Origin of the sequence: Pseudorhodobacter turbinis, assembly GCF_005234135.1 — a bacterium.
Taxonomy (GTDB): domain Bacteria; phylum Pseudomonadota; class Alphaproteobacteria; order Rhodobacterales; family Rhodobacteraceae; genus Pseudorhodobacter; species Pseudorhodobacter turbinis.
In genome coordinates this window covers 1897707-1952560 of the sequence record NZ_CP039964.1, presented here as the reverse complement: position 1 = coordinate 1952560, position 54854 = coordinate 1897707, and the positions used below count along the sequence as shown (strand labels likewise).

At 57.9% G+C, this 54854-nt stretch carries 60 protein-coding genes, 2 tRNA genes and 6 pseudogenes (2 of these 68 cut by a window edge); 32 read left to right on the top strand and 36 right to left on the bottom strand.

Going from position 1 to position 54854, the window contains the following annotated elements:
* The 10 genes from EOK75_RS09385 to EOK75_RS09345 form a co-directional block, all read left to right on the top strand.
* Positions 1-873, top strand: the 3' portion of a protein-coding gene (locus EOK75_RS09385) for a MaoC family dehydratase (RefSeq protein ID WP_137193719.1). It extends 156 nt beyond the left edge of the window; 873 of the gene's 1029 nt are visible here — the last part of the coding sequence; its start codon lies off the left edge, out of view; its stop codon occupies positions 871-873.
* Between the two features lie 350 nt (positions 874-1223).
* Positions 1224-1610 (top strand): succinate dehydrogenase, cytochrome b556 subunit, encoded by a 387-nt coding sequence (gene sdhC, locus EOK75_RS09380; protein WP_137193718.1) that lies wholly within the window; start codon positions 1224-1226, stop codon positions 1608-1610.
* An 11-nt stretch (positions 1611-1621) separates the two neighbouring features.
* On the top strand, positions 1622-1993 hold the full coding sequence (sdhD, locus tag EOK75_RS09375; RefSeq protein WP_137193717.1) for a succinate dehydrogenase, hydrophobic membrane anchor protein: 372 nt from the start codon (positions 1622-1624) through the stop codon (positions 1991-1993).
* A gap of 10 nt (positions 1994-2003) precedes the next feature.
* Entirely contained in the window at positions 2004-3806 is a 1803-nt protein-coding gene (sdhA, locus tag EOK75_RS09370; RefSeq protein ID WP_137193716.1) for a succinate dehydrogenase flavoprotein subunit, read from the top strand.
* Complete coding sequence (locus tag EOK75_RS09365; RefSeq protein WP_137193715.1) at positions 3806-4126, top strand: hypothetical protein; 321 nt, start codon at positions 3806-3808, stop codon at positions 4124-4126. The genes sdhA and EOK75_RS09365 overlap by 1 nt, the downstream gene beginning before the upstream one ends.
* Positions 4123-4422, top strand: a complete 300-nt coding sequence (locus EOK75_RS09360) for a hypothetical protein (RefSeq protein ID WP_137193714.1) — start codon at positions 4123-4125, stop codon at positions 4420-4422. Before EOK75_RS09365 ends, EOK75_RS09360 begins: the two co-directional genes overlap by 4 nt.
* Positions 4423-4425: 3 nt before the next feature.
* On the top strand, positions 4426-5169 hold the full coding sequence (locus tag EOK75_RS09355; RefSeq protein WP_137193713.1) for an FkbM family methyltransferase: 744 nt from the start codon (positions 4426-4428) through the stop codon (positions 5167-5169).
* A 12-nt stretch (positions 5170-5181) separates the two neighbouring features.
* Positions 5182-5958 (top strand): succinate dehydrogenase iron-sulfur subunit, encoded by a 777-nt coding sequence (locus tag EOK75_RS09350; protein WP_137193712.1) that lies wholly within the window; start codon positions 5182-5184, stop codon positions 5956-5958.
* Between the two features lie 150 nt (positions 5959-6108).
* The gene (locus EOK75_RS20820; RefSeq protein WP_168199202.1) at positions 6109-6249 is read left to right on the top strand and encodes a hypothetical protein; all 141 of its coding nucleotides are present in this window, start codon (positions 6109-6111) and stop codon (positions 6247-6249) included.
* 148 nt (positions 6250-6397) lie between these two features.
* Positions 6398-6604 carry a hypothetical protein gene (locus EOK75_RS09345; protein WP_137193711.1) on the top strand — a complete coding sequence of 69 codons (207 nt, stop codon included), beginning with the start codon at positions 6398-6400 and terminating at the stop codon, positions 6602-6604.
* A 10-nt stretch (positions 6605-6614) separates the two neighbouring features.
* On the opposite strand, the gene deoD is transcribed toward EOK75_RS09345, so the two are convergent.
* The 3 genes from deoD to EOK75_RS09330 form a co-directional block, all read right to left on the bottom strand.
* Entirely contained in the window at positions 6615-7319 is a 705-nt protein-coding gene (gene deoD / locus EOK75_RS09340) for a purine-nucleoside phosphorylase (RefSeq protein ID WP_137193710.1), read from the bottom strand.
* Between the two features lie 63 nt (positions 7320-7382).
* Positions 7383-8024, bottom strand: coding sequence for a GntR family transcriptional regulator (locus tag EOK75_RS09335; protein ID WP_137194355.1), 642 nt, complete (start codon positions 8022-8024; stop codon positions 7383-7385).
* Between the two features lie 37 nt (positions 8025-8061).
* Entirely contained in the window at positions 8062-8748 is a 687-nt protein-coding gene (locus EOK75_RS09330; RefSeq protein ID WP_137194354.1) for a M48 family metallopeptidase, read from the bottom strand.
* A gap of 204 nt (positions 8749-8952) precedes the next feature.
* On the opposite strand from EOK75_RS09330, the gene EOK75_RS09325 reads away from it, so the two are divergent.
* The 4 genes and pseudogenes from EOK75_RS09325 to EOK75_RS09315 all read left to right on the top strand — a co-directional run.
* Entirely contained in the window at positions 8953-9294 is a 342-nt protein-coding gene (locus tag EOK75_RS09325; RefSeq protein WP_137193709.1) for a TIGR02300 family protein, read from the top strand.
* Positions 9295-9440: 146 nt separating this feature from the next.
* Positions 9441-9516 (top strand) — tRNA-Ala (locus EOK75_RS09320).
* Between the two features lie 231 nt (positions 9517-9747).
* Positions 9748-9876: a hypothetical protein gene (locus EOK75_RS21570; protein ID WP_276612511.1), complete on the top strand. Its 129-nt coding sequence runs from the start codon at positions 9748-9750 to the stop codon at positions 9874-9876.
* A gap of 45 nt (positions 9877-9921) precedes the next feature.
* Positions 9922-10116 (top strand): annotated as a pseudogene (locus tag EOK75_RS09315) (IS3 family transposase); the annotation flags it as partial.
* Here EOK75_RS09315 and EOK75_RS09310 read toward each other — a convergent pair.
* From EOK75_RS09310 to EOK75_RS09290, 6 genes and pseudogenes are all read right to left on the bottom strand, one after another.
* Positions 10091-10548: pseudogene (locus EOK75_RS09310) on the bottom strand (transposase family protein); the annotation flags it as partial. The pseudogenes EOK75_RS09315 and EOK75_RS09310 overlap by 26 nt on opposite strands.
* Positions 10549-10867: 319 nt before the next feature.
* Complete coding sequence (locus EOK75_RS21675; RefSeq protein WP_338053330.1) at positions 10868-11110, bottom strand: baeRF12 domain-containing protein; 243 nt, start codon at positions 11108-11110, stop codon at positions 10868-10870.
* Positions 11079-11327, bottom strand: coding sequence for a baeRF12 domain-containing protein (locus tag EOK75_RS21670; RefSeq protein WP_338053329.1), 249 nt, complete (start codon positions 11325-11327; stop codon positions 11079-11081). The genes EOK75_RS21675 and EOK75_RS21670 overlap by 32 nt, the downstream gene beginning before the upstream one ends.
* A gap of 294 nt (positions 11328-11621) precedes the next feature.
* Complete coding sequence (locus EOK75_RS20815; protein WP_168199201.1) at positions 11622-11798, bottom strand: hypothetical protein; 177 nt, start codon at positions 11796-11798, stop codon at positions 11622-11624.
* Between the two features lie 42 nt (positions 11799-11840).
* Positions 11841-12944, bottom strand: a complete 1104-nt coding sequence (locus EOK75_RS09295) for an alkene reductase (protein ID WP_137193708.1) — start codon at positions 12942-12944, stop codon at positions 11841-11843.
* A gap of 225 nt (positions 12945-13169) precedes the next feature.
* Entirely contained in the window at positions 13170-14564 is a 1395-nt protein-coding gene (locus tag EOK75_RS09290; RefSeq protein ID WP_168199200.1) for a PAS domain S-box protein, read from the bottom strand.
* 588 nt (positions 14565-15152) lie between these two features.
* Here EOK75_RS09290 and EOK75_RS09285 point away from each other — a divergent pair.
* Positions 15153-15419: a PhzF family phenazine biosynthesis isomerase gene (locus tag EOK75_RS09285; RefSeq protein ID WP_205965447.1), complete on the top strand. Its 267-nt coding sequence runs from the start codon at positions 15153-15155 to the stop codon at positions 15417-15419.
* Between the two features lie 39 nt (positions 15420-15458).
* On the opposite strand, the pseudogene EOK75_RS21390 reads toward EOK75_RS09285, so the two are convergent.
* Positions 15459-15777 (bottom strand): annotated as a pseudogene (locus EOK75_RS21390) (transposase); the annotation flags it as partial.
* A 414-nt stretch (positions 15778-16191) separates the two neighbouring features.
* Between EOK75_RS21390 and EOK75_RS09280 the strand changes: the two are divergent.
* From EOK75_RS09280 to EOK75_RS09260, 5 genes are all read left to right on the top strand, one after another.
* Positions 16192-17010: a flagellar motor protein MotB gene (locus EOK75_RS09280; protein WP_137193706.1), complete on the top strand. Its 819-nt coding sequence runs from the start codon at positions 16192-16194 to the stop codon at positions 17008-17010.
* Positions 17011-17126: 116 nt separating this feature from the next.
* Positions 17127-18437, top strand: a complete 1311-nt coding sequence (locus EOK75_RS09275) for a flagellar hook protein FlgE (RefSeq protein WP_137193705.1) — start codon at positions 17127-17129, stop codon at positions 18435-18437.
* A 12-nt stretch (positions 18438-18449) separates the two neighbouring features.
* Positions 18450-19907: a flagellar hook-associated protein FlgK gene (gene flgK, locus EOK75_RS09270; protein WP_137193704.1), complete on the top strand. Its 1458-nt coding sequence runs from the start codon at positions 18450-18452 to the stop codon at positions 19905-19907.
* A 1-nt stretch (position 19908) separates the two neighbouring features.
* Positions 19909-20916, top strand: a complete 1008-nt coding sequence (locus tag EOK75_RS09265; RefSeq protein WP_137193703.1) for a flagellin — start codon at positions 19909-19911, stop codon at positions 20914-20916.
* Positions 20913-22010, top strand: a complete 1098-nt coding sequence (locus EOK75_RS09260; RefSeq protein WP_137193702.1) for a flagellar basal body P-ring protein FlgI — start codon at positions 20913-20915, stop codon at positions 22008-22010. Before EOK75_RS09265 ends, EOK75_RS09260 begins: the two co-directional genes overlap by 4 nt.
* 245 nt (positions 22011-22255) lie before the next feature.
* On the opposite strand, the gene EOK75_RS09255 is transcribed toward EOK75_RS09260, so the two are convergent.
* From EOK75_RS09255 to EOK75_RS09235, 5 genes are all read right to left on the bottom strand, one after another.
* A complete protein-coding gene (locus EOK75_RS09255) occupies positions 22256-23485 on the bottom strand; it encodes a lytic murein transglycosylase (RefSeq protein ID WP_137193700.1) in 1230 nt (409 codons plus the stop codon).
* Between the two features lie 72 nt (positions 23486-23557).
* On the bottom strand, positions 23558-25813 hold the full coding sequence (gene rnr / locus EOK75_RS09250; RefSeq protein ID WP_137193698.1) for a ribonuclease R: 2256 nt from the start codon (positions 25811-25813) through the stop codon (positions 23558-23560).
* Positions 25814-25856: 43 nt separating this feature from the next.
* Positions 25857-26279, bottom strand: a complete 423-nt coding sequence (locus EOK75_RS09245) for a GNAT family N-acetyltransferase (RefSeq protein ID WP_137193697.1) — start codon at positions 26277-26279, stop codon at positions 25857-25859.
* A complete protein-coding gene (gene dapE, locus EOK75_RS09240; RefSeq protein ID WP_137193696.1) occupies positions 26276-27433 on the bottom strand; it encodes a succinyl-diaminopimelate desuccinylase in 1158 nt (385 codons plus the stop codon). The genes EOK75_RS09245 and dapE overlap by 4 nt, the downstream gene beginning before the upstream one ends.
* Positions 27434-27532: 99 nt before the next feature.
* Positions 27533-27883 carry a hypothetical protein gene (locus EOK75_RS09235; protein WP_137194353.1) on the bottom strand — a complete coding sequence of 117 codons (351 nt, stop codon included), beginning with the start codon at positions 27881-27883 and terminating at the stop codon, positions 27533-27535.
* Positions 27884-27997: 114 nt separating this feature from the next.
* Between EOK75_RS09235 and EOK75_RS09230 the strand changes: the two genes are divergently transcribed.
* The 4 genes from EOK75_RS09230 to arsH are packed head-to-tail and all read left to right on the top strand — an operon-like array spanning position 27998 to position 30543.
* Positions 27998-28357 carry an ArsR/SmtB family transcription factor gene (locus EOK75_RS09230; RefSeq protein WP_137193695.1) on the top strand — a complete coding sequence of 120 codons (360 nt, stop codon included), beginning with the start codon at positions 27998-28000 and terminating at the stop codon, positions 28355-28357.
* Positions 28354-29421, top strand: a complete 1068-nt coding sequence (arsB, locus tag EOK75_RS09225; protein ID WP_137193693.1) for an ACR3 family arsenite efflux transporter — start codon at positions 28354-28356, stop codon at positions 29419-29421. Before EOK75_RS09230 ends, arsB begins: the two co-directional genes overlap by 4 nt.
* The gene (arsC, locus tag EOK75_RS09220) at positions 29418-29840 is read left to right on the top strand and encodes an arsenate reductase (glutaredoxin) (protein WP_137193691.1); all 423 of its coding nucleotides are present in this window, start codon (positions 29418-29420) and stop codon (positions 29838-29840) included. The genes arsB and arsC overlap by 4 nt, the downstream gene beginning before the upstream one ends.
* Positions 29833-30543 carry an arsenical resistance protein ArsH gene (arsH, locus tag EOK75_RS09215; RefSeq protein WP_137193689.1) on the top strand — a complete coding sequence of 237 codons (711 nt, stop codon included), beginning with the start codon at positions 29833-29835 and terminating at the stop codon, positions 30541-30543. The genes arsC and arsH overlap by 8 nt, the downstream gene beginning before the upstream one ends.
* 33 nt (positions 30544-30576) lie before the next feature.
* Here the strand turns inward: arsH and rfbD are convergent, their stop codons facing one another.
* The 4 genes from rfbD to efp all read right to left on the bottom strand — a co-directional run bounded on the left by rfbD (position 30577) and on the right by efp (position 33845).
* Complete coding sequence (rfbD, locus tag EOK75_RS09210) at positions 30577-31428, bottom strand: dTDP-4-dehydrorhamnose reductase (protein WP_137193688.1); 852 nt, start codon at positions 31426-31428, stop codon at positions 30577-30579.
* The gene (gene rfbB, locus EOK75_RS09205) at positions 31425-32477 is read right to left on the bottom strand and encodes a dTDP-glucose 4,6-dehydratase (RefSeq protein WP_137193686.1); all 1053 of its coding nucleotides are present in this window, start codon (positions 32475-32477) and stop codon (positions 31425-31427) included. The genes rfbD and rfbB overlap by 4 nt, the downstream gene beginning before the upstream one ends.
* A 2-nt stretch (positions 32478-32479) precedes the next feature.
* Positions 32480-33046: a dTDP-4-dehydrorhamnose 3,5-epimerase gene (gene rfbC, locus EOK75_RS09200; RefSeq protein ID WP_137193685.1), complete on the bottom strand. Its 567-nt coding sequence runs from the start codon at positions 33044-33046 to the stop codon at positions 32480-32482.
* A gap of 232 nt (positions 33047-33278) precedes the next feature.
* Positions 33279-33845, bottom strand: coding sequence for an elongation factor P (efp, locus tag EOK75_RS09195; RefSeq protein ID WP_137194352.1), 567 nt, complete (start codon positions 33843-33845; stop codon positions 33279-33281).
* 103 nt (positions 33846-33948) lie between these two features.
* Here efp and epmA point away from each other — a divergent pair, with 103 nt between their 5' ends.
* Positions 33949-34989: an EF-P lysine aminoacylase EpmA gene (gene epmA / locus EOK75_RS09190; protein ID WP_137193683.1), complete on the top strand. Its 1041-nt coding sequence runs from the start codon at positions 33949-33951 to the stop codon at positions 34987-34989.
* Between the two features lie 24 nt (positions 34990-35013).
* On the opposite strand, the gene EOK75_RS09185 is transcribed toward epmA, so the two are convergent.
* A complete protein-coding gene (locus tag EOK75_RS09185) occupies positions 35014-35472 on the bottom strand; it encodes a transposase (RefSeq protein WP_137193681.1) in 459 nt (152 codons plus the stop codon).
* A gap of 614 nt (positions 35473-36086) precedes the next feature.
* Between EOK75_RS09185 and pgsA the strand changes: the two genes are divergently transcribed.
* The 3 genes from pgsA to EOK75_RS09170 are packed head-to-tail and all read left to right on the top strand — an operon-like array spanning position 36087 to position 37403.
* Positions 36087-36710: a CDP-diacylglycerol--glycerol-3-phosphate 3-phosphatidyltransferase gene (gene pgsA, locus EOK75_RS09180; RefSeq protein WP_137193679.1), complete on the top strand. Its 624-nt coding sequence runs from the start codon at positions 36087-36089 to the stop codon at positions 36708-36710.
* The gene (gene moaD / locus EOK75_RS09175; protein WP_137193678.1) at positions 36707-36955 is read left to right on the top strand and encodes a molybdopterin converting factor subunit 1; all 249 of its coding nucleotides are present in this window, start codon (positions 36707-36709) and stop codon (positions 36953-36955) included. The genes pgsA and moaD overlap by 4 nt, the downstream gene beginning before the upstream one ends.
* Before the next feature lie 4 nt (positions 36956-36959).
* On the top strand, positions 36960-37403 hold the full coding sequence (locus EOK75_RS09170; RefSeq protein ID WP_137193676.1) for a molybdenum cofactor biosynthesis protein MoaE: 444 nt from the start codon (positions 36960-36962) through the stop codon (positions 37401-37403).
* Here EOK75_RS09170 and EOK75_RS09165 read toward each other — a convergent pair whose 3' ends face one another.
* Genes EOK75_RS09165 through EOK75_RS09140 form a run of 6 tightly spaced genes read right to left on the bottom strand, consistent with a single transcriptional unit; the run spans position 37404 to position 42988 of the window.
* Positions 37404-38393: a P1 family peptidase gene (locus EOK75_RS09165; protein WP_137193675.1), complete on the bottom strand. Its 990-nt coding sequence runs from the start codon at positions 38391-38393 to the stop codon at positions 37404-37406.
* Between the two features lie 45 nt (positions 38394-38438).
* A complete protein-coding gene (locus EOK75_RS09160; RefSeq protein ID WP_137193673.1) occupies positions 38439-38780 on the bottom strand; it encodes a DUF2794 domain-containing protein in 342 nt (113 codons plus the stop codon).
* Between the two features lie 36 nt (positions 38781-38816).
* Positions 38817-39446 (bottom strand): ATP-binding cassette domain-containing protein, encoded by a 630-nt coding sequence (locus EOK75_RS09155; protein ID WP_137193671.1) that lies wholly within the window; start codon positions 39444-39446, stop codon positions 38817-38819.
* On the bottom strand, positions 39443-41149 hold the full coding sequence (locus EOK75_RS09150) for an ABC transporter permease (RefSeq protein WP_137193669.1): 1707 nt from the start codon (positions 41147-41149) through the stop codon (positions 39443-39445). The genes EOK75_RS09155 and EOK75_RS09150 overlap by 4 nt, the downstream gene beginning before the upstream one ends.
* Complete coding sequence (locus tag EOK75_RS09145) at positions 41146-42330, bottom strand: ABC transporter substrate-binding protein (RefSeq protein WP_137193668.1); 1185 nt, start codon at positions 42328-42330, stop codon at positions 41146-41148. The genes EOK75_RS09150 and EOK75_RS09145 overlap by 4 nt, the downstream gene beginning before the upstream one ends.
* 49 nt (positions 42331-42379) lie before the next feature.
* Positions 42380-42988, bottom strand: a complete 609-nt coding sequence (locus EOK75_RS09140; RefSeq protein WP_137193667.1) for a CDP-alcohol phosphatidyltransferase family protein — start codon at positions 42986-42988, stop codon at positions 42380-42382.
* A gap of 247 nt (positions 42989-43235) precedes the next feature.
* Here EOK75_RS09140 and EOK75_RS09135 point away from each other — a divergent pair, with 247 nt between their 5' ends.
* Entirely contained in the window at positions 43236-44267 is a 1032-nt protein-coding gene (locus EOK75_RS09135) for a LacI family DNA-binding transcriptional regulator (RefSeq protein ID WP_137193666.1), read from the top strand.
* A 6-nt stretch (positions 44268-44273) separates the two neighbouring features.
* On the opposite strand, the gene mtaB is transcribed toward EOK75_RS09135, so the two are convergent.
* Positions 44274-45527 (bottom strand): tRNA (N(6)-L-threonylcarbamoyladenosine(37)-C(2))-methylthiotransferase MtaB, encoded by a 1254-nt coding sequence (gene mtaB / locus EOK75_RS09130; RefSeq protein WP_137193665.1) that lies wholly within the window; start codon positions 45525-45527, stop codon positions 44274-44276.
* Positions 45524-46363 (bottom strand): diaminopimelate epimerase, encoded by an 840-nt coding sequence (gene dapF / locus EOK75_RS09125; RefSeq protein ID WP_137193663.1) that lies wholly within the window; start codon positions 46361-46363, stop codon positions 45524-45526. Before dapF ends, mtaB begins: the two co-directional genes overlap by 4 nt.
* Positions 46364-46466: 103 nt before the next feature.
* Here dapF and EOK75_RS09120 point away from each other — a divergent pair.
* Positions 46467-46542, top strand: a tRNA-Lys gene (locus EOK75_RS09120).
* 244 nt (positions 46543-46786) lie between these two features.
* Here the strand turns inward: EOK75_RS09120 and EOK75_RS09115 are convergent.
* The 3 genes and pseudogenes from EOK75_RS09115 to EOK75_RS09105 form a co-directional block, all read right to left on the bottom strand.
* Positions 46787-47569, bottom strand: coding sequence for an HNH endonuclease (locus tag EOK75_RS09115; RefSeq protein ID WP_137193661.1), 783 nt, complete (start codon positions 47567-47569; stop codon positions 46787-46789).
* A complete protein-coding gene (locus EOK75_RS09110; RefSeq protein ID WP_137193660.1) occupies positions 47566-48252 on the bottom strand; it encodes an ImmA/IrrE family metallo-endopeptidase in 687 nt (228 codons plus the stop codon). Before EOK75_RS09110 ends, EOK75_RS09115 begins: the two co-directional genes overlap by 4 nt.
* Before the next feature lie 279 nt (positions 48253-48531).
* Positions 48532-49218 (bottom strand): annotated as a pseudogene (locus tag EOK75_RS09105) (IS6 family transposase).
* Between the two features lie 96 nt (positions 49219-49314).
* Here EOK75_RS09105 and EOK75_RS09100 point away from each other — a divergent pair.
* Positions 49315-49729 (top strand): annotated as a pseudogene (locus tag EOK75_RS09100) (transposase); the annotation flags it as partial.
* A gap of 102 nt (positions 49730-49831) precedes the next feature.
* Positions 49832-50104 (top strand): annotated as a pseudogene (locus EOK75_RS09095) (IS110 family transposase); the annotation flags it as partial.
* Between the two features lie 14 nt (positions 50105-50118).
* On the opposite strand, the gene EOK75_RS09090 reads toward EOK75_RS09095, so the two are convergent.
* From EOK75_RS09090 to EOK75_RS09070, 5 genes are all read right to left on the bottom strand, one after another.
* Positions 50119-51126: an Ldh family oxidoreductase gene (locus EOK75_RS09090; RefSeq protein WP_137193658.1), complete on the bottom strand. Its 1008-nt coding sequence runs from the start codon at positions 51124-51126 to the stop codon at positions 50119-50121.
* 93 nt (positions 51127-51219) lie between these two features.
* The gene (locus tag EOK75_RS09085) at positions 51220-52530 is read right to left on the bottom strand and encodes a TRAP transporter large permease (RefSeq protein ID WP_137193657.1); all 1311 of its coding nucleotides are present in this window, start codon (positions 52528-52530) and stop codon (positions 51220-51222) included.
* Positions 52527-53021: a TRAP transporter small permease gene (locus tag EOK75_RS09080; protein ID WP_137193656.1), complete on the bottom strand. Its 495-nt coding sequence runs from the start codon at positions 53019-53021 to the stop codon at positions 52527-52529. The genes EOK75_RS09085 and EOK75_RS09080 overlap by 4 nt, the downstream gene beginning before the upstream one ends.
* 94 nt (positions 53022-53115) lie before the next feature.
* Positions 53116-54114: a TRAP transporter substrate-binding protein gene (locus tag EOK75_RS09075; RefSeq protein ID WP_137193655.1), complete on the bottom strand. Its 999-nt coding sequence runs from the start codon at positions 54112-54114 to the stop codon at positions 53116-53118.
* A gap of 318 nt (positions 54115-54432) precedes the next feature.
* Positions 54433-54854 carry the 3' portion of an SDR family NAD(P)-dependent oxidoreductase gene (locus EOK75_RS09070; RefSeq protein ID WP_137193654.1) on the bottom strand. 322 nt of this gene lie beyond the right edge of the window, so only the last 422 of its 744 coding nucleotides appear in the window; its start codon lies off the right edge, out of view; the stop codon is at positions 54433-54435.

Sequence of the window (54854 nt, the reverse complement as noted above, 5' to 3'; positions counted from 1 at the left end):
GCTTGCGGGCTGGAAGGGTCACCACTGGATGATCTGATCGCCTTCCACACCGTTTTTGGCAAAACCGTTCCCGATATTTCGCTGAATGCCGTGGCTAACCTTGGCTATGGCGACGGGCGCTGGCTGGCGCCGGTCTATCCGGGGGATACGTTGCGGTCGGAATCGCAGGTCATCGGGTTGAAACAAAACTCCAACGGGAAATCCGGTGTTGTTTATGTGCGCACACGCGGGATCAACCAACGCGGCGAGGCGGTTCTGGAATATGTCCGCTGGGTGATGGTGCGCAAGAACCGCGACACAGCCGCCCCCGAAACCGTGATCCCCGACCTGCCCAAGATCGTCACCCCTGACCGTTTGGTGGTCCCCGAGGGGCTGGATTTCAGCGATTATGATTTCACCTTGGCCGGAGAGCCGCATCGCTGGGGCGACTATGCCATTGGCGAACAGATCGATCATATCGACGGCGTCACGGTGGAAGAAGCCGAGCATATGCTGGCCACCCGCCTGTGGCAGAACACCGCCAAGGTCCATTTCGACGCCACCAACCGCGAGGATGGCCGTCGCCTGATTTATGGCGGTCATGTGATCTCGCTGGCGCGGGCGCTTTCGTTCAACGGTTTGGCCAATGCGCAGATGATCGTGGCGCTGAATGCGGGTGCCCATGCCAACCCCTGCTTTGCAGGCGATACGGTGCGGGCGTGGTCAGAGGTGCTCGACAAGGCCGAGACCTCTGCCCCCGGTGTCGGTGCCATCCGCCTGCGCCTTGTCGCGGTCAAACATGGTGCCGCCCCCTTTGCCCTGCGCGGTGAGGACGGGAAATACGATCCGTCCGTCCTGCTGGATCTTGACTACTGGGCACTGATCCCGACCTGATCGCTGTCACAGTCAAAGGCCTCAAGCTAGCGCAGGTTTGTGATCACAAACCCGCGCTAGCTTCCTTCAAGCCGCTGAGGCGACCGGAAACTTTGCGCCCCTCAAGGCGCTCACATTTTCCCAAAGGTACAAAATGGGGCCGTATCGCCAAAAAGAGCTGCCATCTATGTGATCACAAAATGCTGTATAGTGATCACATAGATCACTTTTCTGCCCCAACATCCGCGAAAACCCAAGATTTTTAGACTCTCCTCTCGTGACTCGGGCGGAAAATAGGCTATGCATACACCAAAGCAGCAAGCCTAAAGCGCGGGCCTCCCCCGCCGGGCGCAGCCACGAGGGATGAAACAATGGCAAACGCAAAGCGGGTTGAACGGCCCCTTTCCCCACACTTGCAGATTTACCGCCCGCAGTTGACGTCGATGACGTCGATTTTGACGCGGATCACCGGCAACGGGCTGATCGTCGGCACCATGCTGGCGGTCTGGTGGCTTTTGGCCGCCGCGACTTCGCCCGAGGCCTTCGCCACCGCCAATGCGGTCGCGACATCGTGGTTCGGGGATCTGGTGTTCACTGCCTCGCTTTGGGCTATCTGGTATCACTACCTTGCAGGGCTACGGCATCTGTATTGGGATTCCGGCAAGGGTTTCGACATTCCCACCGCTGAAAAGCTGGGCTGGGCCTGCATCATCGGATCGGTCGTTCTGACCATCATCACAATCATTCTTGTGCAATAAAGGGGGCGACCATGCGTTATCTAACCGACCGCAAGCGCGCTATGGGCAAGGGCTCTGCCCATTCCGGCACCGAACACCATTGGTATATGACCGTCTCGGCCGTCGGGCTGGCGTTCATGGTGCCTGCATGGCTCTATATCTTCGGCTCTGCCCTTGGTGGCACCCAAGAAGAGGTCGTCGCCACCTTTGCGCGGCCCTTCCCCGCCATCCTGACCGCGCTGGTGATTTTCGTCGGCATGCGCCATTTCGCCAAAGGTGCGACCATGATGATTGAGGATTACACACAGGGTTCCGCCCGTCGTGTGCTTGTCATCATTGCAATTTCACTTTCCTACGCGATCACCGCAACCGGGCTTTTCGCCCTTGCGCGCATCGCGCTTTGAAGGACAGACCATGACCGCTTATGAATACGAGACACATGAATACGATGTAGTTGTTGTGGGGGCTGGTGGTGCCGGCCTGCGCGCAACGCTTGGCATGGCCGAACAGGGCCTGCGCACGGCCTGCGTCACCAAAGTTTTCCCGACCCGCTCGCATACAGTTGCCGCACAAGGTGGCATCGCCGCCTCCCTTTCGAATATGGGGCCGGACAACTGGCAGTGGCACATGTATGACACCGTAAAAGGGTCTGACTGGCTGGGCGATACCGACGCGATGGAATACCTCGCACGCGAGGCCCCTAAGGCGGTCTATGAGCTGGAGCATTACGGCGTGCCTTTCTCGCGCACCGAAGAGGGCAAGATCTACCAGCGTCCCTTTGGCGGCCACACCACCGAATTCGGCGAAGGCCCCCCTGTGCAGCGCACCTGCGCCGCAGCGGACCGGACCGGCCACGCGATCTTGCACACGCTTTATGGTCAGTCGCTGAAGCACAACGCTGAATTCTTTATTGAATATTTCGCACTGGATCTGATCATCACAGACGGGCGTTGCACCGGCATCGTCGCATGGAAACTTGATGACGGCACTATTCATGTGTTCAACGCCAAGATGGTTGTGCTTGCCACAGGCGGCTATGGCCGTGCGTTCTTCTCGGCCACCTCGGCGCATACTTGCACCGGCGACGGCAACGGCATGGTTGCCCGCGCAGGTCTGGCGCTTCAGGATATGGAATTCGTGCAGTTCCACCCCACCGGCATCTACGGCTCCGGCTGTTTGATCACCGAAGGGGCGCGGGGCGAAGGCGGTTATCTGACCAACTCCGAAGGGGAGCGCTTTATGGAGCGTTACGCCCCGACCTATAAGGATTTGGCCAGCCGTGACGTTGTCAGCCGCTGCATGACAATCGAGATCCGCGAAGGGCGCGGTGTCGGGCCGAATAAGGACCACATCCACCTTAACCTTAACCACCTGCCCAAGGCGACGCTGGACCTGCGGCTTCCGGGCATTTCCGAATCCGCGCGCATCTTTGCCGGTGTCGATCTGCAAAAAGAGCCGATCCCGGTTATCCCGACCGTGCATTACAACATGGGCGGCATTCCGACCAACTACTTTGGCGAGGTATTGAACCCGACCAAGGACAACCCGGATGCCATCTTCCCCGGCCTGATGGCTGTGGGTGAAGCGGGCTGTGCCTCGGTGCATGGCGCGAACCGTCTTGGTTCCAACTCCTTGATCGACCTTGTGGTCTTTGGCCGCGCTGCTGCGATCCGCGCGGGTGAAATCCTGGACCCCAAAGAGCGCAACGAACCGGTGAACACAGCCGAAGTCGACAAGGCGCTTGGCCGTTTTGATGCCGTGCGTCACGCTGATGGCTCCATCGCCACTGCCGATCTGCGGATGGAAATGCAGACCACGATGCAGGCCGATGCTGCCGTGTTCCGTACCGACAAAACGCTGGCCGAAGGCGTGGTCAAGATGACAGCAATCGCTGCCAAAATGGATGACCTCAAAGTGACGGACCGCTCAATGGTTTGGAACTCTGACTTGATGGAAACGCTGGAGCTGGGCAACCTGATGCCAAACGCGCTGGCAACCATCGTGGCCGCCGAGGCGCGCAAGGAATCCCGCGGCGCCCATGCGCATGAGGATTATCCGGATCGCGACGATGTAAACTGGCGCGTCCACTCTTTGTCGCATATCGACGGCAACAAGGTAACGCTGACGACGCGACCCGTGCATATGGACCCGCTGACCAAGCTAGAAGATGGCGGCATCGACATGAAGAAGATCGCCCCCAAAGCGCGCGTTTACTGATGCGCTGCTTGGCCCTGCCTTTGATTTTTGTGCTGGCGGTCTCTGCCTGCACAACCACCAATCCGGTGGAGCAAATCACGCGCAGCACGGCAAAAACGGTGATCCTGCCGGTGGTGCAACAGCGCTTGCCCGGCCCTCAGGCCGAGGCGGTGACTGTTTGCATCCTCGACAATGCCAGCACCGATGAGATTTTGCTGTTGGCCAAGGATGTTGGCACCCGCGCCGGCACACGCACCGTGCAAACCATCGCAACGATCCTGCAACGCCCGGGCACCGTGCAATGCGTGCTTGGCGCCGGAATTCCGGGGGTGTCGCTATGATCGGACGCGGCGCGGCGGCAGCAGCACTTTTGGCACTGACAGCCTGCGGTCCGGTTTCGGTAGAGCAGGCCGAACGGCAATGCCTTGGCCGCGCACATGCAACCACTGGCCCGCATGGCGAAGTGGGGGTCGGCGTCAACAGTAAAGGCAACGCCCTTGCACGCCTGAAATTGGGTGTCACCTCTGACTACCTGATGGGCCGCGACCCTTCGGCGGTTTTTGATCAATGCGTGTATCAGAAATCAAGGCAGCCACCGACGCAGCCGCTCTACTCGCGCAGCGATTGGAAGAATTAGGCGATGGCCCTGCAAACCGCCCAGATCGACCGTACCCAAGTGAACCGCTTTTTGCGGCGCAAAGGACTGACGGCGATTGCAGATAAGTCCAAATCCGGGCATCTGCAACGCTATGCCCTTATGCCTGATGTGGTGTTTGATGTCGGCGTCGATCTTGGCACCCCCTTTCTGTATGAGGCCTTCCCCGACACCAGCTTTGTTCTGGTTGACCCGCGTGCGGAATCGCGGGCCGTGCTGAAGGATGTAAATACCCCCAAGAAAGCGCAGTTTTTTGAAACCGCATTGGGGCGGACGCAGGGCAGAATGACGCTCAACATTCCCTTTTCGGACAAGGGGGAGCATGGCGCGATGGCCAGCCTTAGCACCCGCACGGACCGAATTTCTTCCAGCTTCACCCGTATGGAAACACGCGAGGTTTCTGTGACCACGCTGGATATGCTTGCCGCTGATTTCCCCGGTCGTGTTGGCCTTAAAATCGATACCGAAGGGTTTGAGGATGAGGTGCTTGCCGGTGCCACGGAAACCCTGAAACGCACAGACTTTGTGATATTGGAACTGTCGCTGACACAGCGTTTTTCCAGTATCGCCCCGCCCAGCCAGATCATCACCCGCCTCGCCGCTGCCGGCCTTGAATTCCGCGATGTGTTGCGGATGACCGGCGATGGCAAAGGTGGCGGCGCACCGCGCCTGATGGATGTCCTGTTCACCCGGTGGCACACACCGGCCCCCGCAAAACCCAAGACGTAAGGAGAGGGACCGATGGTTCAATTCACCCTGCCCAAGAACTCCACCATCCGCACTGGCAAAACATGGCCAAAACCAAGCGGTAGCAACGTTCGCAAGTTCCAGATCTATCGCTGGACGCCGGACGATGGTGAAAACCCACGGGTCGACACTTATTTCGTCGATATGGACAGTTGCGGCCCGATGGTTCTGGACGCGCTGATCAAGATCAAGAACGAGATTGACCCGACGCTGACCTTCCGCCGGTCTTGCCGCGAAGGGATCTGCGGATCTTGCGCGATGAATATTGGTGGCATCAACACGCTGGCCTGTATTTACGGTCTGGACGAGGTAAAGGGCGATGTGAAAATCTACCCATTGCCGCATTTGCCTGTGGTCAAGGATTTGATCCCTGATCTTACGCATTTCTATGCCCAACACGCCTCTATCATGCCATGGCTGGAAACCAAGACCAACACGCCCGCCAAGGAATGGCGTCAAAGCATCGAGGACCGCGAAAAGCTGGACGGTCTTTATGAGTGCGTAATGTGCGCTTGCTGCTCTACCTCCTGCCCGTCTTACTGGTGGAACTCTGACCGCTACCTTGGCCCGGCGGCGTTGCTGCATGCTTACCGCTGGATCATCGACAGCCGCGATGAGGCAACACCGGAACGGCTTGATGATCTGGAAGATCCCTTCAAGCTTTACCGTTGCCATACCATCATGAACTGCGCCAAGACCTGCCCCAAAGGGTTGAACCCTGCCAAGGCGATTGCCGCGATCAAGAAAAAGATGGTCGAGCGGGTCGTTTGATCCCACGCCATTCGGAAAAGCGGCCCCTTTGTGGGCCGTTTTTTTGTGCGCCAAACGCAATGCTGCAATGCAGAATGAGCAGCTTGTGATGGCCTGCCATCAGGACTAGGTATTTGCAAGGGAGGAACCTGTTACCCATACGAGGTTCACATGACAAACGAAACCAACGCCGCAGACATCAAAGCCAAAGCCGCTTTGGAAGTTCTTGAACAGGCCTATGCCTATTTCGACGCAGAGACAGAAATTACCTGCGAAACTCCTGAATATTGCGAGTATTTGACAGCCGCTTGATGCTTTTGCAGCATCACGATCGTACGGGGGCGTAAAACTCGCCCCTATATCCGGATAGGATAGGTCGGCCTTTCGTCGAGCAGAACGCTTGACAGTCGACACCCGCTGGCTAGCTTGGCCCGTGATATCTCCCAACCCTCAGGTTAGAATGCCCCTGCTTCTTCTCGCGCTTCTTATTGGTACCTTGCTTTACATGTGGCTGTCACGCCGCAACTCCACGCTGACACGGGCTTGCCGTTGGCGGCTGGACCGAACGGGCGGGCCAAACCACTATATCTGCGCGGCCTGTCGGGCAACAATGGACCCACCTGCGGGCAAAGAGCCCCGCGACTGCCTGAAACCGCCCAAGGTTTAGGCGCGCCGCTTCAGGCAAAAGCAGCCGTTAGCGCAAGTTCAACCATATCCCCAAAGCTGCTTTCGCGTTGATCGCTGGGCAAGGCCTCATGGGTCAGCAAATGGTCCGAAATCGTCAGCACAGCCAAGGCACGGCGGCCATAGCGCGCGGCCAGCGTGTAAAGCTCTGCCGCCTCCATTTCCACCGCCAGAACGCCGTGACGCTGCATCTGTTCGTTCAGGTCGGGCCGTTCGTCATAAAACACATCCGAGGAATAAATTTGCCCCGCATGACAGGTCGCATCCATACTTTGTGCCGCCGTCCATGCTGCATGCAGCAAGCCGAAATCAGCGGTCGGGGCAAAGTTCAGCTCTTTGAAAATGCCGCGTGACGGGGTGGTAAGGGTGCAGGCCGACATCGCCAGAACAAGATCGCGCACGTTAAGCTGTGGCTGCATCGCACCGGCCGATCCGATACGGATCAAGGTTTGCGCGCCGTAATCGCGGATCAACTCATTCGCATAAATCGACAGGGACGGCATCCCCATGCCAGAGCCTTGGATCGTCACCTTATGACCGCGCCAAGTGCCAGTATATCCCAGCATCCCGCGCACTTCATTGACCAGTTTTGCATCCTCCAGGAATGTCTCGGCGGCCCAGCGGGCGCGGTAGGGATCGCCCGGCATCAAAACGGTTTCGGCAATATCACCGGGCTTGGCGCCGATATGAATGGTCATCTGATCCTCCGCTACGGTTTGGCACAGCCTAAGCGACCGACACGCCCAGTAAAAGCCCTGAAATCAGCTGGCCAGATGGCGCAGCCCTTGGGTCACATCCGTGCGGATTGCCAGACGCAGGCCCGGCTCATCCCCCGCCTTCAGCGCGCTCAGGATAAGGCGGTGATAGGGTGGCGGCTCATTCCGGCGCAGGCGGCCATAAAGCGCACACATGGTGGGGCCAAGCTGTAGCCAGACGGTTTCGGTCAGTGCCAGCATCGCGGGCGCTTGGGCACGCAGGTAAAGTGTGCGGTGGAATTCCAGATTGGTGCGGATATAGGCAACCGCATCTTGCCGCATCACCGCATCGTTATTGGCGGCATTGATCGCGGCCAACCGGTCAATCAGCGCGAAATGGGCACGCGGCAGGGCCCGAGAGGCCAGCTCCGGCTCCAACAGCGCACGGATTGAGGCCAGCTCCTCAATGCGCTCAGGGGTAAGTTCCGGCGTGGCCACCCGGCCTGAGGACGAAAGCGACAGCGCGCCCTCGGCGACCAAACGGCGCACTGCCTCGCGTGCAGGGGTCATGGAAACGCCAAAGGTCCGCGCAAGGCCGCGCAGGGTCAGGGCCTGCCCCGGTGGCAATTCCCCGTACATTACTTGGCTGCGCAACGTGCGGTAAAGCCGTTCATGCGCGGCGGCGTTCGGGTCCACTGCGCGCAACATCGGTGTACCACTTGACGTCAACATTCCATTCCCCCGATCATCCCGCAAACCGATAGCTGTGCAAGGCATGGCCTTCGGATTTCAACCAACGACGATGCACCGCATAATCAGGCATCAGATCATCCACGATAGCCCAAAACCGGGGCGAGTGGTTCATCTCGATCAAATGCGCGACCTCATGTGCGGCTACATAGTCCAACACTTGCGGCGGCGCCATGATCAAGCGCCACGAATACATCAACCCCGCCTCAGAGGTACAAGACCCCCAGCGCGACCGCGTATCGCGCAAGGTCAAGGTCCGATACTGCCGCCCGATGCGGCCGGCGTAATGGTCCGAGGCCGCAGCAAGCCGATCCCGCGCTTTGGTTTTAAGGTAGGCCGCGACCCGCGCGCCCACCCGCTCTGCTTGGCCCGGCACCAAAAGCGTATCCTGCGTCAGCACCAAGTTCCGGCCCTGCCCCGGCATCAACCGAACCAAGCGCCCCTCAACCGGGATCTCATCCCCCAATGCCACCGCACCGCTTTGCACCACGTTCAGCAGCGCCTTGCGGATCCAGTCCTCTTGCGCGCGCAAAAAGGCCATCGCCTCGGCCTCTCGGACCACGGGGGGCAGTGACAAGGTTACGCGCCCGTCCAGCCGCGAGACGCGCAGCGACATGCGCCGCGCCCGCGCAGTGCGGCGCAGCGTCACCTCAACAGGGGGGGGGCCGGGCAAAACGGGCATAAGATCCTTGTTCCTTTGCGCGCGCCAGAATGCCTGCGCGCTGCGCATGCCGCAAGCCCCTTGCACGCCATCACCGCCAAGAAAGCCCAAACCGTGCGCAAAAGCCTTTGACAGAGGCGCAGACCTGTGGCAAGCGACCCTTTTGCTGGTATGGTCCGGCCCATCATGGGTGCTGTTACCAGCTGATGACACAAGGGGAATACCATGCCCAAGGAAGAATGGGGTACAAAGCGCCTTTGCCCCACCACTGGGAAGCGCTTTTACGACCTGAACAAGAACCCGATCGTTAGCCCCTACACGGGTGAGGTTGTGGATATCGATAGCGCACGTCGCAAGATCATTTCGACCGCAGCAAGCCGTCCGGCAGCCGCCAAAGAAGATGATGAACCGCTGGTCGATGATCTGGATGCAGATGATGATCTGCTGGCCGTTGTCGAAACCGATGATTCGGATAGCGCGGGCGATGATCTGCTGGAAGATGACAGCGACGACACTGTATCGCTGGACGATCTGGCTGATGTCAGCAACCCTGACGACGACAACTAAGCCTTCTGGGGGAGGCTTGGCACAGACGTTGCCGCGAAAATCCAACCTAGTTTCAGGGTTTTCGCAATTGGGTGATTTTTCCTCTTGCAGCGCCTGCGTCCCTCCCCTAAATAGCCACTACCCGTACAGCACTGCTGTACATTGATGGGGCCTTAGCTCAGCTGGGAGAGCGCCTGCATGGCATGCAGGAGGTCAGCGGTTCGATCCCGCTAGGCTCCACCATAATTCAATTGTTAAGCACCCTATAACAGTTCTTCTATGGTCGCGTAGTTTTTCCTTTTTACGGGGAAATTGGCGATATAACCAAATTTAGTCAGTTGAGCATTTGAGTTAGCAACTTGCATGCTGTCGCTGGCGCGAGCACCTTCCACACTATCGTCAGCCAGGCGAGGTTGTAGAAAGGATGCGATGTGAAACAGCCCAAAGACACTCCTGATGAGCAGCAGATAGCAAATGATATCGTTGCTGCGCGCCCCCTGCGGATCTCTCGCGGAACGTATGACGGCCCTGCAAAAGGCTGCGGAGGAGATCGGGCCTGTAGACCCCAGCTTTGACCAGAAGTCATTCTTTGACACGCTGTAACGACCAAGACAGCTACATGGTTGCGATGAACCGCCTTACTACAGTGGAAATTGCCATGACAACGCCGTTGCGGAGATCTTCTTCCAGCTCCTAAAGCGAGACCGGATCAGGCGGCGAACATACCTGACACGCGACGCCGCAAGGCAGGACGTGTTCGATTACATCGAGATGTTTTACAACCCGACACGCAAGCACACCAACAATGGCATGCTGTCGCCGGTTGACCGCGCCACTCAATGATCTGGTTTAAACTGCGAACGACACGTTCAGCAGGCAGCGAAAAGTCCACCTTTGTGCACAGGCCTTCGCGATTGAAGTCATCCAGCACGTTTAGTGTTCGGATCGAACGACTATCCGCGGGCTGATCCGCCATGAAATTCATCGACCATGTCTCGTGTGGCACGCCAGGCACTGCCAACGGTTCAGGTTTGTCACGCTTCAGGCGCTTGCGGGGCTTGATCTGTTACCCGGCAGGGCATTGCGCAGCAATGGCCCGAGAGGGCGCAGGTTCAGCTCCAGCTCACAGTAGATCCGGTAAACGCGTTTGTGGTCCCAGCCGTAGCCCTGCACGTTGCGCAGATACAAAAAGCACAGACCAAAGCCCCAAGTTCGCTTATTCTCGGTCAACCGTTCCAGCCAATCGGCGATCTCCGCGTTCTCGTCGCTCAGGATCCCCCAGAGGCGTGGTTCCGATAATGCCGTGCTCCGGACTGTTGCCGACCAACATTGAGCACGCCTATGAGATAGGCACATCGGAATTGCATTTGAACCAGCATCATGTTGGCAGCCAAGCGCTGCCCACGGACCGAAGCATGCACCCGGGATGATCTCCGACGAAGGCCGCGGCGAAAGCAGAACGGCTCAGAAAGCAACTGTCATCAAATCCGCAACTATGCGGTCGGATGCGTATGTCAAAAAGCACTTGACTGAGACGTCCCCGTTACCGAAGGCTGGAGCCTAATCTAGCCACGGGTCAGATCCTTCCCTTGTTTCAGGTCGCCTCGGAAACCGCGACGGCGACCTGCTTTTCAATCTTATCCACCGGCTGGTTTGCCAGATGCTTCGGGATCTCTATCAGCACTTTCTCTGCAACTGTTGAGTGGATGGATGCGCGCAACACCCCCAAGATCTGCGGCGCGGCAACGATTGCCAATTGCTCAAACCTCTCGGCATGGGTGCGGCTATACAGCAACTCGGCCAAATCAACGGCAAAACGTTCTTTGGCCCAGCTCATGCCAATCGGTATCATCCATTGCCGATACACCGTGACCTGCACTTTCCTGAACACGTCCGGGGCGGCTCACGCCTTGTTCACGGGTCGGAGGGTTCTCCTGTTCGTCAGTGCGGATGACACGCAGGTCAATATTTGTCTCATCGAGATCATTGACCAAAAACAGGGCTTTTTCACCATCGGCGACCAAAACCCATCCACCATTTTTCAGCTTGGCCATCAGGAATTTCCTTTTTCTTTTTCATCGGATCTACTGACACGCGTCGCACCCGCCGGTCGTTCGGTGGCGCGTTTCAGCTCATCTTGCGTGCCGATATCACGCGCCAGATGCCCGCCCGCGCGTCCACCTTGTGAAACTGTGTCCTAGGCCCCAAAGGCTCCGCCGGCACTGTCTTTTTGCGGTGTTTTTTCACGGGTCATAGCAATCGCTCCATATTTTACGAGGTGTATGTCAACGTTTCGGCCGACGCCCGGTTCCAAGCAATAGGCCTCCGCTGTGGGGTGATCACCCCTGTCAGCTCGGCGAAACCGGGGGTTCGGGCAGTTCGATCGGCGGCAGCTCAGGGGCCTCGGTCGGCGGGTTTACCGGGCGTTCGGATGGCGCGTTCGCGGGTAAGTCAGGCGGCGCATCATCCGGCACTTCGATAGGCGCGTCAGGCTTGTACGGGTCAGGTCTTGGATGTGTTGGCATGGTCATTCCCCTTTCGGTGTGGGTATTTAAAACGGGCGCGCCCTATTGCGTGCTGCTCACATTGTCGAGGAACGGGTAATCCGTATATCCGCGCTCATCGCCGCCATAGAATGTATCCTGATCCGGCTTGTTCAGTGCAGCGCCCCGACGAAACCGTTCGGGCAGATCAGGGTTGGCGATATAAGGCCGACCAAAGGCAACCGCATCGGCTGCGCCCTCGTCGATTGCCTTTGCGGCTGACTCCGCATCGTAGCCGCCATTCGCGATATAGAACCCGCCCCAATCTTTTCGAAGGCGTTTCAGCAGGGCCTTACCGTCCTCATCGCCCTCACTCCCCGGAAAAGATCCCACGACATGCAGATAGGCAAGCCTTTGATCGTTCAGCATCTTGTAAACCGCGCTGAAAAGGGCTTCTGGATCACTGTCAGAGATGTCATTTGCCTGCCCCAAGGGCGACAAACGCACGCCGACGCGGTTGCTGGGCCAGACCAGCTTCACCGCATTGACCACCTCGTTCAGAAACCGCATGCGGTTGGCGGTAGGCCCGCCATAGTCATCCGCACGATCATTGACACCATCTTGCAGGAACTGATCCAGCAGATATCCATTGGCACCGTGAATTTCGACCCCGTCAAAATTCGCCTTTCTGGCCCACTCAGCGGCGTTGCGGTAATCTTGGACGGTGCGGCCAATGTCTTCCACGCTCATCGCGCGGGGCCTAGAGCAATCCTCAAAGCCATTGGCCGTAAATGTCTGCGCTTGCGCCGCACGATCAGACGACGACACTGGCGGCGCGCCATCGGGCAACAAGGACGAGTGGCTGATCCGGCCGACATGCCAAAGCTGACAAAAAATGCGCCCGCCGTTTGCGTGAACTGCGTCGGTAATCTGATGCCAGCCTTCGGCCTGTGCCTCGGTATAGATACCCGGTGTATCCAAGTACCCTTTCCCCATTTCTGAGATTTGGGTCGCTTCCGTCACGATCAGTCCCGCCGAGCCACGCTGGCCGTAATAGGTCTGTGCCATATCCTTTGGTACACCGTCCGACCCTGCGCGATTGCGGGTCAGTGGCGCCATTAACACGCGGTTGGGAAGGCTGAGAATGCCCATTTGGACAGGGTTGAGCAGAGTTTTCGTGCAAGTCATCGCTTGGTGTCCTCCGATAGGTTCATGAGACAACCAATTCGGGCGTGGTGGGTTCCAAGGTCGTTTTTGCCAGTTCTGCACCTGACGTTTAGCAACGGATAGATTGGGCTCGCTGCCTTTATTTGGCACGTCTCGATCAAGTCAGCCGATCAACCGGTGACCATGTTCGATCATATTGCACCAGTCCTGTCCCCCAATCGGGAAGTAGCTCAATCTGGGAACGGTTTAGCGCGCATAGAAATGCTCAGACGGCACTCTAATCGCCCATTCAACACCATCGGCATCTACTTTGTACGATGCTTTTGCATTCAGGAGTGTCGCTGCGTGGGTTGTAAGCACCGTATGGCCAAAGCCTTCCCTTGTGGGTTTGCCATCAACGACAATCCCGGTTTCCAGCCACCTGAACTGCAATAGTCCGCCCTCTCGCTCAACCTGCCAAGAGATTGCAACCTGTCCGCGATCCTGCTGTAACACACCGTATTTTGCGGAATTGGTCGCCAGTTCGTGGAGGGCCATTCCGATCGTTTGGACAGACTCTGGCTGGAGGTCGATTTGTGGACCCGTCATCGCGATGCGCTTGTCGTCTTCGACAGATGTAAAAGGCTCAAGATGACCGGCTATAACGTCGCGGAGCGGGACACTGGTCCATGCGTTATGAACCAGCAAGTCCGTCGATTTTGACAGAGAAGCCAATCGCGCCCCGAAACTCCGGTTGAAATCTGCGACCGTTTCGGCGGTGCGCGCTGTCTGGCGCTGGATAGCCAAAACAACGCTTAACATGTTCTTGGCCCGATGGATTACCTCGTTCGCGATAAGGGCACGGGCACGTTCCGCATTTCTTACAACTGTAATGTCCCGATGAATATTCGAGATCGCTATGACTTCTCCATCCGGATTGCGGATCGGCGCGCAACTGATCCAGACCTCGCGCTCTGTCCCGCCCTTTGCGACGCGCGTTGCTTCGAAATCCTGCAGCCGCCCCGCGATAATTTCATCGCGATAGTAGGTTACCTTCTTCGGCCACTTGTCAGGATAAAGTGTCTCAAGCGATTGCCCAATCATTTCGGCTTTTGCGTAGCCATAGAGCCTTTGGGCGGACGGGTTCCAGGTGATGATATTCCCATCCAGATCGTAGCTTAGCACCGCGTCGCTGGTCGTGGCGATCAACGCGGCCATTGCGTTGGAATTCAGGTAGGCCTGCTCGACCTCCTCCCGTTCGATGTGCCGCTTGGTGATGTTGCGATGCTGCACGATAAGATACAGCCTATTGTTTTTCTGGTAACGGTTCGCGCTGAGTTCGAACCAGCGTTTTTCGGTCGGGCTGTTGCAAGGGTATTCGCAGCGAAAACTGTCTCCGCTCGCCAGCGTCCTTCGAAGGCCATCCGGCACGATCTGCGCGGCGGCGCTGGAGGGACCGTCTGCGGATGTGCAAACGGCCATATAATTGCGGCCGATGGAGCAACTGTCCAAATCCCCCCCGTTTGCCACGCAGAAATTTTCCCACGCAACATTCGAGGCGACGATGTAGCCCCACGCATCCAGAACAACAACTTCGTCATCCAGGGCATTCAGCACCTCCAGTATGCCGGACAACTCGTCATTTTCAGCGGCTAGCTGCATTCTAACATTCCCTCGGCTTCGACAGCCTGCTTGCTTTTGCGTCATTGAGGCCTAAACGGGAAGCCGTCGACATACAATTTGCCCAGCAAAGCTGGCATAATCTCTTCCCGGTTGCGCCATTCGGGCAAAAGACTGACTCATTCACGCAATATCAAATTGGTCAGCAGTAGGAGACAGAGCCAACCGTCGATTTGAATAGAGGACAAATCACCAAGTTCATCAAGGATTGTCATCGGACAACGCCAAGTTGGTCTTGTCGCGCTTACGTTCCGGTCTCTCAACTCATTTATGCGGCCTTTTGGGTCAGCATCAATAACCGCGGTCTTGCAGGGATCGTAAACGGCTTCACATTGGTTGGCACACCCCCTACCGTAAAAATCGTCTCGGGGCACGGAAAACCGTGTCCCAAAGCAACTTCCGCCGAAGTACTCGCGGTAGCAGCCCCACGCCACCGAAAAAAGCGGTTTCAGCAGTGGCGGCGCCATCGCCAAGCGCATGAAACCGCCGAATTGAAGGAATTGAACCGATGATTGAACGCCGTTTCACGCAATGTGATGTCTTCAGCGCAGTTCCGATACGGGGCAATGGTTGGCGGTGGTCGTGGACGGCAACGGCCTGAGCGACCCTGAGATGCAAGCTTTTGCCGCTTGGACATACCTTTTGGAAACAACCTATTTGCTTCCCCCAACCCACCCAGCAGCCGATTATAGACTGCGGATCTTCACACCGACAAAGGAATTGGCCTTTGCCGGGCATCCAACTTTAGGCAACTGTGCAGCCTGGCTGCATGCGGGTGGCACGCCACACCGCAGCCAAATTGTCATTCAGGAATGTAACACTTCGTTCACAAGTTGATTCTCATTAAAGACTGGGCCGAAACCTTGCGACCACCTCTTCTGGCACCGTCCAGTTCAGACCAGCCAATTCCAGCAAGCTTTCGAAAAACCCAATCGTCTGCCGCAACGGCACCAAACCCAGATATAGCGATGGCTTTCGTTGGTTTGGATCACCGCAGCGCTATAGGCCTGTTGACGTCCCCGCTTGCCAGATGGCGTCGCACCCCACAACATCTCAGCGTCAAACCAGCCTTACGGCGATTGAGAGCAATCGGCCAACGGATCGACAGCGAACCATGCCGGTTTAGGGCTCGGTTGTAATCTGACCAGCTTTTGGCCTCGTAAATCTTCGGTATCCAACTGCTTTTGTCAGTCAGCTACCGCGCTAGATTCACACAGTGAGTCTCGTAAACCCATTTGTGCAACAAAGCCCCATAACACAAGGAATGCTGGGTCGTCGCTATACTGCGATCATATTCTCCATAAGCAGATTGCAAATATCCTTCTATAATAAAACGGCATGCGGCAGGATATGCGATCTGGCGGAATGAACACACCTGTCCTGGATAAACATTGTGTGTGCCATAAACTTGCCCGCGCAAAATCCCCCAGAAGCGAGCGTAAGCAATGGGAGGTGCTGCAAACCGCTTTTGCAATCCGCTAAGGCAAGCAGATAAGCGTCAATCTCATCAAGCCTATAGATTCCAAAAATCATGAAAATTCTACAGGTTAACATGCCCTTTACTGCACGGGTGTAGGTCTGGGTTTGGGTGTAATAAATGGGTGATGTGATGGACGGGCAATCAAATGCCAGACCAGTCATCATTAAGCGGAAGAAAATCATCAAAGGCGGCGGGCACCACGGTGGGGCGTGGAAAGTTGCCTATGCTGATTTTGTAACGGCCATGATGGCCTTCTTCATGCTTATGTGGCTGCTGAACGCGACAACAGAAAAACAACGCAAAGGGCTTGCGGACTACTTTAGTCCGACGATTCCGATCAACCGCGTCTCCGGCGGTGGTTCCGACGCCTTTGGCGGCGATAGTGTTATGACGTCAGGCCCCAAGCCAGCAAGTGGCACAAGCAAGGCCGAACCAATTTCCGCCACAAACGATGGTGAGGATGGTGCACATGCTGACGCTAAAATGGAAGCGGAGCTGATCGAGAAAGCCCTGCTCGCACGTGGCGGTGAAAGCATGACGATGGAGCGCGCATTGCGCCATGTCATTACCAAGGTGACAGATGAAGGTATGGTTATCGAGATTTTCGATCTTGACGATGTACCGTTATTTGACGGGCTTACCGCGACCCCCATGCCCGTCATGGATGACATCGCGGCAATGTTGGTGGAGGTTTTGTCACTGGCAACCAACAAGCTTGCCGTCAATGGCCATGTCAGATCCTTTCCGATCACACTGGTCGACAACCCTGCATGGGCTTTGTCGGCCGCCCGGGCACAAGCAATGCGCAGCCATCTTCAAAAGTTCGGGCTTGATTCGGAACGGGTCGCGCGGATTGGCGGATTCGCGGATAAAAAACCCATAACCGCGAACCCGATGGCGATCAGGAACAACCGGCTGGAAGTGATATTACTTAGAAAAAACAGGTAGTTGATGTCATATATTAGTATTAGTTGGATCTGACTTCGGGAATTAGGCGGATGTTAAGGCGCAGGATGCAATTTGAGAGCTGACCAAGGGTCTAAGCAGCAGAAAGGCGCTAAAACATGACGATTTCCTCTTCGCTCAATGCCGGGGTGGCAGGGCTTAACGCCAACGCCACCCGCCTAGCGACAATTTCCGACAACATCGCCAACTCTGGCACTTATGGTTACAAGCGCGCCGACGCCGAATTCCAAAGCATGGTTATCACACAGCAAAGCGGTTCCGGCACCTATTCTGCAGGCGGCGTACGCGCAACAAGCAGCCGGATGATTGATGAACGCGGCGCGCTGGTCGGCACGTCAAATGCGCTCGACATCGCTGTGAGTGAACGAGGCATGCTTCCGGTTGCGACAGCGGTCAGCTTGCAAAACGGCTCTGAAGCCGTCGAAATGCTAATGACGACGACCGGATCCTTCCGGCCGGATGCTGACGGTACATTGCGCACCGAATCCGGGCTTGTATTGCTGGGCTGGCCCGCAAATGCGGATGGCTCCATCCCGCCGATGCCACGCGATACCGTTTCAGGCCTTAAACCCGTAACAATCAATGCCAACCAGCAGGCCGGGGATCCGACGACAGCCATGAAGCTGGGCGTGAACTTGCCCGCCACCAGCGCTGTGCTTGGCGCTCCCGGTGCCACAGAACCCCTTGCGGTTGAGTATTTTGGGAACCTCGGCACGTCGGAGACCTTGGACATTACCTTCGCCCCGACCGGCGTGGCGGACAACGAATGGACAATGGTGATCAAAGACTCCGCGCAGGCGGGGGCCACCATTGGAGAATATACCCTGACATTCGATGACACCCGCGGCGCAGGTGGCACTTTGTCGTCCGTCGCAACAGTTTCTGGTGGGGCCTATACGGTAGCGGATGGTACGCTTGCACTTACAGTTGGATCGGGCACCGCTGCGGGGCCATTGACGATGACCATCGGTCGTGTCGGCGACCCGAATGGTTTGACCCAGCTTTCTGACAGCTTTGCACCGACTTCCATCACCAAGGATGGCTCGTCCGTGGGCAATCTGACGGCAGTGGAAATTGATGAAAACGGCTACATCAATGCAACCTATGACACAGGGTTTACCCGCCGCTTGTATCAAATTCCATTGGTCGATGTTCCGAATTTGAATGGTTTGGACACGCTCAACAACCAAACGTTCCAAATCTCTCCTGACTCTGGCTCCTTCTTCTTGTGGGATGCCGGAGATGGCCCGACTGGCGCAGTGGTTGGTTATGCCCGTGAGGGGTCGACCACAGACGTTGCAGCCGAGCTTACCGCGTTGATCCAGACACAGCGCGCCTATTCCTCCAACGCAAAAGTCATCCAAACAGTGGATGAAATGTTGCAGGAAACCACCAACATCAAACGTTAAGGAGCCTAAAGGATGAGTATTTCAGGATCCATGTCGAACGCCATCTCGGGGCTGACAGCCGCCTCGCGATCGGCAGGGGTGATTTCATCCAACATCGCAAACGCGCTGACCGATGGTTACGGTCGGCGCGAGCTACAGGTCTCTGCCAACCAAGTTGGGAATTCAGGCCAAGGCGTAAAGGTAAATGGCGTAAGTCGGGATGTTGATCAGTTGCTGATTGCGGAACGTCGGGTTGCCGAGGCAAGTTCTGCGGATTTGGACACACGTGCGAGCTTCTTGTCACGGCTTGAAGCCGCTATTGGCACCCCTGAGGATGGCTCCTCCCTTTCGGGTCGTGTGTCCGCACTGGACTCCGCGTTGATTGCTGCGGCATCGCAACCCAGTAGCGATGTGCGTCTTCAAGATGTAGCAAATACAGCAAGTGCTTTGGCCAACACATTTCAAACGATCTCAAGCACTATACAAACAGGTCGTCTAAACGCCGATTCACAAATTGCCACGGACGTCGACACGGTGAACCGCGCATTAGTTGCCGTGGCGGAACTGAACCGCAGCATCACCTCACTGTCCAGCGGTAGCCGCGACAGCTCTGCGCTGCTTGACCAGCGACAGCAGCTGATTGACCAAATCTCGACGATCATTCCAGTGCAGGAATTGCCGCGTGGAAACGGGCAGGTCTCCTTGATGACCGCCGGGGGCACATTTCTGCTCGACGGAACCGCCGCCAAGCTGGAGTTCACATCCGTTGGCACGATAGCGCCTGACATGACACAGGCCTCCGGTGGACTTTTCGGCCTGACCATCAATGGGCGGGCAGTTAATACCGGATCGAACGGCCCTCTATCCGGCGGCTCGATGGGGGCTCAGTTCGCAATTCGGGATGAACTGGCTACCAGTGCGCAGACTGAACTGGATGCAATGGCACGTGATCTCATCACACGCTTCCAAGAGCTAGACCCCGATCCTCTTCGCCTCGGCCTATTCACAGATAGGGGCGATACGTTTACGGACGATATTGCGCTGATGGAAACGCAAGAGATTGGGATAAGTGCCCGCATCAATCTAAATGCAGCAGTGGACCCCGCTGAAGGCGGGGAGCTTTGGCGGCTTCGTGACGGGCTTTACGCCACCCCAGGTCCAGTGGGCGAGTCAGCACTTTTCACCTCAATGCAAGCCGCACTAAATGAAACACGAGAGATCGAATCCGGACAGTTTGCGGGCAGCAGCCGAAGCCTATCCGGCTTTTCCGGTCAGCTTCTTTCTGCAGCCGCAACCGAAAGGCTCTCCGTAGAGTTGGAAGCCGGGTTTGCCGCAGCAAGGACCAACACACTTAAAGGCCTGGAGCTTGAAGGTGGTGTCGATACCGACAGCGAATTGCAGGATCTTCTGTTGGTAGAGCAAGCATATGCAGCAAATGCAAAGGTTATTCAGACCGCGGATGACATGATTCAAATCTTGTTAGGAATGTAACATGACACTAGTAAGTTTCGGGGATATGGCTCAGTCCTCCATGATGCGTCGCATGACGTCCAGCGCCAAAAGCGACGCGCTTATCGCAGCACAAGAGCTGACAACAGGCATTGCGGCAGACATCGGCCAGAAAATGCGCGGTGAGTTTTCAAACCTGACCGGTATCGAAGCGTCCTTATCACGGCTGGGCGGGTATAAAACGGTAACCGATAATGCCACCCTTATAGCCGATTCGATGCAAAAGGTTTTTGCACATATTGATCTGCTGACAGATGGTGTTAGCGCCCCCTTGCTCAATGCCACAACTCTGGAAAATACGAACACGCTGGATGCGCTTGCACATGATGCGGCGCAAAGGCTGGACTCTGTTATCGCGGCGCTGAATACCAAGGCAGGCGACAGCACCTTGTTTGCGGGCGTTGAAAGCGATGGGCCAGCGCTTGCATCCTCCGACGTTATACTATCGGCGCTGGAAGCCGCTATTAGCGGCGATGGGGCCGTAACAGCAGATGAAATCGAGGCAAGCGTAACCGCGTGGTTTGAATCCCCTACCGGGTATTCCGCAGTTGCTTATGTCGGCGGCAATGGCACCTCAGCGATCGCAATCTCAGCAGAAGATAAAGTTGATCTGGCATTTACCGCAAACGACCCAACCCTACGCGATACCATCAAGTCATTGGCCCTCGTCGCACTCGTAGATCGTGGCACCGCAACCGCAGATCCAGATATCAAGACCGATCTGGCACGCAAGGCAGGGAACTCTCTTTTGCAAAACCAAGCGGACCGCGCCGTCCTCGCTGGACGTTTGGGGTTGGCACAGGCACAAATTGACCAGGCGCAAACGCGCAATACCGCAGAAACCTCTGCCTTGAATATTGCGCGTTCAGACTTGCTGTCTGTTGATCCCTATGAGGCCGCGACACGCTTGGAGGCTTCACAATCACAATTAGAAACACTCTATTCGATCACCGCTCGTCTTTCGCGTCTTAGCTTGGTGGATTACCTCTGATGATCAGAATTTTGCTCTTTTTGCTACTTATGCCTAGCATAGCTCTTGCCGCACCTATTCGCATTAAGGATCTTGTGGAGTTCGACGGTGTTCGTGGAAATGATCTGGTGGGCTATGGGCTTGTGGTCGGCCTAAATGGAACCGGCGATGGCATGCGAAATGCACCCTTCACAGAAGAAATCATGACAAATCTGCTGGAGCGTCTTGGCGTGAATGTAGGCGGAGAGCAATTTCAACCCAAAAATGTGGCCGCTGTTTTTGTAACAGCAGCCCTCCCGCCATTTGCACGAATGGGCGGACGCATTGATGTAACCGTCTCTGCAATCGGTGATGCCAAGAGCTTGCGGGGAGGGACACTGGTTATGACGCCTTTGAACGGGGCAGATGGCCAAGTCTATGCCGTTGCGCAAGGCACCATTATCGCTGGTGGCGTTTCTGCTGAAGGGGCGGCGGCCCGTGTTGTTCAAGGTGTTCCAACTGCGGGTGTCATCCCATCTGGCGCAAGGGTCGAACAAGAAGTCGACTTCGACTTCGCCGGTCTCAAGGTCATGCGCCTCGCATTGCGAACCCCAGATTTCACGACCGCTGCACGCATTGAAACGGCAATCAATAACAACTTCGGACGGAGTGTCGCAGCCATGCTCGACTCCGGTACAGTTACGCTTGATCTGCGCGCGGCCAAAATGGCATCACCGGCCCATACGATCGGTAGGGTGGAAAACATACGTGTAGAACCAGAAACCCGGGCAAGAGTTGTTGTAGATCAACGTTCGGGAACCATCGTTATGGGGGCCGACGTACGCATTAGCCGAGTTGCCGTTGCGCAGGGAAGCTTGACCTTACGCGTCGAAGAAACACCAATCGTAGTTCAGCCAAACCCCTTCAGTGACGGGGAAAGTATCGTTGTTCCGCGTACAAATGCAGAGATCACACAGGCCCCGGGTACCGGGATGGCCGAAGTAGAAGGATCGACCAATCTATCGGAAGTCGTCGCAGGCCTAAATGCTCTCGGGGTTGCCCCACATGATATGATCGACATTCTGAAAAGCATCAATGCGGCCGGCGCACTTCATGCCGAATTCCTCGTGCATTGATATTTGGCAGCTATGGCGCGGCCCCGCATTTGGAACTGGGCAAGTCTTAGCTCGCCCTGTTCAAAGCTCGGCGCAAGTGAGGTGGCCGCATCTCATCAAGGAAGGGTGCCGCTGCTGAATCCCGATAGGTTATTCACGCGTGGCTTGGATGATCAGATCCTCATCCTGCGACTAGAAGGTTGCCCATCGTCGCCGACAATATAAAAGTAGAATGTCTAATTCCTACCCCTTTGCAGAGCCAAACATCACGGAAGTTTTTGAAGAATGTCGAGACTGGGGTAACCGTCCGGCACTATACCCTTGGACTTTTGGAAGGCCTTAACGGCCGCAATCGTGTTCGGTCCCATTTTGCCGTCTACACCAAAGGTATCGAACCCCGCTTGCGTCAACCGCCTTTGCAGCGATAGCCGCTCGTCCAAAGTAAGGGCACGTAAATCTTGTGGCCAATCGGCCTTAATGCGCGCGCCGCCCTTCAGCAAATCCGCCAAATGCCCCACCGCGATGACATATGCATCGGCAGTGTTATAGCGCTCGATCACCGCAAAATTCGAGAAGATCAGAAACGCAGCCCCTCGTGCACCGCCAGGCAGCAAAACCGACCCCGCACCATGATCAGGCAAATCACCACCGTCCACATGCCGCACACCCAAAGCCTGCCATTCCGCCACGGGCTTCTTGACCCGCTCGCTGGTCAGATCATAATCGAACCCCTGCGGGAGCGTGATTTCCAGCCCCCAAGGCGCGCCTTTCGTCCAGCCATATCCCGCCAGATAAGCCGCAGCAGAGGCCAGCGCGTCAGTCGGATCATCGCCCCAAACGTCGCGCTTGCCGTCGCCATCAAAATCCACCGCATAGGACAAAAAGGACGATGGCATAAATTGCGTATGCCCCATCGCCCCCGCCCAACTGCCCTGCATCTGCGCAGGCGTTGTATCACCCGCTTGCAAGATTATCAGGGCGGCCAAAAGCTCTGCTTCAAAAAATGCCGCGCGCCTGCCATCATAGGCCAAAGTGGCCAGAGATTGCAGGGTCGGGGAGCTGCCACGAAACGTGCCATAAGCGCTCTCTAGCCCCCAAATGGCTGCGACCACCTCTTTTTCCACGCCGTAACGGGCCTCGATCCGGTCCAGAACCGCGCGGTGTTTTTCCAAGGCCACACGCCCGTTTTTCACCCGCAAATCCGAGGTGGCAGTTTCAAGGTAATCCCAAATGGTCTTGGTGAATTCGGCTTGGTTGCGATCGCGGCGGATCACATCAGCATCATATTCCAGCCCCGTCAGGGCGGCATCCAATACCTCGCCGGTAATCCCCGCCTCTGCGGCGCGCGCACGAAACGCGGCCAACCAGTTTTGCAACTCCTGGGTATCCGCCGCCGGTTTGGTCTGTGAAACCGCCACCGCTTCGGGCGTGATCGGGGTGCCATTTGCCACGCCAACCCCCAGAACCCATGCCAAAATAAAACTAAAAATACGCATCCTGCCCAGCCTTTTTCGCATACTGTAGCTGCCGCCGCCGGTTTGGCAACGGCACCACATTAACATGGGCGGTTATTTGCGCCGCTGACGCGAAACCTTGCGTTTGACCGCGCGGGATTTTGCCGCCGCTTTGCCGGGCTTGCGCGGGCTGCCGCGACCGCGCGGCGCGTGGCTTTTGGGCAGGGCGCGGTCGTCGATCTCCAGCAGCTCCAAAATCAAGCCGCCGGTGACGGGAACCGCATCGGCCAGCCGCACCTTGACACGCTGACCAATACCGATTGTCAGACCGGTATCAGCCCCCATCAAGGTCTGGGTATCGGCATCAAAGTGAAAGAACTCCCGCCCCACAGACCGGATCGGGATCAGCCCGTCCGCGCCGCTATCATCCAGCTTCACAAACAGCCCGAAACGCTGCACGCCTGAAACACGGCCATCGAATATCGCCCCCACCCGATCCGCCAAATAAGCGGCAAGGTAGCGGTCATTGGTATCGCGTTCAGCCACCATCGAACGGCGTTCGGTATCAGAGATATGCTTGGCGGTTTCGGCAAGCTCCTCAACATCTTGCTGGGCCAACCCGTCATTGCCCCAGCCATGGGCGGCGATCAAGGCGCGGTGCACGATCAGGTCCGAATAGCGCCGGATCGGAGAGGTGAAATGCGCATAATTGCGCAGCGCCAGCCCGAAATGGCCAAAGTTTTGCGGGCTGTAATAGGCTTGGGTCATAGCGCGCAGGGTGCTGACGTTGATCAGCTCGTAAAACTCCGTCCCTTCGGCCGCGGCAAGCAACTGGTTCAGGTGCGAAGTCTTGAGAACCTGCCCCTTGGACAGCACAAAGCCCGACGCCTCGGCCACTTCGCGCAGGGCTTGCAGCTTTTCTGGGCTCGGCTCCTCATGCACGCGGAACAAAAGCGGCGCCTTCAGGCGATTCAATTCCTCAGCCGCAGAAACATTGGCGAGGATCATGAATTCCTCGATCACCTTATGCGCATCAAGACGCTCATAAAAATCGACCGCCAAAACCTTACCCTCATCGGACAGCACAATTTTGCGTTCCGGCAGATCAAGATCGAGCGGTTGGCGTTCATTGCGCGCCTGTTTGGTGGCCTGATAGGCGGCATAAAGCGGGCGCAAAACATCATCCAGCAGCGGCGCCGTCACGTCATCAGCGCTGCCGTCAATCGCATTTTGCACCTGCGCATAGCTTAGCGAGGCGACAGAGCGCATCATCCCGCGCGTAAACCGGTGGCTGATCTTGCGGCCATGCGCGTCCAGCACCATGCGAACCGCCATACAGGCGCGGTCCACATTTTCATGCAGGGAACACAGATCGCCCGACAGCGTATCGGGCAGCATCGGCACCACACGGTCAGGGAAATAGCTGGAGTTGCCGCGTTTTTTCGCCTCGCGGTCCAGCTCCGATCCGGGGCGGACATAATGCGCCACATCGGCAATCGCGACCCAAACGATATGCCCGCCGATATTCGCGGGATCGGGGTCAGGCATCGCCAGCACCGCATCATCGCGGTCGCGGGCATCCGGCGGGTCGATGGTGACCAGCGCCAGATCGCGCATATCCTCACGCTTGGCCAAGGGCGCGGGGGTGGCGGCATCAGCCTCGGCCACGACCTTATCGGGGAATTGGTCCGGTATGCCATGCTGATGGATCGCGATCAGGGAAATCGCGCGCGGACCGGACGGGTCGCCCAGACGGGCGGTGATGCGCGCTTGCGGCAGGCCCATGCGGCGGGGGCCTGCTTGCTCGGCCTCGACCAGCTCTCCATCACGGGCGTCCATCGTGCCATCACGCAGCACGCGCCATTCCTTGTCGTTCTTTTTGTCAACGGGGACAACGCGGCCGCCTTCGCTCTCAGAGCGGAAAATCCCCAAAAGTTTAAGCGGGTTATGCCCCAGCTTGCGGATCAGCCGCGCCTCGTAATTATGGTCCTTGCCGCCCACAGGTTCGAGCCGCGCCAGAATACGGTCGCCCTGCCCCAAGGCCGGATCAGAGGCTTTGGTGATAATCAGGATACGGGGGGCTGTGCCCTCACCCGTCCATTCCATCGCATCGCCAAAGAGGTCGCCATCACCGTCAGGGGCCAACACCTTGAGGATGGACACCGGCGGCAGGGCGGCGGGGTCACGGTAGCTGCGCTCCGCCTTGACCAGCGCGCCTTCCGCTTCCAACTCTTTGAGCATGCGTTTCAGCTCAATCCGCAGATCCCCGCCTTTGATGCCAAAGGCCCGCGCGATATCGCGTTTCGAGGTCAGCGTGGGGTTGTCAGCCAACCATTGAACGATCTGTGATTTTGAGGGCAATTTTTCCATGCCAAAGCCCTATCACGCGCCGCATATGCGCAGCAAGCACGCCTTACAGCGCCAGCATCATATCGCGGTGCGGGATGCCCGCGTCATCATACTCCGGGCCAAAAGCGGCAAAGCCAAGCTTTTCATAAAAGGCAATCGCGTGGCACTGCGCCCCGAGCTTGACCTTTTCCACCCCCGGCGTGGCACGAAACTGATCCACCGCGGCAATAATCAGCGCAGCGCCCAGCCCCGTCCCGCGATGTTCGCGCAGCACGCAAACCCGCCCGATCTTGCCCGTCCCCCCCTGCACGAACAACCGCGCCGATCCGGCCGGCACCTCCGAAACCGTGGCCAGCAGATGCGTCGCCTCGCCATCAAGATCGTCCATCTCTTCGGCCTCGGAAACACCCTGCTCCTCGATAAACACCGTCCGGCGCAGGGCGTGACAGGCGGTAAGGTCTTGCGTCAGCCCAATCGCAACCCTCATGCGAAATAATCCGTCAGAATGCGCGAATAGATCGCCTTGAGCTGATGGATCTGCGCCACTTCCACACGTTCATCAACCTGATGCATGGTTTTGCCAACCAGACCAAATTCCACCACCGGACAGTGATCCTTGACGAAACGCGCATCCGACGTCCCACCAGAGGTGGAAGCAACCGGAGCCACACCCGTTTCCGCCTGCACCGCCTTGGCGATCATATCCGACAAAGCGCCGGGCGGGGTGACAAAGCTTTCGCCTGAAATCGTGACCTTTACATCAAAACCCACGCCTGTTTTTTCCTGCTCCTCGGCCGCCAATGCGCGCAGCCAATCGGAAATACTGGCCCCCGTATGGGCATCGTTAAAGCGGATATTCACCGTGGCGCGGCATTGCGCAGGGATCACATTCGTCGCCGGATTGCCGGTATCAATCGTGGTAATCACCAAGGTCGAGGGGTCGAAATGATCGGTGCCCTTGTCCAGCTCATGCCGCGCAAGCCTTTCCATCAAGGCAACCATCGCGTTCAACGGGTTATTGGCGCGATGCGGATAGGCGGCATGGCCCTGCACCCCCTTTGCGGTGAAATAGGCCGTGAGAGAGCCGCGCCGCCCGACCTTCATCATCTCGCCCATCACATTCGGGCAGGTCGGCTCGCCCACCAAACAAACGCTCATCGCTTCATTATTGGTGGCCATCCAGTCCAGCAGGGCAACGGTACCATCAATGGCGTTAGCCTCCTCGTCACCGGTGATAGCCAGAATAACGGCCCCATCGGGCGGGGTGGTTTGCACAAAATCAATCGCGGCGGCGGCAAAGGCCGCGACCCCCGATTTCATATCGGTCGCCCCGCGGCCATACATCCAACCATCCACCACCTCGGCACCGAACGGGTCATGTGTCCAAGCCGCAACATCGCCCACCGGCACCACATCGGTATGGCCGTTAAAACCGAACGTCCGGTTCGCTCCGACCCTGCCCCAGCGCGCAAAAAGGTTGCAAATGCCGCCACGATCCACCCGCGTGCAAACAAACCCCCCCTTTGTCAAAAGGTCCTCCAGCAAAACCAGCGCGCCACCTTCGGCGGGCGTCACGGAATTGCAGCGGATCAGATCGGCAGTCAAAGCGACGGGATCAACGGGGGTCGAAAAAGCGGGCATAGCGGGCATCCTGAAGGCAGGCCGCACGACGGGCGGCATCAGCCAATCGATAACGCCTGCACCCGCCCCGTGCAACCTATGCGCAGAACCGGCGCTGGATCAGTCGAAAAATGGCGTCATAGAGGCCACGACGACCGAGTTTTCGGCCAAAGCGCGGTCCATCAAGGCGCGCTCCTCTTCGCCGATTTCATCCCCCGCCTCCAGCCGTTCCTCCAGCGTGCCGTATCCCGACACATCCAGCGGGGCCATATCGGCCTGTTTCAGGATCGCCACGGTTTCGCGCACGGCCTCGGCCTCATCGACGCCACTGGCATAGATCATCAGCGCGGCCCCCGTAGCCTTGGCAGGCAGGCCGTCCCCGGGATTGCGCCCGACCTCGATCACAAGGGTAAAGACCTGCTGACGCGAGGGCTTCTTGGGCTTTGCGGCTTTGGGTGTATCATCGGACATGGGCGCAGCTTTCAGTTTTGATCGCCACGGGGTGAACGTATGCAGCGTGATTGTCAAGCAAAGCGGTGTGATGGAGGCTTGACCGGCAGCAATCAAATCCATAGTTCATGATATATGGATAAAAATTACGCCCTTGATGCCTTCGCTGCCCTCAGCCAATCCACACGGCTGGATGTGTTCCGCTTGCTTATCCAAGCCGGCGACACGGGCATGTCCGCCGGGGAAATCGGCGAGGCCCTTAACGTGCGCCAGAATACGATGTCGGCAAACCTGTCGATCCTTGCGCGTTCCGGCCTGATCCGCAGCGCGCGAGAGGGCCGCAGCATCCGCTATTTCGCCGCGATGGAGGGGATCCGCGGCCTGCTTGCCTTTTTGATGGAGGATTGCTGCGGTGGCCGCCCCGAACTGTGCCAGCCCTTCCTTAATGAGATCGCCTGCACCTGCGTCACACCCACCCCCGAAAGGCTGACATGACCGATACATCACATCCCGCCGCTGCGGGTCTGGGAACCTTCGAACGCTGGCTCTCTGTCTGGGTGGCGCTTGCCATCGGCGCGGGGCTGTTGCTGGGCAACCTCTTTCCCGGCCCCTTTGCGGCGCTTGCCGCGCTAGAGGTCGCATCCGTCAACCTGCCCGTAGCGGTGCTGATCTGGGCCATGGTCTATCCGATGATGGTCGGTGTGAATTTTGGCGCGCTGGCCCATGTGGGCGACAAGCCAAAGGGGCTGGTGGTGACGCTGGTGGTCAACTGGCTGATCAAACCCTTTACCATGGCCGCCCTTGGTGTGCTGTTTTTCGAGTATGTTTTCGCCGGGCTGATCCCGCCGGATGATGCGCAGGCCTATCTTGCGGGCGTGATCCTGTTGGGGGCGGCCCCCTGCACGGCGATGGTGTTTGTCTGGTCCAACCTGACGCGCGGTGATGCGACCTATACGCTGGTGCAGGTCAGCGTGAATGATGTTGTGATGGTCTTTGCCTTTGCGCCCATCGTCGCCTTTTTGCTGGGGGTCACTGATATTGTCGTGCCGTGGGATACCTTGCTGCTGTCGGTCGGGCTTTATGTGCTGTTGCCGTTGCTGGCCGGATATCTGACCCGCAGCAAGCTGGTAGCAAAGGGCGGTGAGGCAGCAGTTGATGCCTTCAAATCCCGCGCACAGCTCTTTTCCATCATCGGGCTGTTGCTGACGGTGGTGCTGCTGTTCGGCTTTCAGGGTGAGGTTATCTTTGACCGTCCCTTGGTGATCGTGCTGATTGCCATCCCGCTGTTGATCCAGTCTTACGGCATCTTTTTCGTGGCTTACGGTGCGGCGCGCGCCTGGGGCATCCCGTTCAACGTGGCCGCGCCTTGCGCCCTGATCGGCACCTCTAATTTCTTTGAGCTGGCCGTCGCCGTTGCCATCAGCCTGTTCGGGCTGGGGTCGGGGGCCGCGCTTGCAACCGTGGTTGGCGTGCTGGTGGAGGTGCCGGTAATGCTGTCGCTTGTCGCCTTTGCCAATCGTACCAAACACTGGTTTCCAACCGAGGGGACATCCTCATGACCGTCGTGATCCATCACAACCCCGCCTGTGGCACCTCGCGCAATGTGCTGGCGATCATCGAGGCCGCAGGAGAGACACCCGTGGTCATCGACTACCTTGAGGCCGGCTGGACCCGCCCGCAGCTTCTGGCGCTCTTTGCCGCGGCGGGTCTGACACCGCGCAGCGCCCTGCGCACCACAAAATCCCCCGCCGAAGAGCTGGGCCTGCTGGACCCATCGGTCAGCGACGACGCCTTGTTGGATGCCATGCTGGAACATCCGGTGCTGGTCAACCGCCCCATCGTGTGTTCGCCCAAGGGGGTGCGTTTGTGCCGTCCAAGCGAGGCGGTTCTGGACCTGCTTGACCACCTGCCTCCCGGCCCGATGGCCAAAGAGGACGGCACACCATTGATTGATGCAGAGGGAAATCGCCTTGACTGACACACCGAATATTGACGAAGCCCATTTTCAAATCATCGACACCGAGGCCCTCCTGACCCCTGAACGGGCCACACACGCACCGCGCATCCTGTTGCTTTACGGCTCTTTGCGGGAACGCTCGTTCAGCCGCTTGATGACCGAAGAGGCCGCCCGCGTGCTGACGCGGCTGGGGGCCGAAACCCGCACCTTTTGCCCCTCGGGCCTGCCGCTGCCCGATGATGCCGAGGCCGACCACCCCAAGGTGCAAGAGCTGCGCGATCTGGTCACCTGGTCCGAGGGGATGGTCTGGTGTTCCCCCGAACGCCACGGCGCGATGACCGGCATTATGAAAACCCAGATCGACTGGGTCCCGTTGTCGCTTGGCGGGGTGCGGCCCACACAGGGCAAAACGCTGGCGGTGATGCAGGTCAGCGGCGGCTCGCAAAGCTTTAACGCGGTGAACCAGTTGCGAATCCTCGGGCGCTGGATGCGGCTTTTGACCATTCCAAACCAGGCCTCCACCCCCAAGGCCTTTCTGGAATTTGATGAGGCCGGACGGATGAAGCCTTCGCCCTTCTACGACCGGATGGTCGATGTCATGGAGGAGCTGATGAAGTTCACGCTGCTGACGCGGGACAACAAGGCCTATCTTTTGGACCGCTACAGCGAGCGCAAGGAAAGCGCTGAGGAGCTGTCAAAACGGGTGAACCTGAAGGCCATCTAGGCGCAAAGGCCCCCGGTCCGGGGGCCTGCTGTCTTAGCCAAGTTCAGCGATAATCGCGGTCAGGCCTTGATGCCAATCGGGGCGCGCGATGCCAAAGCTTTCCATGGTCTTGCTGTTATCAAGACGGGAATTCAGCGGGCGCTGTGCCGGTGTCGGGTAATCGCTGGTCGGGATTTCCTTGACGTCACACGTCAGCCCCGCCTCGGCAAAGATCGCACGGGCAAAACCGGCCCAGCTGATGTCGGGCCCGCCCGAGAAATGGTAGCTGCCAGATTTCGACGGCGCCTCAACAAGCTGTGCGGCGATGCTCAGACAGGCATCGGCAATATCGGCAGCACAGGTCGGCCCGCCGATCTGATCGGCAACGATGCTAAGCTGATCACGTTCCGCCCCCAAACGCAGCATGGTTTTCACGAAATTCTGCCCATGCGATGAGACCACCCAAGAGGTCCGCAAAATCGCATGCGCCCCGCCTGCGGAGCGCACCAATTCCTCACCCGCCAGTTTGGTGCGCCCGTAAGCGCCCAAGGGGGCGGTGGGGTGATCGGTGGCAAAGGGCGCGGTGCCAGTGCCGTCAAAGACATAATCGGTCGAGATATGGACCAAGGGCAAGCCCCGCGCCGCCGCCGCCTTGGCAATCGCGCCGGGGGTGGTGGCATTGATCGAAAGGGCGCGCGGCTCATCCTCTTCGGCGCGGTCAACGGCCGTGTAAGCCGCCGCATTAATGACCGCATCGGCATCTGTTGCCGCCACGATTGCGGCGCATACCTCGGGGGTTTCAAAATTCGCCTGATCAGATCCGTAAACCTCAAGCGTGACCGACCCGCAACGACGTTGAAGCTCTTGCGCGACCTGACCGTTTTTGCCGAATACCAATATCTTCATTGCGAAACCTTCACACCAAGCCGCGTGCCAACACCTTCGCGGTTTTGCAAGGCGCGCCACCAGTCCTCATTGTCCAGATACCATTGCACCGTCAGCGCAAGACCTTCCTCAACCGTCACGCTTGGCCTCCAGCCCAGTTCCTTGCGGATGCGGCTTGGGTCAATCGCATAACGCGCATCATGGCCGGGGCGGTCGGTGACAAAGGTGATCTGCTCGGCATAGGGGGCCGAACCGGGGCGCTTTTCATCCAGAATGGCACAGATGGTCTGCACCAGCTCAAGGTTCGAACGCTCGTTCTCGCCACCGATGTTATAGCTGCGCCCGACCTCACCCTTGGTCAGAACCGTCAGCAAGGCATCGGCGTGATCCTCGACATAAAGCCAGTCGCGCACGTTTGATCCGTCGCCATAGATCGGCAAAGGTTTCCCCGCCAAAGCGTTCAGGATGATCACCGGGATCAGCTTTTCAGGGAAGTGAAACGGCCCGTAGTTATTGGAGCAATTGGTCAGAACCACCGGCAACCCATAGGTTTCGGCCCAAGCGCGCACCAGATGGTCAGAGCTGGCCTTGGACGCGGAATAGGGGCTACGCGGGTCATAGGGGGTGGTTTCGGTGAACTTCACCGACGGGTCCGCCGGAAGAGAGCCGAACACCTCATCGGTAGAGATGTGGTGGAAACGGAAATCCTCGGGCCGACCTTTGCGGTCCCACAAGGCGCGGGCCGATTGCAACAGGTTATAGGTCCCCATGATATTGGTTTCCATGAAAACACCCGGCCCGTCGATGGAACGGTCAACATGGCTTTCGGCGGCCAGATGCATGATCGCATCGGGGGCGGTTTCCGCGATACAAGCCTCAACCGCGGCGGCATCACGAATATCGACCTGCACAAAACGGTAAAGCGGGCTGTCCGCGACCGAGGCCAGATTGTCCAGACAAGCGGCATAGGTCAGCGCATCAAGGTTGATCACCTCATGGCCTTGACCAATTGCCTGACGCACAACAGCCGATCCGATAAATCCCGCCCCGCCGGTTACAAGCAGCTTCATGGTTACGATCCTTCAAATACAAACGGGCTGTCGAAATCGGCAAAAAGCTGTGCCTTGGCATCCTTTTCCGACAGGATCGCCGCCTCGGGGGCCACGCCCCAATCAATCCCAATGGTCGGATCATCAAACCGCACCGCCCCGTCACATTCGGGCGCATAGTAATCCGAGCATTTATAGACAATCTCGGTATCGGGCTCGCGCGTCACAAAGCCGTGCAAGAAACCCGCAGGGATCAACAGCTGACGACCGTTCTCAAAGCTCAGCTCCACCCCGACCCAGCGGCCGTAAGTCGGGCTGCCCTTGCGCGCATCAACCGCAACATCAAACAAGGAACCGCGCCCGCAACGCACCAGTTTCGCCTGCGCATGGGGCGGCGATTGGAAATGCAGCCCGCGCACGGTGCCGACATCGCGTGACAGGGAATGGTTGTCCTGCACAAAGTCGGTATCGATCCCGGCAGCCTTTGCCCGCGCGCTGTTCCAGCTTTCGCTAAAGAACCCCCGATGATCGCCAAAGCGCGGCGGCGTAATGATAAGCACGCCAGCCAGTTCGGTTTTTTGAATATCCACTGCGCATCTCGCTTTCAGATTGCCAAAATCATTTGGACAAACGCGTAGCAGGGACGAATACAAATGTCATCCGCCCTTTTCCCGTCAATTGACCCATCATTACAGGAAAAATCGGCCACCCCTGCCTTCGGTAAACCCAAGGTTGCCTAAGCTGTAAACCGCTCGCTACGCTGCCATGCAAAAGCCCTGCCGGAAGGGGGGGCAGGGCTTTATGTAACGCTTCAAAAGGAGATCAGTCGCGGGAACGTTCCACGTAGCTGTTATCCTCGGTGTTGATCACAATGCGCGTGCCAACCCCGATATGCGGCGGCACCATCACGCGGATCGCATCATCACATGTCGCAGGCTTGTAGGACGAAGAGGCCGTCTGCCCCTTCACGACCGGCTCTGTCTCGGTCACTTCGACCACCAGCTTTTGCGGCAGTTCAATCGCGATACAAGCGTCGTTGAAAGTTTTCAAAGACACTTCCAGACCATCCTTCAAGAACACCTTCGCATCCCCGATGATATCATCACCGACCGAGATCTGATCATAGCTTTCAGGCTCCATAAAGTGGTAGCCCTCGCCGTCAGCGTAAAGGAAATTGTACTTGCGTTCATCCACATGCGCGCGTTCCACCTGTTCGGTCGTGCGCCAACGTTCCGTTACCTTCACCCCGTCCAGAATGCCGCGCATATTGACGGATGTGGTCGGTGTACCCTTACCGGGGTGGAAGTTTTCAGCCGTCAGAACCACATACAGCTTGTCGTTCATCTCAACGACATTACCCTTGCGAAGCGAGGAGGCGATGACTTTCACGCGAATTTCCTTGTAGTTGATGCGCCCGACGCCTAATGCGCGGGCCTTTGGCGCTGGGTCATAGCGCATCTTGGCCGAAATCTCCAGATCAAAGGCGCACAGCATGACGAATACACAAAACTGGTGGCACCCCGCCCGCCATGAGGGCCGCCGCCCCGCCCTTTTGGCCCGCAACCGCATTCAATCGGCATTACGCGGCTGGTTGGCCGCCCGTGATTTCATCGAGGTGAACCCAAGCGCCCTTGCCATCAGCCCCGGCAACGAGGCGCATCTGCACGCCTTTCACACCCAAGCCATCGGCAATGACGGCGCGCCGCTGGACATGTATCTGCACACTTCGCCCGAATTTGCGATGAAAAAGCTGCTTGCGGCGGGTGAGACGCGCATCGCCGCCTTTGCCCATGTCTGGCGCAACCGCGAACGCGGCCCTCTGCACAGCCCGGAATTCACCATGCTAGAATGGTATCGTGTAGGCCAGGATTACACCGTCTTGATGGAGGATTGCGCCGCCTTTCTCCAACTGGCCACACAGGCCGCAGGCAGCGACCGGCTGCGCTATAAGTCTTATGAATGTGATCCGAACCTGCCGTTTGAACGGCTTTCGGTGGCGGAAGCGTTCTTGCGCTTTGCGGGGATTGACCTGTTATCGACCATCGCGCTGGACGGCCAAACCGACGCCCCTGCCCTTGCCGCGCAAATGGATGCCCAAGGTCTGCGCCACGCCCCTGATGATACCTGGTCCGATATGATGTCGCGCATCCTCTCGGAACGGGTAGAGCCGCATCTGGGCCATGGTCGCATCACCATGCTGGACCGCTATCCCGTGCCCGAGGCCGCATTGGCCCGCCCCTGCGCCGATGATCCGCGTTGTGCCGAACGGTTTGAGGTTTACGCCTGCGGGGTGGAGCTTGCCAACGGCTTTGGCGAGCTGACCGATGCCGCCGAACAACGCAAACGTTTCACCGCCGAGATGGACGAGAGAGAGCGCATCTACGGCGATCGCTATCCGCTGGATGAGGATTTTCTGGCTGCCTTGCCCTATATGCCCGATGCAAGCGGGATTGCGATGGGGTTTGACCGGCTGGTGATGCTTGCAACGGCTGCCCCCTCCATTGACCATGTAATCTGGGCGCCTGTCGCCTAAATCGTTTCAAATTAAACCTGAGGCTTAATCGGCAGCCTGAAAGTCGTTTGAACACCCCTGTGGGGAGTATATTTCGCAGATATTGCCGAGGGCTTCGAACACCGAGGTGAATGATCGCGCACTGATGCGTCTGAGTTGAGCCTTCAAAGTCGAGAAGGCCAACCCAACCGGGTTCAGGTCTGGCGAATATGGCGGCAGATAGAGGAACCAGCAGCCATGTGCCTTAAGCGCCGCAGCGGCTTCTTTGTTGCGATGCGTCGCGAGGTTGTCGAGAACCACTTCAGTGCCCGGCGCGATTTCAGGGATCAGGACCTTTTGCACATAGGCCGCGAAGGCAGGACCGTCCATTGCGTCTTTGACCACCCACGGTGCGATCAGGGCCTGGGTTCCCCAACTGCCGAAGGGCGCATCCACCGTCAGGCGTTCGCCACGCGGGGCCCAGCCGCGCAGCGGGGTGAGGTTCGTTGTGACCGCTGTTTTCATCAAGAAAGACAACGCGTTCCGGCAGCCGCACAATGCCTCGCAAGTGGTGTGTGGGCCAATCCTCACGTCGCGGCCTCATCTTGGCGCGGTGAGGTTCGGTAGCGACCAGTGACGTTTTTTTGCGTGAACCCGAGGCGCTTGCGCAGATGTCCGATAGCGAAATGCCGGACCTGCAGTTCGGTTGCACCTGCAAGTGCATCACGCAGCGCAAACAGTGTGATATCGGGGGTCTTGCGTGATCAAATCTTCGAAAAACCCAACATGGGGGGCCAATTTTCCTGACCCTATTGAACGACCCTGACGGCAGGATCAGCCCGGCCCGTCGTTTGGATCTGATGCCGCCACCCTGCGCCCGTTGCTGGCGACAGCTTCAAGCGAACTGCCGCCGCTCGCCCGCTCAACCCTTCCTCAAGATATCTCTGAAACCGCGCCCGAGGCGATGGTGGTAATGGTGCTGACATAATTCCCCCCAAACAGGATTAGACCAGTTTTGGAGTCTCCATCGTTTCAGGTTCTGTTAGAAACGCTTTAGGCGGGGCTTATTGCCCCCCCGCAGCACCACAGAGTGGAAATGCCCCTTCCCCCCGCGCACGACGTGGGCTACCAATCAAATCATGAAATGGACGTTGCCAAATATCCTGACGGTCCTTCGCCTGCTCGCCGCGCCCGGTGTAGCGGTGATGTTCCTCTATTTTCATCGCCCTTGGGCCGACTGGTTTGCACTGGCGCTGTTTATCTCGGCGGCCATCACCGACTTTTTCGACGGCTATCTTGCGCGGCTGTGGAAACAGGAAAGCAAATTCGGCGCAATGCTGGATCCGATTGCAGATAAGGCGATGGTCGTTATCGCGATCATGGTGATCACCGGCTATTCCGGCATGAACCCGTGGCTGATCCTGCCCGCCAGCGTCATCCTGTTCCGCGAGGTGTTTGTTTCCGGGTTGCGGGAGTTTCTAGGTGCCAAATCCGGGCTGTTGCAGGTAACCAAACTGGCAAAGTGGAAAACTACCGCACAGATGGTTGCGATTTCTGTGCTGTTTTTGGGCACTGGCCTGTCTTTCCTCGAGGATGGGCACCCGCCCCGCGCCGGTGAGGGAGAGCTGAAAGATGTACTCTCTTGGGCGACGGTGGCAACCTATACCGGCATGACCCTGATCTGGATCGCGGCGCTTTTGACTGCCATCACGGGCCTCGATTATTTCCGAAAATCCCTTCCCTATCTGAAGGACGATTCATGATTGATCTGCTTTATTTCGCTTGGGTGCGCGAACGCATCGGCCTGCCGCGCGAGAAAGTAGAAACCAATGCGACAACAGTGGCCGAACTTATCGCCGAACTTTGCGCCCGTGAGGAACGCTATGCCGCTGCTTTTGCCGATTTGACCTCGCTGCGTGTGGCGCTGGACCAAGAGATGTCCGATTTTGACGCCCCCCTTGCCGGCGTGCGCGAAGTAGCCTTCTTTCCGCCGATGACAGGGGGCTGATCCCATGCGGATCGTGGTCCAATCCGAAGCCTTCGATATGGGTGCCGAGGCGAATGCCTTTGCCAAAACCGTCAAAGGCGCAGGGGCCATCGTCACCTTCACCGGCATCACCCGCGACAGCGCCAAGGGCGATCTGGAGGTGATGGAGATTGAACATTACCCCGGCATGACCGAGCGCGCCCTAACCGATATCGCCACGCAAGCGGTTGCGCGCTGGTCGCTGGCGGGCTGTCTGGTGATCCACCGCTATGGCCAACTGCGTGCCCATGATCCGATCATGATGGTCGCCACCGCCGCGCGCCACCGCGCCGATGCCTTTGCCGCGGCAGAATATTTGATGGATTACCTCAAATCCCGCGCGCCGTTCTGGAAAAAAGAGATCACCGCATCCGGCACCGATTGGGTTGCCGCCAAGGACGCGGATGAGGATGCGCTGAAACGCTGGTAATCAGCCAAAGCGCGCACGCCAGCTTGGCTGAAAATCCCCCGTCATGTGCTGCGCGTTGTACACGCCCCGCGCAATCGCCCGCGCCAAAACGCAAGCCCCCGCATGGCCCAGCAAGAACGGGTCCGCCACCGGATCGCCAAGCGGGACCGCCCCTGTTGAAACCGCAAACACCAAATCCCCGTCCATCGGCGTATGGCTGGGTACAATCGCGCGCGCCATGCCGTCATGGGCGGCCACCGCCATCCGCTGTGCCTGCGCTTGGGTCAAGGCTGCATCGGTTGCGATGATGGCAATCGTTGTCGCCTCGCCCAATTGTTTCTGTGGCGAGGGTTCCATGCTCCCATCAAATGCAATTGGCAGGCCAAGCCCGCCAAACTCTGTCCCCAACTCCCAAGGGGCGGCCCAGAAGTGCGGGCCGTCGCCCACCGTCACCGAGCCGATTGCATTCACCGCAACCAGCGCGCCAACCGTGATGCCATTGCCCAAAACAGCCGAGGCCGACCCAAGCCCGCCTTTAAGCCTGCCCGTCGCCGCGCCAAAACCCGCACCAACCGTGCCCAAGTCGAAATCCGGCGACCGCGCGCCCAATGCCGCGCGCCCCAGATCGCTGTAGGGGTTGCGATCCCATGCCTTGTCGCCACCATTAAGCAGATCAAACAAGATCGCCCCCGGCACAATTGGCACCCGCACATCCCCCACGGCAAAGCCGCGCCCCATCGCGGCCAAACCATCCACCACGCCCGAACAGGCATCCAGCCCAAAGGCCGATCCGCCCGCAAGCACCAGCGCATCCACCTGCTGCACCAGCTTGTCAGGGGCCAGCAAATCCGTTTCCCGGGTGCCGGGCGCGCCGCCCATCACATGGACGGCGGCGGTAAAGGGCGCATCGCCCAGCAGCACGCTAACCCCTGACCTCAGTTGCGGGCAGGCGCTATTGCCAACATAGATCCCTGAAACATCCGTGATTAAATTGCGCGGTCCGGGTTGCATCACAATCCTCCACCCGATGAATACAAGTTTTGCATAGCGGCCCTTTCAGTCAATCGACCTGATCTCTTTTCGTTCCAACACCCGCAAGACCATCGCCAGATCATGACCGCGGCGCAAAATCTGGCCGTCCATCCCGACCACTGCAAACATGCCCTGCCGGTTGCGCAGCTTGGGGTGTTTTTCCACGCGGTAAAGCGGGTTTTCAGCGGTGCGACGAAAGATGGAAAAGACAGCCCTATCATGCAGTGCCGCAATGCCATAGTCGCGCCACTCCCCCTTGGCGACCATCTGGCCATAAAGCCGCAAAATGGTCCCAAGCTCACGCCGGTCAAAGCTGACCTGTTCGGGGGTGTGGGCGGTGAAGGGGATCGGGGGATTGATGCTCATACCCTTCAGATTAGCCGCGATAATTGGTAAAGCAAGCTATAGCTGCACAATGATACCGCCTGCGGCCTCGGCGTCGCTGGCATCATGCGTGACCATCAAGCCCGGAATGGCCCGCGCGCGCAAATGGTCGAACACAAAGCCCCGGATTTCTGCGCGCAAACTTGCATCAAGGCGGGAAAACGGCTCATCCAGCAGCAGGGCTTGTGGCTCTGCCAAAAGGGCGCGCATCAGGGCAGCACGGGCGCGCTGACCGCCCGACAGGGTGGCGGGATCGCGATCGGCAAAGCCTGCCAGCCCCGCCTGCGCCAACGCCTCGGCAACGGCGTCGCGGCGTGCGGGCCCGCGAATGTGGCGCGCAAGGCCAAAGGCAAGGTTATCCCCCACGGACAAATGTGGAAACAACATCGCATCCTGAAACAGCACCCCGATGCGGCGTGCCTCGGCGGGCAGGTCCAGCACATCGCGCCCGTTCAGGGAAACGCCCCCCGAAACCGCAAAGCCATGCACCAGATGCCCGCCAATCGCATCCAGCAACGTTGATTTCCCAATCCCCGAGGGCCCCATCAAGGTGCCGACCTGCCCCGGCTCCACAACCACACTGATGGGTGAAAACAACGGCGTACCGCCGACCGGGCCAACGGAAACATCACTCAACTCAAGGCTCATGCAGTGCCTCCCTTCAATTCACGCCGGTTACGGTACACCAACCCCGGCACCAACAGTGCGGCACCATATGCCAGAAACGGCAGCCCTGCCTGCAATACCGCATAAACGCCCACAATGCGCCTGTCCGATCCGCTTGCCAGCGTCACGGCCTCGGTCGTCAGGGTTACAACCCGCCCCGCGCCCATGAACAACGTCGGCAGATATTGCGCCACCGAAACGGCAAAGCCAATCGCGCCGGCCACCATCAAGGGGCGCAGCAACATCGGCAACTTTACCGCCACCAGCCGCCGCCACGGCGAGGCGCCAAGCGCTGCTGCTGCGCGAATATGCTGGCAATCCAGCGCGCGCCACGGGTCCGACAGCGCGATCATCACATAGGGAAAAACAAAGAGCATCTGCGCCCAGATCACCGCCAGCATCCCGCCGCTGATCCCGATATACAAAAACAGCACGTTCAGCCCGTAAAGAAACCCGATCTGCGGCAGCAAAAGCGGCAGGTAAATCAACGCCTGCGCCCAACCGGCACGGCCACGGCGCGCGCGGTCCTCGCCCTCCAGCCAGGCGATTGCCATTGCGAGGGAGGCCAGCGTGGTCACAACCCCGATGATCAACGTAGTTTGCAACGCACGGCCCCACCCCGCCCCCGGTGTCATCCACGCCTTGAGCGCCCAGCTTTGCGGCAAGGCCTGCGGAAACGACCAGCGCCACGCAAAGGACCAAACCGCCAGCGCCAGAATTGCCAGCACGCCAAGGGCCAGCAAGGCAAACACCCCGACCCCCGCGGCCCAAAGCCCCGGCCCCGTCGCATATCCACGCCCACCGCGATAAAGCCACCAGCGGCCAATGGGGCGGGCCAAACGCTCTGCCCCGATCCACAGGGCAATTGCCCCCGCAACCACCGCCACCTGCATCAAGGCCGCAGCCGAAGCAGGCAGAATAAGCGCCACATCCGGCGCGGAAAACCAACGCGTAATCGCCACTGCCAAGGTCGGCGGGTTCGACGGGCCAAGGATGATCGCCATATCCACAACCGACAAAGCAAAGGCCAGAACGATAAAAATCGGCAGGCGGATAAGGGGGTAAACCTGCGGAAAGATCACCTTGACCCAGACCATCCCGCGCCCGTACCCCAGCGCTCGCCCCGCCGCCAATTGCGCCCGCACCGGCAGTTGCCCAAGGGCCGAGCCGATGACCAGCAACAAAAACGGCACCTCTTTGATCAACAACCCGATAATCAGCGCCATACCCCACGCATCATTCACCGTTGCCAGATCTGGCGGCCTGTCCCATCCCGTCAACCAAGGCGAAAGCGCCCGCGCGATCCACCCTGAGGGGGCCAGCAGGAACGCCAGCCCGATTGCCAACGCGGCATGGGGTGCGGCAAGCAGCGGCATCAACATCCGCCCGATCGCCGCCGTGCTCATCCGTCCGTGCAACAGCGCGCAAAACCCCGCCGCCAGCATTAACGCCAGAACCGTAGACCCCGCCCCCGTCACCAAGCTTAACCGCAAGCTGGTGCCAAAACCGGGCAAGGCCACCAGCGCGCGCCACGGGTCCAGCGACCATTCCACCGCACCAATCGCAGGCAGCACGCCAAAGGCCGCCCGCCCCGTTTGCGCAAACCCCGCCAGTATGGGCAGCACAAAACCGGCCAGCAAAATTGCGGCGACAATACCTCGAAGCGAACGGCCCTCTTTGTTCATTTGGTGTAGCGGTCGGCCCAGACGTCAACCAGCTTGTTCATCCAGCTTGCGTGGGGTTCCAGCAATGTCGGGCCCAGATCATGCAGCTTTGGCAGCGCGGGGGATGCGGGCAACGCCGCAAATAGCGCCACCTGATCGGTGTTCAGCTTGGACGGGTCCAGCACCGAAAAGCTGCCCAAGATGTCGATGTTTTGCTGATGCGCTTGGGTCGCCGGATCAAGCAAGAAGTTCGCCACCACCTCGGCCCCCGCAGCATTGGCGGCGTTATAGGGGATCGCCACAAAGGAGATATTCCCGATCGAGCCGCCCTGCGGCACAAACACACGCGCCGTATCGGGCAGCAACCCTTCGGCAATCGCGCCCGCCGCCGAGGCCGGATCGAACGAGACGCCAAAATCCACCTCGCCGTCATTCAGCATCTGTTGCTGAACGGATTGGTTATCAGGAAAGGTCTGTCCCTCGCGCCACATCAAGGGGCGCAGGGCGTCATACCAATCCCACAACGGGGTGCTGGCAGTGGCAAAGGCTTCGTCCGTCACGGGGGCTTGAAGGGCGGCTTTATCCGGCGCGAATTCCACCAAGGCCTGCTTCAGGAACGTTGACCCCATGAAGTTGGTTACATCTGGATGGGTCACCCGCCCCGGATTGGCTTGCGCATAATCCAGAAACCCCGCCATATCCGCAGGCGGGTTCGCCACCACGGCACTGTCATAGGTGAACACAAACCGCGCCAAGCGCCATGCCGAGGCATAGCCGTCAACCGGAACCGTAAAATCAACCGAGGCCGCAGCATCGGGGCCAAGGTCAAGATATTTCGCATTCGGCAAGTCGGTGGCAAAGGGGCCATGCAGCAGGCCCTGCTCTTTCATCGCCAAGAAATTCGGGCCGTTTATCCAGATCATATCGACTGAACCGCCACTGTCCTGACCCGCCGCTTTTTCAGAAATCACCTGCGTTACGGCGGTCGCGGTATCGGTCAGCTTTACCTGTTCAACCCGCACGCCATATTGCGCCTCGGTCTGCGCGCCCACCCATGCAATAAAAGCATTGGTGCGCGCATCGCCGCCCCATGCGTTCCAATAGACCGTCTGGCCGCGCGCCTTATCCAGCGTCTCTTGCCAGTCGGCCAACGCGGGAGAGGCAAAACCAAGGCTAAGGGCGGCAATCAGAATAAAGCGCATATCGGTTCCTTTGTTCAAAACGGTTCCATGCCGAAAACAGCATGTGAAATTACTGTTCAGAGAATGCGCGCCAGCCCTGAAGCCAGCGCAAAAGAGTGGTGAAAAAGCAAGCCATCGCGAAGCCCAATGCCAAAGGCACGAACCATGCGGGGAACAGACACATCAGCACGAAAACCGAGATGGTCTCGGCGCCCTCAGTTATACCCCCAAGGTAATAGATCCCCTTGGTGGGGTAATCTTGCGCCTGCAGCCCGCGTTTGGCGGCGATAACGGCAAAGGCCAGAAAGCTGGACCCCGTGCCGATGAACGCACAGATCAACACGGCCGCGGCCAGCGCATTCCCCTGATCGGCCAGCGCAAAGCCCAGCGGCACAGTCGCATAGAAAAAGAAATCCAGCGCGATATCCAGAAAGGCCCCCCGATCCGTCGGGTCCACCTTGCGCGCCATCACCCCATCCAGCCCATCCGCAAAGCGGTTCGTCAGTATCAACGCCAGCGCCACCCAATACGACCCCAGCCACAACGCAGGCAGGGCAAGCAGCCCGATGCAGAACCCCGCGATGGTCACCTGGTCAGCGCCAACACCCCGCGCAAGCAAGGCCCGCGCCGGTACATTCAGCACAGCACGCAAAGGCGGAAGAAGAGCTGCGTCTATCATTTTCATCCAGAAATTGGGGGCTCGTCCTCTTGGCTTAGGCCAATAGCCTGCCACTTGTCAGCCCTTTATGGTGTTACAACCGCACACAATACTGTCAGTTCACAGTGGATCGCCTGCCCGTGCCACTCCCAATCCGGTTACGCTTTTTTAGTCTGTCCAAGCTAGGTTACGGGTCTATAGAAGTTTGGACAAAGCCAAAAATTAGCGTTAACAACGGGCAGAGACCCAATACAAAGGCACCCTCACATTGGCACAAGATCCGCGCATTGATACCCGCCGCCCGCTTACGCTTCGTGATGTTTCGGAGGCGTCGGGCGTCTCGGAAATGACGGTTAGCCGGGTTTTGCGTAGCCGTGGCGATGTCTCGCAAGCGACCCGCGAAAAGGTACTGACAGCCGCGCGCAACTTGGGCTATGTGCCCAACAAGATCGCAGGGGCACTGGCCAGCCAACGGGTGAACCTTGTGGCGGTGGTCATTCCGTCGCTATCGAATATGGTCTATCCGGAGGTGATGACCGGTATCTCTCAGATCTTGGAACACACCGGTTTGCAGCCCGTTGTCGGCGTGACCCATTACCTTCCGGAACGTGAGGAATCGGTTTTGTATGAGATGCTGTCGTGGCGTCCCTCGGGCGTGATTTTGGCAGGGCTGGAACATACAGACGCCGCCCGTGCGATGCTGGAAAACGCAGGCATCCCCATCGTCGAGGCGATGGATGTGGACGGTGTTGCGGTGGACAGTGCGGTTGGCATCTCGCACCGCCGCGCAGGGATGAAGATGGCCGAGGCGATTTTGGCTGCTGGCTACACACGGATCGGTTTTCTTGGCACAATGATGCCCTATGACCACCGCGCGCGCAAACGGCTGGAGGGGCTGGAAGAAGGCCTTGCCGCCGCCGGTATCACCCTTGCGGATCGGGAATTTTATTCAGGCGGCTCTGCCCTGCTGAAAGGCCGTGAGATGACTGAGGCAATTCTCGCGCGTAGCCCTGATCTTGATTTTATCTATTATTCCAATGACATGATCGGCGCGGGCGGGCTTTTATACTGTCTGGAAAAGGGCATTGATGTGCCGAACAGTCTTGGCCTTGCCGGCTTCAACGGGGTGGAATTGCTTCAAGGGTTGCCGCGCCGCTTGGCGACAATGGATGCTTGTCGGCTTGAAATTGGCCGCACCTCGGCACAGATTATTGCCGGCATACACCCGAACGGGCTGATCGGTGGGGAACGCATCGAGCTGACGCCAAAACTGGAAATGGGCGATACCATCCGGCGCTAAGGCAGGTCACGCGGTCAAGGTTTTACCGTTGGCTCCGGTGATTGTGGCCGTGATGATCTGCCCCTCGGGCTGATCCGTGGAAAAGGCAACCTCGGTGAATTGTTCGGTGCGGCCCATACGCGGGCCTTCCATCAGGATGCGGTGGCTTTTGCCGATTTGTGCGCTCAGGTGGCGGCTCAGGGCGTCATCGCCCCTCATACGCAGCTGTGCCGCGCGCGCCTTGACCACAGGCCCCTTGACCGCAGGCATACGGGCCGCAGGCGTCCCCTTGCGCGCGCTATAGGGGAACACATGCAAGAAGGTCAGGTCGCAATCCGTGACCAGCTTGAGCGAGTTTTCGAACATCGCTTCGGTTTCGGTCGGAAAGCCTGCGATGATATCGGCGCCAAAGATCATGTCGGGGCGCAGACGGCGGGCCTCTTCGCAAAAGGCGATGGCATCATCGCGCAAGTGGCGGCGCTTCATCCGTTTGAGGATCATATCATCGCCGGCTTGCAAGCTCAGATGCAGATGCGGCATCAGACGGGATTCGGTCGCAATCGCGCCCATAAGCGCGGGGTCTGCCTCAATCGAATCGATGGAACTGATGCGCAAACGCGCCAGATCGGGCACCAGCCGCAAAATCCGCATCACCAAATCGCCCAGATGCGGTGTCGCGGGCAAATCAGCCCCCCAAGAGGTAAGGTCCACCCCCGTCAGCACCACCTCGGCAAAGCCCTTGTCGACCAGCCGCTTGATCTGATCCACCACAACCCCTGCCGGAACCGACCGCGAATTGCCGCGCCCGTAGGGGATGATGCAAAAGGTGCAACGATGATCGCAGCCGTTTTGCACCTGCACATAGGCGCGGTGGCGGCCAAAGCCGTCAATCAGATGGCCGGCGGTTTCCTGCACTGACATGATGTCATCGACCATGATCTTCTCGGTCACCCCGATCAGATCCGGCGCGCGCAGGGTATTCCACGTCTCTGCTTGCATCTTTTCAGTATTGCCGATCACACGCGTCACCTCGGCCATGGCGGCAAAGGTTTCAGGCTCTGTCTGCGCGGCGCAACCGGTCACGATCACAGTGGCGCCGGGGTTTTCCCGCGCGAGCTTGCGGATCTCTTGCTTGGCCTTGCGCACTGCCTCGGCCGTTACGGCGCAGGTATTGACGACGACAGCCCCCTCCAGCCCGGCACCGGCGGCAAGCTCTTTCATGGCCTCGGTTTCATAGGCATTCAAACGGCAGCCAAGCGTGGAGAAAATAGGGGCGGTCATATATGTGCAGCCAAAAATTCTGACGTCAGAACGCCGTTAAAGACATAGGCGACCGGACCGGTCATCCAGACACCATCCTCGCGCCAGTCTATTTCCAACGTACCGCCGTCAAGATCAAGCCTGACCTTGCGCCCCGTCAGCCCCCGCAGATGCGCCGCAACCGCCACCGCACAGGCCCCTGTACCACACGCCAGCGTGACGCCCGCACCGCGCTCCCACACCCGCATACGTAGATGGTCGGGGCCGATGACCGACGCAAACTCCACATTGGTTTTTTGCAGGAACAGCGGGTCCACCTCAAAACGCGGGCCTTCGGTGGTCAAAGCAACGGCATCCGCATCGGGGACAAAGAATACACAATGTGGATTGCCCATCCCGATCCCCGCCGGATCGCCGGGCAAAGGCAGATTTAATGTCGGCATCGCGCGTGCAAGCGGAATATCGGCCCAATCCAATTGTGGCGTGCCCAGATTGACCGAAACCAGCCCATCCGTCCCCCGCTGTGCAAACAAGGTGCCCCGCGTCGTTGTCAGACGAATCCTGTTCTGGCCCGTTTCGCGCATCACCAAATCACAGACACACCGCGTCGCATTCCCGCAAGCGCCGGCACGGCTGCCATCGGAATTCCAGAAATCCAGTTGAAAATCAGCGTCCTGCGCGTCCCTGATCTCAGCCAGCTGGTCAAAGCCGACTCCGCGATGCCGGTCGCCCAAAGCGCGTGCCAAGGCAGGCGTCGTCACAGCCGCACGTCCGCGACTGTCGATGATGACAAAATCATTGCCCAGCCCATGCATTTTCAAAAAGGCCAGATCGGAGGGGTGTGTATCGTTTTTCATGCCCCGTTCTTACGCTCCCTGAAATGAATTTGCCAGATAGATGAAAATAATGCCGATTTTCTCTTGACCCCACCGCGTCAAGTTTCTAGTAAGCCCGAGTGTTGGGCCCATAGCTCAGTTGGTAGAGCAACTGACTTTTAATCAGTGGGTCACAGGTTCGAATCCTGTTGGGCTCACCACTGAAGATCCTGAAAGATGACAGCTAGTTTGTCGCTTTCGATAACGAGGTGGTGTTTTTCGTCACATAAGGTGACGTCCATGGTCACCGTATGTAAGCGTAGCAGCGCTTGGATGCTTCGTAATCTTGGATTAGGTGTTGATCTTGGGTTAGCCTAAGCGGCTTCGACTGTATCGATGTCCTGTCATCTTCCAATGCTTTGTTTCAACTATAGATGTAGCCGAAACCTCTACAGTGATTCTCCGTCATTCAATCATCACGGATTCGACAAAGGCCACACCCTTTTCAAATACTTTGTTTCGATGCCATTCGAGGCGAACACGATGCTTATCTGTCAGGCGAATGGGGGTCTGCCATCGCAATTCGACAGCGGCGGCTTCACTCAGCTGCATCGAAAACTGTGGGTGACCATCGTTATCGAAGGTTACGAGGCCGCGATCGAATGCGGCGCCCCAGAGCGCCGACAAAAGTAAGCCGTTGTGCACATCCAGTCGATCCTCGTCGCTCTCGCAATCCTTCCATGGCTTGATGTGGGAGGCCCGCAGCAAAGCGTGGTCGGTGATGCCTGTCAGGGGGCAACTGCCCTGCCAGTAGGTGATCAGACGGTCTCGGAATATGCCCTGTCCAACACGCTGCACCACCAGACGCTCTGCTTCAGTCGTCTTTGGCATCCCGTTCGTTCGGTGCAGAAACTCTTGCAGGGGGGCGTCGGGGAGACCGACGGCGAGTTCGTATAGGCGGGGCATCACGGCATAGAGCGAGGTCAGCGATGTGAACCGAAATCGCGCTAGGCCCGGGCCGTCAGCATCAGAAACCTCAAGCCCGATCTCTGCCAACACACCAGCATGGTCGATAGAAAGTAGCCAGGTGCCGGTCTGCTCGGAAGCCAGCCAGATCGCCCCTTGCGAGGTGGTTGAGGTGTAGTGCCGCCATCCGTCAGTTTCGCTCTGCGTCCGACGAAACCCGTTCTGGTATGCGATTTTATCGCACTCCTGCCGAATGACGAAGGACTGGGGTGCTTCGATCATGATTTTTCGTTCCAGAGTTTGTGCGAGGCAATCCCCATCGCCGTTTCGACAGCATTGACGGCCCGCGTCACCGCATAGAGATTCAGGTCTTCGAACGCGCCTTTGTAATTTGCAAGGTAACTCTCGCTCCTAGGCTTCAACCCGTTCCTCATTGCGACAAGGTAGGCCACCATCTCGGCCTCCACCTCCATCAACTCATGAGGTGTGTCCCGTCGGTAAGGAACCCGCCGTCCGGCATCGGACCCGAGGTGTCCAAGGTAAAGGTGTGCCAACTCGTGGGCGACGGTTACGAAGCGTGTCGGTGCGGCGTGGTTTCGATTGTACGCGAGTTGATAAACGTTCTTGCCGGTCTCGGCCTTAGATTCAGCCAGAAGACGTATCCACCCTGCCTGTCCATCACCGGAGTCCAGGACGACAAGGTCGATCCGCTCCTTGCCGACGGCTCGCATGAACTCCGAAAACCGATTATCACTCAGATCTCCAAAAGTCGGGAACGCGAACGCATCAACCGGCACATCGCGGCCTTCCGTATCAAGAATGTCAAACACGAAATCGACTGGCCCTTTCGTGCGCAGAACAAGCAAAGGGCGCGTGCCCTTCTTCGGGACACGTCCAAAGCGATGCCACCAGTCATGCGCAGTCGCCGCATGGGTCAGGCCGGACTTCTGGATGTGAAGCAGCATTGCATTGAAAGGCGCGAACTCTCGCAAGTTGATCGTGAAGGAGAAAAGCGCCTCGATTGCCTCGCTCGCGTCCTAGAGCTTTGTTGCGGAGATCAACTGGTCGATTATCGCTTGTTCGGCTGAGGCTTTTTCCTGAGTCTTTCGCGTGAACAAATCCTCCTGAAAAGGTGTAAAAACCGGGTTCGGCGCCGGCTCCAAACCAGCCAAGTACGGCCCCTTTGGAAAGGGTTCTGTCGCAAATTTTGTTGGAGTTTGAGTGCGGGCATAGCCTGGACATACCTATGCTGCGAGCGCAGCAAACTGCTGAAACGCGGTGAGGCCGTTGGCATGGATCTGCCCCTTTCGGGTCATGTGCACGGTCTCGATCGCAGCCAAGGTAGCCTCGGCAGAATGGAAGGCCTTGAAGCCAAGCATTGGGCCCGTGATCCGCTTTACGAAGCGGTGGTCCTGTTCAATAATGTTGTTGAGGTATTTGACCTGCAGGATCTTGATGCTGTTGCCTGAGCCCGTGAACTTCAGGATCACATTGATGCTTTGCAGACCCGCCAGATTGGCGCCGCTCTTGTCGATGACGACACGGTCAGGCACGCCATTTTTGCCAATCGCGCGCTTGAGAAATCGACGGGCTGCCGCCTTGTCGCGACGCTCAGACAGCATGAAATCAAGGGTTTTTCCTGTGTTGTCGACCGCCCGGTAATAATAGGTCCATTTGCCTTTAACCTTGATGTAGGTTTCGTCCATGCGCCAAGATTTGGCGGTTGGCTTCTTGCGGGACTGCGCTTATGCCGCCATCAGCGGCGCAAACTTAACCACCCAACGGTTCAAGGTTGCATGGTCAACTTCAGCTCCACGCTCCTCCATGATTCCTTCCAGGTCGCGATAGGAAACTCTATATCGCACATAGAAATAAACCGCGCACAGGATTACGCTTTTAGGATAATGGGCTCCCTTGAAATCAACCGACATCCGATACATCCTGTTGCTTGCTTGTTTGAGAACCATGTCGCAAAATCAGCCAACAAACGAAAGATCGCAAAAGTTTGCGACAGAACCGGCCCACCGCAGGGCGATCAGTTTGGGCGTAAAAAAGGGGGGCGTGGCCGCCTGATCATTGCCCGGCAGACGATTGGAACAATCGGAGCGCGGGCGTTGTTGGGTGGCTTGCCGAATGTCGATTGCCTACTGGGGGACCGTGGCTATGATGCTGATCTGTTCATAAAATCGTTGCAGGACAAGGGTATAAGACCCTGTATCCCGGACTGAAAGAAACGCAAGAAACCCGTGAGGTACGACAAGCGCCGCTACAAACAACGCAACCGCCTTCTCGCGCATGTAAACATGCGCTGCTAGGTAACACATTGAGAGGATGTTCGGCAGGCTCAAGGATTGGCGACGCATCTCAACCCGCTACGACAGATCCCCAACCGTCTTCCTCTCAGCAATTGCTCGCGCCGCAGCCGTTATCTTTTGGTTATGAGATGCCGTAACGGGGCCTGCGTTGCACACTGCCTGTTACCGCTTGCAAGATCAGGGGCAATTTGTCGACCATCCCGTATTGGATCCACATAGAGGGCACAGGATGAGACTGTTTGTTGGGTTGGATGTATCGCTGGCAAAGACCGCAATTTGCGTGATCAGCGAGCATGGCAAGATCGTGAAAGAAGCGCAGGTCGCCAGTGAACCTGAAGAATTGGTGCGTTGGGCCCGCGAACAGGACGGCACTATTGCCGCCATTGGGCTCGAGGCTGGCCCATTGTCGCAATGGTTGCACCGTGGGCTGACGTTAGCAGGTCGGGATGTCATCCTGATGGAAACCCGCCAGGTAAAAGGCGCCCTGAAGGCGATGCCAATACCGAAGACCTGACCCTAACCTTTTGCCAGTTGCTCCAACTCCACCAACAGTTCGCTGGAGATCAAAAGCCCCTCTTTGTCCGAACGCCGCTTGGCCGCCCGCCTGCGCTGTGACGGCAAGCGCGCACCTTGCGCTTCAATGTCCTGAAACAAGCCCTCGGCAGCCTCAAAAGAGACGCCAAAGCGCGCGGGATCCAAGACGATCACAAGCTCCCCATGCGTTATGTTCTTGGTGTCGGAACTGTTGAGCGGCGCGGTTTGACAGCTTAGCAAATCGCCGATCAGCGGGCCGGCCAGCAGCTCCACCATGATCGAGATCGCCGATCCCTTGTGCTTGCCGAAGGGCAGCAGGGCACCGGACATCGCACGCTCGGCATCGGTCGTGGGGTTTCCCTCGCTGTCGATCGCCCATTCCGGTGGCAAGGTTTCACCTCTCCTGCGGCGGATTTCTATCTCGCCGCGTGCCGACGCGCTGGTGGCGAAGTCAAACGTATAGGGATCGCCCCCAGGGCGGGGCCATGAGAACGCCATGGGGTTGGTGCCCAGCAACGGCTTGATGCCGCCATAGGGTGCCACAAAGGGAAGCGTGGGCGACATCGCAAGGGCAACAAGACCCAGATCCGAAATCAGCTCTACCTCCCACCACAGTGCCGAATAGTGAAAGGAGTTGTTGATGGCCATCGCGGCAATGCCGTTTGCCCGCGCCTTTTGCGTAAGCAGCCCCAAGCCTGATTTAAAGGCCAGAAGCGAGTTCCCCTGACATGCATCCACCTTAACAACGCTGGGCGCGTGATCCGTTACAACTGGTTGCGCCGTAAGGTTTATCTGGCCGGATTTGGCCGCATTGTAGCAGTCAATCAAACGGTACAAACCATGGGAATGACACTCCTGCGCCTGTGCATCGATCATGTTCTGGATCATGCTCGATGCTTGATCTTCCGAGAACTTTGCCTTCGCAAGGATCACCGTCGCCAGTTTGCGGGCGTTCTCCGGCGAAATATGCTCATAGGTTTTTCCTGCCATGTCTTCTCTCTCACGTTTTCATGAATTTTGGGCGGCCTGAACAACTGCACCCGTTTCAGGTGCAGCTGTTCAGCCTAGGTTTTTGGATTGCGATTACTGAACCGACTGCGGCATCAGCCATCCGGGAAGCCAAAGGGCGATTTCCGGAAACACGATAATCAGCAGCAGGATCAACAACATCGGCAGCAGAATGATCATGACGTCTTTCATCACATGCACGATATTCATGCCGCCAATCGACGCTGATATCAAAAGACACAACCCATATGGCGGCGTCACCAGCCCAAAGGCCAAGGCCACGATCCCGATGATCGCAAAGGCAATCGGGTGAATATCAGCCGCGGCCGCAACAGGCATCAACACAGTGCCCAGAATGATGATCGTCGGGATCGCATCGATGAAAAGCCCGAAGAATAAGAACAGGGCCGCGATAACCAACGCCGTGCCAAAATAGCCGAACTCCAGGCTGGTCATCCCCGCCACGATTAGGCGCGGCACGTTGTAAAAGGCCAAAAGCCAGCCAAAGGCCGTGGCCGTCCCGATCGCAAACAAGGAGATCGACGCGAAACGCCCTGTCTCATAAAAGATCTGGCCAAGCTCTCGCACGGTGACTGTCCGGTACACGAACATGCCCAACAGCAGGGAATAGATCGCCGCGATGATCGCGCTTTCGGTCGGGGTAACGATACCGCCTACAATGCCGCCTACAACAAAGACCGGCGTCAGCATGGCCAGAAATGACCCTTTGAACGCCGCAATGATATCGCGGAAGGTCGGCACCCCGATGATCGGATAGTTGTAAACCTTGGCATAACCGTAAACTGTTGCCATCAAAGCAAGCCCGATCATGATCCCCGGAATTGCACCGGCCAGAAAGAGCGCTCCAACCGAAGTTTGCATCACCCCGCCCCAGACAACCATCAGAATGCTTGGCGGAATGATAACCCCCATAACCGAGGAACAGGCCGTGATCGCAATGGCAAACCGTCGGTCATAGCCCTCACGCACCATCGCCGGAATAAGGATCTTGCCACAGCCGGCAGCATCCGCGGTTGACGACCCCGAGATCCCGGCAAACAGCATGGAAACGGCCACATTCACATGGCCCAATCCGCCCGGCATCCACCCCGTCAGCACCCGCGCAAGATCGATCAGCTTATCCGTGATCTTGCCGGAGTTCATCAGGTTGGCCGCCAACAGAAAGAACGGAACAGCCAAAAGGATGAAAGAGTTATAGGACTGGAACATCCGATCCAGCACGATGAAGGGTGTGAGCCGCAAATCCATCAGCACCACCGGAATGGTCGCAAGGCCAAGCGCAAAAGCCACAGGCACGCGCAGCAGGACAAGCAAGATAAAGCCGCCGACCAAAAGGCCACAGGCAAGGCCGGTTGATACGATCATTTAACGACACTCCGCGTTGTTCTATACACCTCGACTTCTTCGAAAAGCCGGTAGCCGGCAAACAGTGCCCAGAAGGCTCCGGCAATTGGTACAGAGATAAAGGTAATAATCATGTTGGCGCGCATCATTAGGGAATGCTGGATGGTGCCGAACTTGGCGTATTCCACCCCGTACCACAGAAAAATCAAGCCAAAGCCCATGATCAGCACATGAACCAGACCGTTTTGCAGCAAGCGCATCAACGGCCGTTCCGCATCCGGCATAACCCGCACATCAAAATGCGTGCCATCCCAAACGGCAAGCATTGACCCGATCATTACGACCCAAACAAACAGGAAACCGGCAAGTTCTTCGGTCCAGAGATAGACGGGAATAATTCCTGTGTACCGTGCAATAACTTGCATGGCGACAGGAACAGAAAGAGCGGCAATCAAAATGCCCAGAAGAACGCGTAGGACGAGACTGATACCGTCCAGCATATTTTTAATCATATCCGGCCTCCCAACCCAAGATCATAAAAACACCAACACACAAGGGGACCACCGACACCGTTCAGGGCGCCGGTGGCCTGATTGGCTTATGGGGTCACTTCGTTGCGCGGATCGCTTCAAGAAGCTCGGTCGCGCCAAGTTCGGCCGCATAGGCATCTTGCACCGGCACAACCAGTTCAAGAAGCTGGTCACGGTCTTCGAATTCGATCAGATTGATCTGCCCTGCATCAGCCATCTTTTTCAAGATGATGCCGTCTTGGGTGCTTTCCAGTTCACGCCCGAAAGTCGCGGCATCCGCACCGGCTTTCAACACAGCCGCTTGCAGATCCTCGGGCAGTTTGCGGAAGGTTTTGCCGCTCATCACGATGGGGCGCACTGTGATGGTGTGCGCTGTTTGTGAAATATAGGGGGCAACCTCATAGAACTTGAGGTTCTCAACACCCGCCGCCTCATTTTCCAAGCCCGAGATCACACCGGTTTGAATGGCGTTGTAAACCTCGTTATAAGCAATCGCCGCAGGGGATGCATTGAAGGCCGCAAAAACCTGCGCCTGAATCGGGGCACCCATCACGCGCATCTTATGGCCGGCAAGGTCTTCCATGTTTTTGATCGGCTTGTTTGCAACCAGATTGCGCACGCCACCACCAGTATAGCCGATGATCTTGATATCAGCTTTTTCCATCAGCTCATCCTCAAGCGAGGTAAGCGTCTTGCTGGACAGCACCGCATCCCAATGCTCCAGATCGCGGAACAGGAACGGCATATCCATCAACGGGATGGACGGTGCCATGATCGCCATGTTGGACGGCGCGATGATCGTATAGTCGATAGCAACGCCTTGCTGAAGGAAGGTCACATAGTCCTTCTCAACGCCAAGCTCACTGTTGAGCCGCAGATCGAAAATGACCTCCCCGTCATAATTTTCCTGCACCAGCTCTTCGAATTTGCGAAACGTTTTGGTGAACGTGTGATCCTCGTCGAACATGCTTGCACCGCGCAGCGTAATCGCCTCGGCGTTTGCCATCCCGAGTGTCAGCGCCGTCGCACAGACCGCACCCAGAACCATTTTCGTGGTTGATTTAAACGATGTCATTTCAGTCCTCCCTTGATTTTTTTTGCGCATTCCAAGCAGGCTTGGAATTCCGTCTTTTTTGAGTAAAAGATACTAAGTTGTTACAAGTCAACAATATTTGTAAAAATTCGTTACTTCTCTTTTTTGCAATCAAGCTAACTAATTGATTATAATTGACTAATTATAAACCACTGCCCTATTCACAAGTTGCCCTATTTTCCCCCAGCAGGCAGCCATGGCAAGGACCGGAACTGCGGATGATAGAAACCGAAAACAGGAACTTTTAAGATCGGGGGGAATCCTCCCCATTTCCCCCGATCAGGACGTAAAATCGTGAGGTTAACTAAAGAGCGTCCCGCCGTTGATGTCGAAGTTCGCTCCGGTCACAAAAGATGATTCGTCGCTGGCCAGAAAATAAACCATATTCGCCACATCCTCAGGCAACCCCTGCCGTTTGAGGGGCGTCGCGGCCTCTACGTTCTTGCGAACTTCGGGTTTGGTGAAAATATTGTGGAAGTCGGTATCGATCATACCGGGGCAAAGCGCGTTCACTCGAATATCCGGCCCGAGTTCCTTTGCCAAACCACGGGTCATCGTCATGATTGCACCCTTTGCCGCACCGTAGGCCATAGCACCGCCACCGCCGCCATCACGGCCAGCCTGGCTTGCAATATTCACGATAGCGCCGGACTTCATGTGTGCAAGCACGGCCTTGGTCATCATGAAAGTGCTGGTCACATTCAGGTCCATTACGGCCAACC

Excerpts from the sequence above, each read along its gene's own strand:
- EOK75_RS09245 (WP_137193697.1), bottom strand. The coding sequence starts at position 26,279 with ATGAGGGTTGCGATTGGGCTGACGCAAGACCTTACCGCCTGTCACGCC.
- EOK75_RS09345 (WP_137193711.1), top strand. The coding sequence starts at position 6,398 with ATGCCCCTGCTTCTTCTCGCGCTTCTTATTGGTACCTTGCTTTACATG.
- pgsA (WP_137193679.1), top strand. The coding sequence starts at position 36,087 with ATGAAATGGACGTTGCCAAATATCCTGACGGTCCTTCGCCTGCTCGCC.
- flgK (WP_137193704.1), top strand. The coding sequence starts at position 18,450 with ATGAGTATTTCAGGATCCATGTCGAACGCCATCTCGGGGCTGACAGCC.
- arsC (WP_137193691.1), top strand. The coding sequence starts at position 29,418 with ATGACCGTCGTGATCCATCACAACCCCGCCTGTGGCACCTCGCGCAAT.
- mtaB (WP_137193665.1), bottom strand. The coding sequence starts at position 45,527 with ATGACCGCCCCTATTTTCTCCACGCTTGGCTGCCGTTTGAATGCCTAT.
- EOK75_RS09355 (WP_137193713.1), top strand. The coding sequence starts at position 4,426 with ATGGCCCTGCAAACCGCCCAGATCGACCGTACCCAAGTGAACCGCTTT.
- EOK75_RS09365 (WP_137193715.1), top strand. The coding sequence starts at position 3,806 with ATGCGCTGCTTGGCCCTGCCTTTGATTTTTGTGCTGGCGGTCTCTGCC.
- EOK75_RS09295 (WP_137193708.1), bottom strand. The coding sequence starts at position 12,944 with ATGACTTGCACGAAAACTCTGCTCAACCCTGTCCAAATGGGCATTCTC.
- EOK75_RS09110 (WP_137193660.1), bottom strand. The coding sequence starts at position 48,252 with ATGCTGCTTCACATCCAGAAGTCCGGCCTGACCCATGCGGCGACTGCG.
- EOK75_RS09350 (WP_137193712.1), top strand. The coding sequence starts at position 5,182 with ATGGTTCAATTCACCCTGCCCAAGAACTCCACCATCCGCACTGGCAAA.
- rfbB (WP_137193686.1), bottom strand. The coding sequence starts at position 32,477 with ATGAAGCTGCTTGTAACCGGCGGGGCGGGATTTATCGGATCGGCTGTT.
- EOK75_RS09115 (WP_137193661.1), bottom strand. The coding sequence starts at position 47,569 with ATGATCGAAGCACCCCAGTCCTTCGTCATTCGGCAGGAGTGCGATAAA.
- EOK75_RS09085 (WP_137193657.1), bottom strand. The coding sequence starts at position 52,530 with ATGATCGTATCAACCGGCCTTGCCTGTGGCCTTTTGGTCGGCGGCTTT.
- EOK75_RS09170 (WP_137193676.1), top strand. The coding sequence starts at position 36,960 with ATGCGGATCGTGGTCCAATCCGAAGCCTTCGATATGGGTGCCGAGGCG.
- EOK75_RS09090 (WP_137193658.1), bottom strand. The coding sequence starts at position 51,126 with ATGGCAGGAAAAACCTATGAGCATATTTCGCCGGAGAACGCCCGCAAA.
- dapE (WP_137193696.1), bottom strand. The coding sequence starts at position 27,433 with ATGCCCGCTTTTTCGACCCCCGTTGATCCCGTCGCTTTGACTGCCGAT.
- EOK75_RS09075 (WP_137193655.1), bottom strand. The coding sequence starts at position 54,114 with ATGACATCGTTTAAATCAACCACGAAAATGGTTCTGGGTGCGGTCTGT.
- EOK75_RS09235 (WP_137194353.1), bottom strand. The coding sequence starts at position 27,883 with ATGTCCGATGATACACCCAAAGCCGCAAAGCCCAAGAAGCCCTCGCGT.
- EOK75_RS09290 (WP_168199200.1), bottom strand. The coding sequence starts at position 14,564 with ATGCAGCTAGCCGCTGAAAATGACGAGTTGTCCGGCATACTGGAGGTG.
- EOK75_RS09165 (WP_137193675.1), bottom strand. The coding sequence starts at position 38,393 with ATGCAACCCGGACCGCGCAATTTAATCACGGATGTTTCAGGGATCTAT.
- rnr (WP_137193698.1), bottom strand. The coding sequence starts at position 25,813 with ATGGAAAAATTGCCCTCAAAATCACAGATCGTTCAATGGTTGGCTGAC.
- EOK75_RS21570 (WP_276612511.1), top strand. The coding sequence starts at position 9,748 with ATGATATCGTTGCTGCGCGCCCCCTGCGGATCTCTCGCGGAACGTATG.
- dapF (WP_137193663.1), bottom strand. The coding sequence starts at position 46,363 with ATGAAAAACGATACACACCCCTCCGATCTGGCCTTTTTGAAAATGCAT.
- EOK75_RS09280 (WP_137193706.1), top strand. The coding sequence starts at position 16,192 with ATGGACGGGCAATCAAATGCCAGACCAGTCATCATTAAGCGGAAGAAA.
- EOK75_RS09185 (WP_137193681.1), bottom strand. The coding sequence starts at position 35,472 with ATGAAAACAGCGGTCACAACGAACCTCACCCCGCTGCGCGGCTGGGCC.
- EOK75_RS09140 (WP_137193667.1), bottom strand. The coding sequence starts at position 42,988 with ATGATAGACGCAGCTCTTCTTCCGCCTTTGCGTGCTGTGCTGAATGTA.
- EOK75_RS09275 (WP_137193705.1), top strand. The coding sequence starts at position 17,127 with ATGACGATTTCCTCTTCGCTCAATGCCGGGGTGGCAGGGCTTAACGCC.
- arsB (WP_137193693.1), top strand. The coding sequence starts at position 28,354 with ATGACCGATACATCACATCCCGCCGCTGCGGGTCTGGGAACCTTCGAA.
- EOK75_RS09150 (WP_137193669.1), bottom strand. The coding sequence starts at position 41,149 with ATGAACAAAGAGGGCCGTTCGCTTCGAGGTATTGTCGCCGCAATTTTG.
- sdhD (WP_137193717.1), top strand. The coding sequence starts at position 1,622 with ATGCGTTATCTAACCGACCGCAAGCGCGCTATGGGCAAGGGCTCTGCC.
- EOK75_RS09330 (WP_137194354.1), bottom strand. The coding sequence starts at position 8,748 with ATGCCCGTTTTGCCCGGCCCCCCCCCTGTTGAGGTGACGCTGCGCCGC.
- sdhA (WP_137193716.1), top strand. The coding sequence starts at position 2,004 with ATGACCGCTTATGAATACGAGACACATGAATACGATGTAGTTGTTGTG.
- EOK75_RS09155 (WP_137193671.1), bottom strand. The coding sequence starts at position 39,446 with ATGAGCCTTGAGTTGAGTGATGTTTCCGTTGGCCCGGTCGGCGGTACG.
- EOK75_RS21675 (WP_338053330.1), bottom strand. The coding sequence starts at position 11,110 with ATGAGCTGGGCCAAAGAACGTTTTGCCGTTGATTTGGCCGAGTTGCTG.
- EOK75_RS09255 (WP_137193700.1), bottom strand. The coding sequence starts at position 23,485 with ATGCGTATTTTTAGTTTTATTTTGGCATGGGTTCTGGGGGTTGGCGTG.
- EOK75_RS09325 (WP_137193709.1), top strand. The coding sequence starts at position 8,953 with ATGCCCAAGGAAGAATGGGGTACAAAGCGCCTTTGCCCCACCACTGGG.
- EOK75_RS09230 (WP_137193695.1), top strand. The coding sequence starts at position 27,998 with ATGGATAAAAATTACGCCCTTGATGCCTTCGCTGCCCTCAGCCAATCC.
- rfbD (WP_137193688.1), bottom strand. The coding sequence starts at position 31,428 with ATGAAGATATTGGTATTCGGCAAAAACGGTCAGGTCGCGCAAGAGCTT.
- EOK75_RS09145 (WP_137193668.1), bottom strand. The coding sequence starts at position 42,330 with ATGCGCTTTATTCTGATTGCCGCCCTTAGCCTTGGTTTTGCCTCTCCC.
- EOK75_RS09160 (WP_137193673.1), bottom strand. The coding sequence starts at position 38,780 with ATGAGCATCAATCCCCCGATCCCCTTCACCGCCCACACCCCCGAACAG.
- EOK75_RS20820 (WP_168199202.1), top strand. The coding sequence starts at position 6,109 with ATGACAAACGAAACCAACGCCGCAGACATCAAAGCCAAAGCCGCTTTG.
- EOK75_RS09360 (WP_137193714.1), top strand. The coding sequence starts at position 4,123 with ATGATCGGACGCGGCGCGGCGGCAGCAGCACTTTTGGCACTGACAGCC.
- epmA (WP_137193683.1), top strand. The coding sequence starts at position 33,949 with ATGACGAATACACAAAACTGGTGGCACCCCGCCCGCCATGAGGGCCGC.
- moaD (WP_137193678.1), top strand. The coding sequence starts at position 36,707 with ATGATTGATCTGCTTTATTTCGCTTGGGTGCGCGAACGCATCGGCCTG.
- EOK75_RS09335 (WP_137194355.1), bottom strand. The coding sequence starts at position 8,024 with ATGTTGCGCGCAGTGGACCCGAACGCCGCCGCGCATGAACGGCTTTAC.
- EOK75_RS09080 (WP_137193656.1), bottom strand. The coding sequence starts at position 53,021 with ATGATTAAAAATATGCTGGACGGTATCAGTCTCGTCCTACGCGTTCTT.
- EOK75_RS20815 (WP_168199201.1), bottom strand. The coding sequence starts at position 11,798 with ATGCCAACACATCCAAGACCTGACCCGTACAAGCCTGACGCGCCTATC.
- EOK75_RS21670 (WP_338053329.1), bottom strand. The coding sequence starts at position 11,327 with ATGGCCAAGCTGAAAAATGGTGGATGGGTTTTGGTCGCCGATGGTGAA.
- sdhC (WP_137193718.1), top strand. The coding sequence starts at position 1,224 with ATGGCAAACGCAAAGCGGGTTGAACGGCCCCTTTCCCCACACTTGCAG.
- EOK75_RS09265 (WP_137193703.1), top strand. The coding sequence starts at position 19,909 with ATGACACTAGTAAGTTTCGGGGATATGGCTCAGTCCTCCATGATGCGT.
- deoD (WP_137193710.1), bottom strand. The coding sequence starts at position 7,319 with ATGACCATTCATATCGGCGCCAAGCCCGGTGATATTGCCGAAACCGTT.